48 protein-coding genes are annotated in these 47,643 nt (G+C 71.9%); 19 read left to right on the top strand and 29 right to left on the bottom strand.

All coding sequences use genetic code 11. The annotated features are described in order from the left end of the window. Positions 1–329: 329 nt before the first annotated feature. From tyrS to ACIA77_RS49785, 12 genes are all read right to left on the bottom strand, one after another. Complete coding sequence (gene tyrS, locus ACIA77_RS49730; RefSeq protein WP_395893237.1) at positions 330–1,598, bottom strand: tyrosine--tRNA ligase; 1,269 nt, start codon at positions 1,596–1,598, stop codon at positions 330–332. A 32-nt stretch (positions 1,599–1,630) separates the two neighbouring features. Then, positions 1,631–2,260 carry a DNA-3-methyladenine glycosylase gene (locus tag ACIA77_RS49735; RefSeq protein ID WP_395893238.1) on the bottom strand — a complete coding sequence of 210 codons (630 nt, stop codon included), beginning with the start codon at positions 2,258–2,260 and terminating at the stop codon, positions 1,631–1,633. A gap of 84 nt (positions 2,261–2,344) precedes the next feature. After that, on the bottom strand, positions 2,345–3,760 hold the full coding sequence (gene argH / locus ACIA77_RS49740; protein ID WP_395893239.1) for an argininosuccinate lyase: 1,416 nt from the start codon (positions 3,758–3,760) through the stop codon (positions 2,345–2,347). Positions 3,761–3,785: 25 nt separating this feature from the next. After that, positions 3,786–4,748 (bottom strand): argininosuccinate synthase domain-containing protein, encoded by a 963-nt coding sequence (locus ACIA77_RS49745; RefSeq protein ID WP_395893240.1) that lies wholly within the window; start codon positions 4,746–4,748, stop codon positions 3,786–3,788. Further along, a complete protein-coding gene (locus ACIA77_RS49750) occupies positions 4,745–5,242 on the bottom strand; it encodes an arginine repressor (RefSeq protein WP_395893241.1) in 498 nt (165 codons plus the stop codon). The genes ACIA77_RS49745 and ACIA77_RS49750 overlap by 4 nt, the downstream gene beginning before the upstream one ends. Then, a complete protein-coding gene (gene argF / locus ACIA77_RS49755; RefSeq protein ID WP_395893242.1) occupies positions 5,239–6,165 on the bottom strand; it encodes an ornithine carbamoyltransferase in 927 nt (308 codons plus the stop codon). The genes ACIA77_RS49750 and argF overlap by 4 nt, the downstream gene beginning before the upstream one ends. Then, positions 6,165–7,370 (bottom strand): acetylornithine transaminase, encoded by a 1,206-nt coding sequence (locus ACIA77_RS49760; protein WP_395893243.1) that lies wholly within the window; start codon positions 7,368–7,370, stop codon positions 6,165–6,167. Before ACIA77_RS49760 ends, argF begins: the two co-directional genes overlap by 1 nt. Continuing rightward, on the bottom strand, positions 7,367–8,290 hold the full coding sequence (argB, locus tag ACIA77_RS49765; protein ID WP_395893244.1) for an acetylglutamate kinase: 924 nt from the start codon (positions 8,288–8,290) through the stop codon (positions 7,367–7,369). The genes ACIA77_RS49760 and argB overlap by 4 nt, the downstream gene beginning before the upstream one ends. Beyond that, entirely contained in the window at positions 8,287–9,447 is a 1,161-nt protein-coding gene (argJ, locus tag ACIA77_RS49770) for a bifunctional glutamate N-acetyltransferase/amino-acid acetyltransferase ArgJ (protein WP_395893245.1), read from the bottom strand. The genes argB and argJ overlap by 4 nt, the downstream gene beginning before the upstream one ends. Then, positions 9,444–10,472 carry an N-acetyl-gamma-glutamyl-phosphate reductase gene (argC, locus tag ACIA77_RS49775; protein WP_395893246.1) on the bottom strand — a complete coding sequence of 343 codons (1,029 nt, stop codon included), beginning with the start codon at positions 10,470–10,472 and terminating at the stop codon, positions 9,444–9,446. The genes argJ and argC overlap by 4 nt, the downstream gene beginning before the upstream one ends. 111 nt (positions 10,473–10,583) lie before the next feature. Continuing rightward, positions 10,584–11,066, bottom strand: coding sequence for a helix-turn-helix domain containing protein (locus ACIA77_RS49780; protein WP_395893247.1), 483 nt, complete (start codon positions 11,064–11,066; stop codon positions 10,584–10,586). A 229-nt stretch (positions 11,067–11,295) separates the two neighbouring features. Further along, positions 11,296–12,870 (bottom strand): alpha/beta hydrolase, encoded by a 1,575-nt coding sequence (locus tag ACIA77_RS49785; protein WP_395893248.1) that lies wholly within the window; start codon positions 12,868–12,870, stop codon positions 11,296–11,298. A 130-nt stretch (positions 12,871–13,000) separates the two neighbouring features. Here ACIA77_RS49785 and ACIA77_RS49790 point away from each other — a divergent pair, with 130 nt between their 5' ends. From ACIA77_RS49790 to ACIA77_RS49800, 3 genes are all read left to right on the top strand, one after another. Next, positions 13,001–13,690, top strand: coding sequence for a DNA alkylation repair protein (locus ACIA77_RS49790; protein ID WP_395893249.1), 690 nt, complete (start codon positions 13,001–13,003; stop codon positions 13,688–13,690). Positions 13,691–13,784: 94 nt separating this feature from the next. Beyond that, the gene (locus ACIA77_RS49795) at positions 13,785–14,681 is read left to right on the top strand and encodes an alpha/beta fold hydrolase (RefSeq protein WP_395893250.1); all 897 of its coding nucleotides are present in this window, start codon (positions 13,785–13,787) and stop codon (positions 14,679–14,681) included. Positions 14,682–14,752: 71 nt separating this feature from the next. After that, complete coding sequence (locus ACIA77_RS49800) at positions 14,753–15,046, top strand: hypothetical protein (RefSeq protein WP_395893251.1); 294 nt, start codon at positions 14,753–14,755, stop codon at positions 15,044–15,046. A 141-nt stretch (positions 15,047–15,187) separates the two neighbouring features. Here ACIA77_RS49800 and ACIA77_RS49805 read toward each other — a convergent pair whose 3' ends face one another. Then, on the bottom strand, positions 15,188–16,639 hold the full coding sequence (locus ACIA77_RS49805) for an MFS transporter (RefSeq protein WP_395893252.1): 1,452 nt from the start codon (positions 16,637–16,639) through the stop codon (positions 15,188–15,190). 189 nt (positions 16,640–16,828) lie between these two features. Here ACIA77_RS49805 and ACIA77_RS49810 point away from each other — a divergent pair, with 189 nt between their 5' ends. Beyond that, positions 16,829–17,437, top strand: coding sequence for a TetR/AcrR family transcriptional regulator (locus ACIA77_RS49810; protein WP_395893253.1), 609 nt, complete (start codon positions 16,829–16,831; stop codon positions 17,435–17,437). Positions 17,438–17,546: 109 nt separating this feature from the next. Here the strand turns inward: ACIA77_RS49810 and pheT are convergent, their stop codons facing one another. From pheT to infC, 6 genes are all read right to left on the bottom strand, one after another. Beyond that, positions 17,547–20,111, bottom strand: coding sequence for a phenylalanine--tRNA ligase subunit beta (gene pheT, locus ACIA77_RS49815; protein ID WP_395893254.1), 2,565 nt, complete (start codon positions 20,109–20,111; stop codon positions 17,547–17,549). Then, complete coding sequence (pheS, locus tag ACIA77_RS49820) at positions 20,111–21,166, bottom strand: phenylalanine--tRNA ligase subunit alpha (RefSeq protein WP_395893255.1); 1,056 nt, start codon at positions 21,164–21,166, stop codon at positions 20,111–20,113. The genes pheT and pheS overlap by 1 nt, the downstream gene beginning before the upstream one ends. Before the next feature lie 173 nt (positions 21,167–21,339). After that, a complete protein-coding gene (locus ACIA77_RS49825) occupies positions 21,340–22,152 on the bottom strand; it encodes a TrmH family RNA methyltransferase (protein ID WP_395893282.1) in 813 nt (270 codons plus the stop codon). Then, entirely contained in the window at positions 22,149–22,526 is a 378-nt protein-coding gene (gene rplT, locus ACIA77_RS49830) for a 50S ribosomal protein L20 (protein ID WP_009079612.1), read from the bottom strand. The genes ACIA77_RS49825 and rplT overlap by 4 nt, the downstream gene beginning before the upstream one ends. 74 nt (positions 22,527–22,600) lie before the next feature. Beyond that, positions 22,601–22,795: a 50S ribosomal protein L35 gene (rpmI, locus tag ACIA77_RS49835; protein WP_204095232.1), complete on the bottom strand. Its 195-nt coding sequence runs from the start codon at positions 22,793–22,795 to the stop codon at positions 22,601–22,603. A gap of 79 nt (positions 22,796–22,874) precedes the next feature. Then, the gene (gene infC / locus ACIA77_RS49840) at positions 22,875–23,504 is read right to left on the bottom strand and encodes a translation initiation factor IF-3 (protein WP_395893256.1); all 630 of its coding nucleotides are present in this window, start codon (positions 23,502–23,504) and stop codon (positions 22,875–22,877) included. A 202-nt stretch (positions 23,505–23,706) separates the two neighbouring features. On the opposite strand from infC, the gene ACIA77_RS49845 reads away from it, so the two are divergent. The 3 genes from ACIA77_RS49845 (at position 23,707) to ACIA77_RS49855 (ending at position 25,844) form a co-directional block, all read left to right on the top strand. Next, positions 23,707–24,066: a DUF1844 domain-containing protein gene (locus tag ACIA77_RS49845; RefSeq protein WP_395893257.1), complete on the top strand. Its 360-nt coding sequence runs from the start codon at positions 23,707–23,709 to the stop codon at positions 24,064–24,066. 120 nt (positions 24,067–24,186) lie between these two features. Further along, entirely contained in the window at positions 24,187–24,843 is a 657-nt protein-coding gene (locus tag ACIA77_RS49850) for a GntR family transcriptional regulator (protein WP_395893258.1), read from the top strand. Next, positions 24,840–25,844 carry a 1-aminocyclopropane-1-carboxylate deaminase gene (locus tag ACIA77_RS49855; RefSeq protein WP_395893259.1) on the top strand — a complete coding sequence of 335 codons (1,005 nt, stop codon included), beginning with the start codon at positions 24,840–24,842 and terminating at the stop codon, positions 25,842–25,844. Before ACIA77_RS49850 ends, ACIA77_RS49855 begins: the two co-directional genes overlap by 4 nt. Before the next feature lie 44 nt (positions 25,845–25,888). Here ACIA77_RS49855 and ACIA77_RS49860 read toward each other — a convergent pair whose 3' ends face one another. From ACIA77_RS49860 to ACIA77_RS49870, 3 genes are read right to left on the bottom strand one after another with little or no spacing between them, the layout of a single operon-like run. Next, entirely contained in the window at positions 25,889–26,272 is a 384-nt protein-coding gene (locus ACIA77_RS49860; protein ID WP_395893260.1) for a RidA family protein, read from the bottom strand. Beyond that, positions 26,272–27,030 (bottom strand): IclR family transcriptional regulator, encoded by a 759-nt coding sequence (locus ACIA77_RS49865; RefSeq protein WP_395893261.1) that lies wholly within the window; start codon positions 27,028–27,030, stop codon positions 26,272–26,274. Before ACIA77_RS49865 ends, ACIA77_RS49860 begins: the two co-directional genes overlap by 1 nt. Next, entirely contained in the window at positions 27,027–28,001 is a 975-nt protein-coding gene (locus ACIA77_RS49870; protein WP_395893262.1) for a sugar kinase, read from the bottom strand. Before ACIA77_RS49870 ends, ACIA77_RS49865 begins: the two co-directional genes overlap by 4 nt. A 127-nt stretch (positions 28,002–28,128) precedes the next feature. Between ACIA77_RS49870 and ACIA77_RS49875 the strand changes: the two genes are divergently transcribed. The 8 genes from ACIA77_RS49875 to ACIA77_RS49910 all read left to right on the top strand — a co-directional run bounded on the left by ACIA77_RS49875 (position 28,129) and on the right by ACIA77_RS49910 (position 38,196). Next, positions 28,129–29,433: an amino acid deaminase gene (locus tag ACIA77_RS49875; RefSeq protein ID WP_395893263.1), complete on the top strand. Its 1,305-nt coding sequence runs from the start codon at positions 28,129–28,131 to the stop codon at positions 29,431–29,433. Beyond that, positions 29,433–31,028: an amidohydrolase family protein gene (locus ACIA77_RS49880; RefSeq protein WP_395893264.1), complete on the top strand. Its 1,596-nt coding sequence runs from the start codon at positions 29,433–29,435 to the stop codon at positions 31,026–31,028. Before ACIA77_RS49875 ends, ACIA77_RS49880 begins: the two co-directional genes overlap by 1 nt. Beyond that, positions 31,025–32,416, top strand: coding sequence for a GntP family permease (locus ACIA77_RS49885; RefSeq protein ID WP_395893265.1), 1,392 nt, complete (start codon positions 31,025–31,027; stop codon positions 32,414–32,416). Before ACIA77_RS49880 ends, ACIA77_RS49885 begins: the two co-directional genes overlap by 4 nt. 85 nt (positions 32,417–32,501) lie before the next feature. Further along, the gene (locus ACIA77_RS49890) at positions 32,502–33,635 is read left to right on the top strand and encodes a lactonase family protein (protein WP_395893266.1); all 1,134 of its coding nucleotides are present in this window, start codon (positions 32,502–32,504) and stop codon (positions 33,633–33,635) included. A gap of 70 nt (positions 33,636–33,705) precedes the next feature. Next, entirely contained in the window at positions 33,706–34,989 is a 1,284-nt protein-coding gene (locus tag ACIA77_RS49895; RefSeq protein ID WP_395893267.1) for an extracellular solute-binding protein, read from the top strand. Beyond that, positions 34,989–35,945 (top strand): carbohydrate ABC transporter permease, encoded by a 957-nt coding sequence (locus ACIA77_RS49900; RefSeq protein WP_395893268.1) that lies wholly within the window; start codon positions 34,989–34,991, stop codon positions 35,943–35,945. The genes ACIA77_RS49895 and ACIA77_RS49900 overlap by 1 nt, the downstream gene beginning before the upstream one ends. Further along, positions 35,936–36,805, top strand: coding sequence for a carbohydrate ABC transporter permease (locus tag ACIA77_RS49905; protein WP_395893269.1), 870 nt, complete (start codon positions 35,936–35,938; stop codon positions 36,803–36,805). The genes ACIA77_RS49900 and ACIA77_RS49905 overlap by 10 nt, the downstream gene beginning before the upstream one ends. Before the next feature lie 2 nt (positions 36,806–36,807). After that, positions 36,808–38,196 carry a beta-N-acetylhexosaminidase gene (locus ACIA77_RS49910; RefSeq protein ID WP_395893270.1) on the top strand — a complete coding sequence of 463 codons (1,389 nt, stop codon included), beginning with the start codon at positions 36,808–36,810 and terminating at the stop codon, positions 38,194–38,196. A gap of 24 nt (positions 38,197–38,220) precedes the next feature. Here the strand turns inward: ACIA77_RS49910 and ACIA77_RS49915 are convergent, their stop codons facing one another. The 3 genes from ACIA77_RS49915 to ACIA77_RS49925 all read right to left on the bottom strand — a co-directional run bounded on the left by ACIA77_RS49915 (position 38,221) and on the right by ACIA77_RS49925 (position 40,994). Next, entirely contained in the window at positions 38,221–38,649 is a 429-nt protein-coding gene (locus ACIA77_RS49915) for a hypothetical protein (protein WP_395893271.1), read from the bottom strand. Between the two features lie 75 nt (positions 38,650–38,724). Further along, positions 38,725–39,393: a response regulator gene (locus tag ACIA77_RS49920; RefSeq protein WP_395893272.1), complete on the bottom strand. Its 669-nt coding sequence runs from the start codon at positions 39,391–39,393 to the stop codon at positions 38,725–38,727. After that, a complete protein-coding gene (locus ACIA77_RS49925) occupies positions 39,390–40,994 on the bottom strand; it encodes an ATP-binding protein (protein WP_395893273.1) in 1,605 nt (534 codons plus the stop codon). Before ACIA77_RS49925 ends, ACIA77_RS49920 begins: the two co-directional genes overlap by 4 nt. A gap of 179 nt (positions 40,995–41,173) precedes the next feature. Here ACIA77_RS49925 and ACIA77_RS49930 point away from each other — a divergent pair, with 179 nt between their 5' ends. Beyond that, positions 41,174–42,544: a cation:dicarboxylate symporter family transporter gene (locus tag ACIA77_RS49930; protein ID WP_395893274.1), complete on the top strand. Its 1,371-nt coding sequence runs from the start codon at positions 41,174–41,176 to the stop codon at positions 42,542–42,544. Between the two features lie 133 nt (positions 42,545–42,677). After that, complete coding sequence (locus ACIA77_RS49935) at positions 42,678–42,905, top strand: hypothetical protein (RefSeq protein WP_395893275.1); 228 nt, start codon at positions 42,678–42,680, stop codon at positions 42,903–42,905. Between the two features lie 17 nt (positions 42,906–42,922). Here ACIA77_RS49935 and ACIA77_RS49940 read toward each other — a convergent pair whose 3' ends face one another. Beyond that, positions 42,923–43,315: a winged helix-turn-helix transcriptional regulator gene (locus ACIA77_RS49940; protein ID WP_395893276.1), complete on the bottom strand. Its 393-nt coding sequence runs from the start codon at positions 43,313–43,315 to the stop codon at positions 42,923–42,925. A 113-nt stretch (positions 43,316–43,428) separates the two neighbouring features. Here ACIA77_RS49940 and ACIA77_RS49945 point away from each other — a divergent pair, with 113 nt between their 5' ends. Then, complete coding sequence (locus ACIA77_RS49945; RefSeq protein WP_395893277.1) at positions 43,429–44,847, top strand: MFS transporter; 1,419 nt, start codon at positions 43,429–43,431, stop codon at positions 44,845–44,847. Here ACIA77_RS49945 and ACIA77_RS49950 read toward each other — a convergent pair. From ACIA77_RS49950 to ACIA77_RS49960, 3 genes are read right to left on the bottom strand one after another with little or no spacing between them, the layout of a single operon-like run. Next, positions 44,835–45,278 (bottom strand): SRPBCC family protein, encoded by a 444-nt coding sequence (locus tag ACIA77_RS49950; protein WP_395893278.1) that lies wholly within the window; start codon positions 45,276–45,278, stop codon positions 44,835–44,837. The two genes, ACIA77_RS49945 and ACIA77_RS49950, sit on opposite strands and share 13 nt — an antisense overlap. A gap of 2 nt (positions 45,279–45,280) precedes the next feature. Then, a complete protein-coding gene (locus tag ACIA77_RS49955) occupies positions 45,281–45,991 on the bottom strand; it encodes a zf-HC2 domain-containing protein (RefSeq protein ID WP_395893279.1) in 711 nt (236 codons plus the stop codon). After that, complete coding sequence (locus tag ACIA77_RS49960) at positions 45,988–46,536, bottom strand: sigma-70 family RNA polymerase sigma factor (protein ID WP_395893280.1); 549 nt, start codon at positions 46,534–46,536, stop codon at positions 45,988–45,990. Before ACIA77_RS49960 ends, ACIA77_RS49955 begins: the two co-directional genes overlap by 4 nt. Before the next feature lie 339 nt (positions 46,537–46,875). Between ACIA77_RS49960 and ACIA77_RS49965 the strand changes: the two genes are divergently transcribed. Next, entirely contained in the window at positions 46,876–47,541 is a 666-nt protein-coding gene (locus ACIA77_RS49965) for a fibronectin type III domain-containing protein (RefSeq protein ID WP_395893281.1), read from the top strand. The last annotated feature ends 102 nt before the right edge of the window (positions 47,542–47,643 follow it).

Consider the following 47,643-nt stretch of genomic DNA (forward strand, 5'->3'; position numbering starts at 1 on the left):
TTGCTCTCAAAGGAAACCCCGACGAGGGGGTTTCACTACATAAGCTCTACTGGCTTAGTTCACTAGCACACTGTTGAGTTCTCAAGCAACACACCTCAGTCAAACCCGGGCCCCTCGGGGCCGAACTCGACCGAAGCGGTCATTCCTAGCAGTTTGTGGTGGGACACCCACTCAATCGCCTGAGGCGAGAGCTTGGTTCGTGTCCCGGTGGCCACCCGGTTTCCCTGGCGACTTGAAGAACTTTACACGCCCCGAAACGACCCGAAACAGGGGGGTCCCTTAACCGCGTTCCCGCAGGTCAGAGCCCGGCTTCGGGCCGCCCGGCGCGATCAGCCGCCGAGGCTGACGCCGGCGACGTTGCGCTTGCCCTTGCGGACCACGAGCCAGCGGCCGTGGAGCGCGTCGGACGCGGCCGGCTTCCACTCCTCGTCGGCGATCTTCACGTTGTTCACGTACGCGCCGCCCTCCTTCACGGTGCGGCGCGCGGCGCCCTTGCTGTCCACCAGTCCCCCGGCGACCAGCAGGTCGACGATCGTCGACCCGTCGGTGACCTCGCCGGTCGGCACCTCGGCCATCGCCGCGTCGAGCGTCTTCGCGTCGAGCTCACCCAGCTCGCCCCGGCCGAACAGCGCCTGGCTGGCCGCGATGACCTGCTGCGTCTGGTCCTCGCCGTGCACGAGGTTCGTGATCTCCTCCGCGAGCCGCTTCTGCGCTGCTCGCAGGTGCGGCCGCTGCTCGGTGTCCTCGGCGAGCGCGTCGATCTCCTCCCGGGTGAGGAAGGTGAACATGCGCAGGTAGCGGATGACGTCGGCGTCCCCGACGTTCACGAAGTACTGGTACCAGGCGTACGGCGAGGTCATCTCCGGGTCGAGCCACAGGTTCCCGCCGCCGGTGGACTTGCCGAACTTGCGGCCCTCGGCGTCGGTGACCAGCGGCGCGGTCAGCGCGTGTGCGGCACCGCCGTCGACCCGCCGGATCAGGTCGACCCCGCCCACGAGGTTGCCCCACTGGTCCGAGCCGCCGACCTGCAGCTTGCAGCCGTACTGCCGGTGGAGCTGCAGGTAGTCCTGCGACTGCAGCAGCAGGTAGCTGAACTCGGTGTAGGACATGCCGTCGGACTCGAGCCGGCGCTTCACCGTCTCCCGGTTCAGCATCACGTTCACCGAGAAGTGCTTGCCGACGTCACGCAGGAACTCCAGCACGTTCTGCTGGCCGGTCCAGTTGAGGTTGTTCTCCACGATCGCGCCGGTCGGCGAATCGTCGAACTCCACGAACCGCTCGAGCTGCCCGCGGATGCGCCCGGCCCACTCCGCGACGACGTCGAGGGTGTTGAGCGTGCGCTCCCCCGTGTCGCGCGGATCCCCGATCATCCCCGTCGCGCCACCGGCCAGCACGATCGGCCGGTGGCCGGCGCGCTGGAAGCGCTTGAGCATCAGCAGCGGGACGAGGTTGCCGGCGTGCAGGCTGGCCGCGGTCGGGTCGAAGCCGCAATAGAGGGTGAGGGGTCCCTGGTCGAGTTCTCGCCGCAGCGCGTCGATGTCGGTGGACTGCGCGATCAGGCCGCGCCAGGACAGCTCGTCAAGGATGTGCTCACTCACACCTGTAGATCCTCCCGCACCAGGTCAACCGACTATCCCGCGGGTCGCACCTGCCGCCGTTTGCCGCCGCGGCGGTAGGTGGACACGGCGGGCGAGCCGTCGACCCAGAACCGCCACGGGGTGTCCATCGCCATCGCGACGCCGACGCGCGGACCGCTGCGGATCTGCTCCGGCGGCACCCGTTCCGCCGTGCGCAAACGGACGGGGGACGACGGATCGGTGAGGTCGACGCCGTTCTCCGTCCGGTCGATGCCCAGCACGGACGTGAGGATCGCGGGTCCCTTGGCGAGCTCGCCATTCCCGCGGGCGTGGGGACGCCGCGCCCGCACGAGGTTCGCGCCCTGCACCACTTCGCCCGCGCGCAGCAGCACCGCACCCGGCTGACCGTCTTCCGTGCCGACGATGTTGGCGCAGAAGTGCATGCCGTACACGAAGTACACGTACAGGTGCCCGGCCGGTCCCCACATCACGGCGTTGCGCGGGGTCTTGCCGCGGTAGCAGTGCGAAGCCGGGTCGTCGAGACCGCGGTAGGCCTCCACCTCGACGAGCCGCACCCCGACGGTGCCGTCGGGCGCATCGGCCTCCAGCACCGCACCGAGCAGCAGGTGCGCCAGGTCGACCGGATCCAGTGCCAGTTCCTCGCGCCGGAACAACCGGTCCACGCGTGCTCCCCTCGTTCCGCCCCAGCCTAACCGGGCGGCCCGGACGGGCCGGGGAGGCCAACCTCCCCGGCCGCGCTCACGGCGCTACTTGAGCCACTGGCGCACGGTGGCCGCGCGCTCGACCAGCCGGTCGAGCTGCTCGGCGACGCGTTCGGGTGCCGTGCCGCCGCGGGCGTTGCGCGAACGCACCGAACCCTCGACGGTGAGCACCTCGCGCACGGCCGGCGTGAGCGCCGGGTTGATCGCCTGGAACTCCTCGTCGGTCAGCTCGTCGAGCCCCACCCCGCGGCCCTCGGCCACGCGCACGCTCTCCCCCGCGGCTTCGTGCGCCACGCGGAACGGCACACCCTGGCGCACCAGCCACTCGGCGATGTCCGTGGCGAGCGTGAACCCGGCCGGGGCCAGCTCGGCGAGGCGATCGGTGTGGAACGTGAGTGTCGAGAGCATGCCCGAGATCGCCGGGAACAGCAGTTCCAGCTGCTCGACCGAGTCGAACACCGGCTCCTTGTCCTCCTGCAGGTCGCGGTTGTACGCGAGCGGCTGCGCCTTCAGCGTCGCCAGCAGGCCGGTGAGGTTGCCGATCAGCCGGCCCGCCTTGCCGCGCGTGAGCTCGGCGACGTCCGGGTTCTTCTTCTGCGGCATGATCGAGCTGCCGGTGGCCCACGCGTCGTCGAGGGTCACGTAGCCGAATTCGGCGGTGTTCCAGATGATCACCTCTTCGGCGATCCGCGACAGGTTCACCGAGAGCATCGCGACGGTGAACGCGAATTCGGCGACGAAGTCACGCGAAGCCGTGCCGTCGATGGAGTTCTCGACACTGCGGTCGAAGCCCAGCTCCGTGGCCACGGCCTCCGGGTCGAGGCCGAGCGACGAGCCCGCCAGCGCACCCGAGCCGTACGGCGATTCGGCGGTGCGGGCGTCCCAGTCGCGCAGGCGGGAGACGTCGCGCAGCAGCGCCTGGCCGTGGGCCAGCAGGTGGTGCGCGAGCAGCACGGGCTGGGCGTGCTGCAGGTGCGTGCGGCCGGGCAGGATCGCCCCGGGGTGGCGCTGTGCCTGCGAGACGAGCGCGTCGACGACGTCGAGCGTGCCCGCGACGACGCGGCGCGCGGCGTCGCGGAGCCACATGCGGAACAGCGTCGCCACCTGGTCGTTGCGTGACCGGCCCGCGCGCAGCTTGCCGCCGAGTTCCGTGCCGGCGCGTTCGAGCAAGCCGCGCTCCAACGCGGTGTGCACGTCCTCGTCGGCCACGGTCGGGGTGAACGCGCCGGACGCGACGTCGGCCGCCAGCACGTCGAGTGCTTCCAGCATGCCGGCGAGCTCCTCGTCCGTGAGCAGCCCCGCCTTGCGCAGCACCCGCGCGTGGGCGCGCGAGCCGGCGATGTCGTAGGGCGCCAGGCGCCAGTCGAAGTGGGTCGAGGCGCTCAGCGCCGCCATCGCCTCGGCCGGTCCGCTGGCGAACCGGCCACCCCACAGCTGCACCGGCTGGTCTTTCCCGCTCACGTTCTGCCTTTCTCGCTCCGGCGTCTCAGGACGCGCGGTGGTTCGGGTGGTCCGGGTGTTCCCGCCCGGTCAGGGGACGGTACCGCCGGCCGACGGGACGCAGGTGCCGGGCGCGCCCGGCCTCGCCGCGCCGGCCCGTCACGACGGCCGCACCGCCGTGGAAGACCATGCGGACGTCGCCGCACACGTGCTCCTGCGCGTGGCGCACGAACGCGTCCAGCGGTTCGCGCAGCGGCGAAGTCCAGAGACCGTCGTGCACGAGCTCCGTCCAGCGCCGGTCCACGGACTGCTTGAACCGCGCCAGGTCGGCTTCGAGCGTCAGGTTCTCCAGCTCCCGGTGCGCGGTGATCAGCGCCCACGCGCCCGGGGCTTCGTAGACCGCACGCCCGTCGGTGGCCAGGTCGAAGCGGCCGACGCCGTGGGCGCCCGCGCGGTGCCCGAGCCGCAGGACGGCCTCGGCGACGCTCACCGTCTCGCCGTCGACGGCCACCGGCACGCCCCGGTCGAAGGTGACCACGACCTCGTCCGGCGCGTCGATGTTGGCCGCGACGTCCTCGGTGTAGGAGTAGACCGGCCGGTGCCACGGGTCCGGGTCCGTGGTGTCGACGGCGCGGCCCCAGAGCGTGCGGTCGGGTGAGAGCAGGCCCCGGGTTTCGCGGGGCCGGTGGATTTCGGCGCCGTCCGCGATCAGCGCCAGGTGCTTCTCGACCAGCGGCCGCGCCAGCGAACCGACGAGCGGGTACCGGTCGAACAGCACCGCGTTGGCCTGCAGCGCGGGCAGGCAGTGCTCGTCCGCGAACTCGGCCCGCGCGTCGACCACGATCGCTTCCGCCGCACCGCAGCCGAGAGCGCGTTCGCGCAGTGCGGCCAGGTCCACGTCGCCCGCGCCGAGGTCGACGGCGACCGCGACCACGTCGGTCTCGCGCGCGAGCCGGGTGATCGCCGCCGAACCGGCGGGCCCGCCCGCGTAGGCGACGACGACCGTCACGGCTCCTCCTCGCCCGAGCCCCGGGCGAGCGCGGTGAACCGATCGGCCAACTCCTTGCCGCTCAACGGTTCCCTGGCGATCACCGCGACCGTGTCGTCGCCGGCGATGGAGCCGACGACCTCCTCGAGCGCGGCGCGATCGATGGCACTGGCGAGGAACTGGGCCGCGCCGGGCGGGGTCCGCAGCACCGTGAGGTTGCCCGACGCGTCGGCCGACACGAGCAGCTCCGCGAGCAGCCGGGACAGGCGCGACGTGCCGCCCTGCACCCCGCGCACGGGGCTGCCGTCCTCGGGGATCACGTACACCGGTGCCCCCGAGTCGGCGCCGCGCAGCTTCACGGCGCCGAGCTCGTCGAGGTCGCGCGACAGCGTCGCCTGCGTGACCTCGATGCCCTCCGCGGCGAGGAGCTTGGCGAGCTCGGTCTGGCTGCGGATGGCCATCGTGGACACCAGTTCGGTGATGCGGGCCTGCCGCCCGACCCGGCTGCCGGTCATCGCCCGCTCTGCTCGAAGAGCCAGACGAGCAGCGCCTTCTGCGCGTGCAGGCGGTTCTCGGCCTCGTCCCACACCGCGCTGGCGGGGCCGTCGAGCACCTCGTCGGTGATCTCCCAGCCGCGGTGCGCGGGCAGGCAGTGCAGCACGACGGCCTCGTCGGCGGCGCGCTTGAGCAGCTCGGCGTTCACCTGCAAGGCGCGGAACGGGCCGACGCGGTCGAGCCCGTCGTTCTCCTGGCCCATCGACGTCCACGTGTCGGTGACCAGCACGTCCGCGCCGGCCACGGCGTCGTACGGGTCGGTCACGACCACCGCGCTGCCGCCGGTCTCGGTGCCGCGGTGCTTCGCGTCGAGCATCACCTGCTGGTCGGGCTGGAAGCCCTCCGGCGAGACGACGCGCACGTGCATGCCCGCGGTGACGCCGCCGAGCAGCAGCGAATGGGCCATGTTGTTGGCGCCGTCGCCGAGGTACACGAGCGTGAGCCCGGCGAGCTTGCCCTTGCGCTCGCGGATGGTCATGAGATCGGTGAGGACCTGGCACGGGTGGAACTCGTCGGTGAGCGCGTTGACGACCGGCACGCCGGCGACCGACGCCATGGCGTCGATGCGCTTCTGCGCGAAGGTCCGCCACACGACGGCGTCGACGTAGCGCGACAGCACGCGCGAGGTGTCCTCGATGGTCTCCTCGCGGCCCAGCTGCATCGAGCGGCCGTCGACGATCACCGGGTGCCCGCCGAGCTGGCTGATGCCGACCTCGAACGAGAACCGCGTGCGGGTGGAGTTCTTCTCGAAGATCGCCGCGACCGTCTTGCCCGCCAGCGTCTTGGTGCCGAGTGGGTCGGCCTTGAGCCGGTCGGCGAGGTCCAGGAGCGCGGCCTGCTCGGCGGGGCTGACGTCGTCGTCGCGGAGGAAGTGGCGAGGCATCAGTTCGGATCCTTCGTGGTGGTGGAGTCGAGCGCGGCCGGGAGGGCGGAGACGAAACCGTGGGCCTGGTCGGCCTCGAGCACCAGCGGCGGGGCGAGCCGGATGGTGTCGGGCGCGACCGGGTTGACGAGGTACCCGGCGTCCTGCGCGCTCTTCGCGACGGCGGCCGAGACGGGTTCGCGCAGCGTGATGCCGAGCAGCAGGCCCGCGCCGCGGACCCCGGTGACGAGCGGGTGGCCCAGCGCCTCGACGCCGGCGGCGATGTCCTTGCCGAGCGACGAGACGTGGTCGAGCAGGTTGTCGCGCGCGATGGTGCGCAGCACGGCGAGCCCCGCCGCGCAGCACACCGGGTTGCCGCCGAACGTCGTGCCGTGCTGGCCCGGCTTCATCAGCTCGCCCGCCTCGCCGACGCCGATCACGGCACCGATGGGCAGCCCGCCGCCGAGGCCCTTCGCGAGCGTGATGACGTCGGGAACGACGCCGGTCTGCTGGAAGGCGAACCAGGTGCCGAGCCGGCCGATGCCGGTCTGCACCTCGTCGAGCACGAACAGGGTGCCCGTCGCCTTGGTGATCTCACGCGCCGCCTGCAGGTAGCCGTCGGGCGCGGGGATCACGCCCGCCTCGCCGAGCACCGGTTCGAGGAACACCGCGGCGGTGTCGGTGTCGACGGCCGCGCGCAGGGCCTCGACGTCGCCGTACGGCACGTGCGTGATGCCGGGGACCAGCGGTGCGAACGGCTCGCGCTTGCCGGGCTGGCCGGTGAGCGACAGGGAGCCCATGGTGCGGCCGTGGAACGCCTTCTCGGTGGCGACGATCTTGGTGCGCCCGGTGAGGCGGCTGATCTTCAGCGCGGCCTCGTTGGCCTCGGCGCCGGAGTTGACGAACAGGACCTTGCCCTGTCCGGTCAGGCCGGCGACGTCGAGCAGCAGCTCGGCGAGCTCGAGCGCGACCGGGTTCACGTACAGGTTGGACGTGTGGCCGAGCGTCGCGATCTGCTCGGACACGGCGCGCACGACCTCGGGGTGGGCGTGGCCGAGCGCGTTGACGGCGATGCCACCGACGAGGTCGAGGTACTCGGTGCCATCGGCGTCCCACACCTTCGCGCCCTCACCACGCACCAGGGTGAGCCCGGGGGTGCCGTAGTTGTCCATCAGGGCCGACTGCCAGTGCTGCCGGCCCGCCTCGTTCGAGGTGGGGGTGGTCACGGGAGCTCCGTTTCTTCAGGAAACACCATGGTTCCGATGCCGCGCGAAGTGAACACCTCGAGGAGCACGGAGTGGGCGAGACGGCCGTCGATCACGTGGGCGCGGCGCACGCCGCCGCGGACCGCGCGCACGCAGGCCTCCATTTTCGGGATCATGCCGCTGGCCAGGCCGGGCAGCAGCTTCTCGAGGCGATCGACCTGGATGCGGTCGATGAGCGACGAGCGGTCCGGCCAGTGGGCGTAAAGGCCTTCGACGTCGGTGAGCACCACGAGCTTCTCGGCGTCCAGGGCCGCCGCGAGCGCGCCCGCGGCCGTGTCGGCGTTGACGTTGTGCACCACGCCGTCGACGTCGGGGGCGACCGTCGACACCACGGGGATGCGGCCCGCGTTCACGATGTCCAGCACCGCGTCGGGGTTCACCGCGGCGACTTCGCCGACGAGGCCGATGTCGACCTGCTCACCGTCCACAGTGGCCTGTTTGCGCTCGGCGGTGAACAGCCGCGCGTCCTCGCCGGAGATGCCGACGGCGTACGGGCCGTGCGCGTTGATCAGGCCGACGAGCTCCCGGCTGACCTGCCCGACCAGCACCATGCGGACGATGTCCATCGTCTCCGGCGTGGTCACGCGCAGGCCGCCCTTGAACTCGCCCTCGACGCCGAGGCGGGTGAGCATCGCGGTGATCTGCGGACCCCCGCCGTGCACCACCACGGGGTGCAGGCCCGCCAGGCGCAGGAACACCATGTCCTGCGCGAACGCCGCCTTGAGGGTGTCGTCGATCATCGCGTTGCCGCCGTACTTCACCACCACGGTGGCGCCGTGGAAGCGCTGCAGCCACGGCAGCGCCTCGATCAGAACTCCGGCCTTCTCGGCCGCCGTCGCGAGCCGCTCGTCCGCGGAAATCAGGTCCTCCGTGCCGGTCATGAGGAGTAGGCGCTGTTCTCTTCGACGTAAGCGTGGGACAGGTCGGTGGTGTAGACGGTGGCGGTGCCGTCGCCGAGGCCGAGGTCCACGACGAGGTCGATCGCGCGGCCGGACAGGTCGGCCGCAGTGCGGTCCTCGCCGGTGGTGCCGGCGGTGAACAGGGTGACGCCGTTGACCGTGATCGACAGCTTGTCCGGCTCGACGCGCGCGGCCGAGCGGCCGGTGGCCATGGCGATGCGGCCCCAGTTGGGGTCGGAACCGAAGAACGCCGTCTTCACGAGGTTGTCCTCGGCGATCGTGCGCGCGACGGTGACGGCGTCGGCCTCGGACGCCGCACCCTTCACCGTGACGTCGACGTCCTTGGTCGCGCCTTCGGAGTCGGCGCGCAGCTGCAGCACGAGGTCGTGGGCGACGGCGGTCAGCAGCTCGGTGAGCTCGGCCTCGGATGGCTCGACACCGCTGGCACCGGACGCGAGGACGAGCACCGTGTCGTTGGTGGACGTGCCGCCGTCGACGTCGAGCCGGTCGTAGGTGACGCGCGTGGCGGCGCGCAGGGCGCGGTCGAGGGTTTCCTTGTCCACCACAGCGTCCGTGGTCAGGACCGACAGCATCGTGGCGAGGTTCGGCGCGAGCATGCCCGCGCCCTTGGCGAACCCGCCGGCGCTCCAGCCGTTGTCGTGCTTCGCAAACGCTTGCTTCGGCTTCGTGTCGGTGGTCATCACGCCGGTGGCGGCGTTGAGGCTTCCCTCCGGGCTCGCGTCGAGCGCCTTGGCGGCACTGTCCACACCGGACAGCACGGCGGCCATCGGCAGCCGCTCCCCGATCAGGCCGGTGGAGCACACGGCGACCTCGATCGCGCCGACGGACAGCACGTCGGCGACCTTCTCGGCGGTCGCGTGCGTGTCCTGGAACCCGCCGGGCCCGGTCGCCGCGTTGGCGCCGCCCGAGTTGAGGACGACAGCCTTGAGCTTCTGCTGCTTCAGCACCTCCTGCGACCACAGCACGGGCGCGGCCTTCACGGCGTTGCGCGTGAAGACGCCCGCGGCGACGTCGAGCGGGCCGTCGTTCACGACGAGCGTGAGGTCGAGCGCGCCGGAGGCCTTGATGCCGGCGGCGACACCCGCGGCTCGGAACCCCTTCGGTCCGGTGACGGTCACGGTGCCACTCCCACGCTGGAAAGTCCGGTGGCCTCGGGGAAACCGAGCGCCAGGTTCATCGACTGGACGGCACCGCCCGCGGTGCCCTTGGTGAGGTTGTCGATCGCGGTGACGACGACGAGGCGGCCCGCGTCGGCGTCGACCCCGAGCTGCAGCTGCACGTTGTTCGAACCCACGACGGCGGCGGTCGCCGGCCACTGTCCGGCGGGCAGGACCTGCACGAACGGCTCCGCGTCGTAGGCCTTCTCGTAGACCTCGCGCACGGCCGCTTCGTCGGCGTCGCCCACCACGCGCGCGCTGGCGGTGGTGAGGATCCCGCGCGGCATCGGCGCGAGGACCGGCGTGAACGACACCTTCACCGGCGTGCCGGCCACCCCGGACAGGTTCTGCGCGAACTCCGGCGTGTGCCGGTGCGCGCCCGCCACACCGTACGGGCTGGCGTTGCCCATGACCTCCGACGCGAGCAGGTTCGGCTTGAGACTCTTGCCCGCCCCGGAGGTGCCGGTGACGGACACGAAGGTGACGTCGGGCTCGACCAGGCCCGCGGCCAGCGCGGGCGCGAGGGCCAGCGAACCGCCCGTCGGGAAGCAACCAGGGACGGCGACGCGCTTGGTCCCGACGAGCTTCTCGCGCGCGCCGGGCAGCTCGGGCAGTCCGTACGGCCACTGGCCGGCGTGCTCGCCGCCGTACCAGCGCTGCCAGTCGGCGGAGTCGGCGAGCCGGTGGTCCGCGGCGAGGTCCACCACGAGCACGTCCGGGCCCAGCTGCGCCGCGATCTCGGCCGAGTGGCCGTGGGGCAGCGCGAGGAACACGACGTCGTGGCCCGCCAGCGTTTCCGCCGTGGTCTCGACGACCACGCGGTCGGCCAGCGGTGCGAGGTGTGGCTGGAGCGCGCCCAGCTTCGCCCCCGCGCTGCTCGCCGCCGTCAGCGCGCCGATCTCGACTTCGGGATGGGTCAGCAACAGGCGCAGCAGTTCGCCGCCCCCGTACCCGCTTGCTCCGGCCACCGCGATCTTCACCGTCATACGAATGATTATGCACGACTGTGCAAGCTCAAACAAACGGGTTGTGGCGGCGACCTCCCTCAGCCGGCGCGAGGTGCGCCGGGTCCGCGGCCACGGACCCGGCTCGCTCACCTACTCCCCCCTCTCGGCCGACTCTCGTTGGCTCGGTGGCGCCGGCAGGTGGTGTCCCGGCCGTTCCGGATCGCAGCCGACGCGGGGCAGGCGGGCGCGAATCCCGCCCGCGGTGCGCGCGAAGCGGCGGGCCAGCTCGGCCACCGGCTCGCCCGCCAGCCACGCGGATTCGAGTTCCGCGTCCAACTCGGCGGACCACGGTTTCCCTTGCTGCGCGGGCCGTTCGCCGGATCTTCGGCGCGGCCCGCCCGTGCCCGCGAACGCGTGGAGGCTGCCGGCCAGCAGGTCGGCGACCGCGGGCACCGCGGTGGTGTCGAGCTCGAGCCTGCCGTGCGCGACGGGCTCGCCTTCGGGACCTTCGCCGCCGACGGTGACCGTGACGCGGCCCTGCTCCACCGGTTCGCCCGCCTGGGCGATGACGGCGATCTGGTACTGGACGTTGCCCACCCGGACCTCGGTCCGGTGCTCTTCGATGATCGTCATGGCGGGGAAGGTAGCGCCTGCCCCCGACAGAATTCGCTCACGGACCGCTTCCGGGTGACTCCGCTCCGAAATTGTCGGACCCGCGTCGTAGCGTGTCCGGGTCATCACGAACAGCGACCGAGGGGGATCGGTGGACGAGCGCAGATCGGTAGAAGAACACAGATCGGTGGCAGAACACAGACGAGTGCCCCGGCCTGGCGGACCAGACCGGGGCACCGGGAGGAACGACTCAGAAGCGCGGCAGCCGCGCGAGCGCGGGTGTGTCGCTCTTCTGCTGAGCCTGGTCCGACGCGCCGGCGGGCACCGGCGGTGGCACCGGTTCGCACCGGGCGTCGGAGTGGTTGCCCGGCGTGCGCTTCGGCAGCGCGCCCGTCGCGAGGTAGTCGGCGACCTTGTCGTCCACGCAGGCGACCCCGGACAGCGAGCCGGCGTGCGTCGTGCCACCGGGGGCGCTGATCAGGCTCGAGTTCGGGAAGAGCTTGCGGACCTCGAGGCTGCCCTCGTACGGCGTCGCGGCGTCGAGCTCCTCACTGATGAGCAGGATGCCGCCGACGTCGCCGCCGTCGACCTCCACCGGCTTGCCCGGCTTCGCGGGCCAGTTCAGGCACGGCGCGTTGAACCACGTGTTGCCCCACGTCTCGAACGGCGCGCGGAAGTAGGTCTTCCAGGTGTCGAGGCGCCAGCGGTGCCAGTTCGCCGGCCACTGCACGTCGGTGCACTGGACGGCGCTGTAGACGGCGTAGCCGTTGTCGTCACCGGGCGGGTTGGACTCGTCGTAGAGCTTCTTGAGCGTCTGCCAGTCGCCGCGGTGGACCCAGCCGTCGAAGGCCTTCGCCATGTCCTCCCAGCCGAACACGTAGTACCCGGCCTGCAGGAAGACGTCGGTCCACTCGTCGCCGCCGATGACCCCGCCCGCGGGGGTGCGCTCGAGCTTCTTCTGCTGGTCGTACCAGAGCTTCTCGACCTCGGCGCCGGTGTTGCCGAGGTGGTAGACGCTGTCGTACTTCGCCAGCCAGTCGAAGTAGATCTTGATGTTGCGGTCGAACGCCACGTCCTGGTCGAGGTTGGCCTGGTACCAGACCTTCCGCGGGTCGACGTTGCCGTCGAGCACCATCCGGCGCACGTGCCCCGGGTACAGCGTGCTGTAGACCTGGCCGAGGTAGGTGCCGTAGGAGAAGCCGTAGTAGTTGATCTGCTTCTCCCCCAGCGCCACGCGGAGGCTGTCCATGTCCTGCGCGACGTCGGTGGTCTTGACGTGGTCGAGGATCGCGCCGTTCTTCGCGCACGCCTTCGCGTAGCCCTCGGTCTTCGCGAGCCAGGTGCGCTCGAGCTGCGGGGTAGCGGGCACGTACGGCGGGCGGTCGGAGGAGAAGTAGTTCCCGTCGCACGTCACGGCCGGTTTGCTCGAGCCGACGCCGCGCGGGTCGAACCCGATCCAGTCGTAGGCCTCGCCGGCGTGGTTCGGCACGTACTTGCCGAGCGTCGACAGCCCGAGCCCGGAACCACCGGGGCCGCCCGGGTTCACGAGCATCACGCCCTGGTACTGCGCGGACTTGTGCTTGATCCGCGAAACGGCGACCTGCACCTTCGCGCCGGAAGGCTGGTCGTGGTCCATCGGGACCACGAGGAAACCGCACTCGGCGCCGGCGTTCTTGAGGCTCGCGGACTGGCACGGTCCCCAGCTGATCGGCGGCGGGGTGTAGCCGGCCGGCCCCGTCGCCGACACCGCGCCGGCGACGGGCGCGGCGGCCAACGTGCCGGCCGCGACACCCGCGGCGGCCAGCACGGCAAGGATTTTCTTCACGGTGGTCCTTCTCGTTCGCGGGTTACCGGAATTCGTCGAAGCTACCGACAACCCGGAACAATCTCCTCGAACGACACGAGTTGCGCCAGCCGCCTTCCGCCGGCGGCGGGCGCCCGGGAGGTGACCGCGGATGGGTGCGGACCACGCGTTGATCTCGGCTGTCCGAACCGGACTCGCCGAGCGCGCCGACCCGGCGAAAGCGCCCGCGATGCAGGCGTACATGAAGTCCGGCATGCCGTTTCGCGGGGTGGCGAAACCCGCACGGAGCGCGCTCATGAAGGAGGTCTTGGCCACCCACGTTCTGCCCGATCGGGTGAGTTTTTCAACCACCGTCCTGGCTCTGTGGCGCGAAGCTGCCTACCGCGAAGAGCGCTACGCGGCGATCGACCTTTCGGGCCACCGCGTGTACCGCCGGTGGCAGGACCCGGACCTCCTCCCGCTCTACGACGAGCTCATCGTGACCGGCGCGTGGTGGGACTACGTGGACGAGGTCGCGATCCGCCGGGTCGGGCCGATCCTGCGGGCGCACCGCGGGGAGGTCACGCCCGTGCTGCTGCGGTGGGCGTCCGACGCCGACCGCTGGCGCCGCCGCACCGCGGTGATCTGCCAGGTGACGGCCAAAGCGGAGGTCGACCGCGACCTGTTGACCACGGCCGTCGAGGCCAACGAGTCCGACCAGGACTTCTTCCTGCGCAAAGGCATCGGCTGGGCCCTGCGCGACCACGCGCGGACCGATCCGGACTGGGTGCGCTCCTTCGTCGACGACCACCCTGGCCTGTCGCCACTGTCCACACGGGAGGCACTGAAGAACCTGGCCTGACCCGGCGCGAAGTGGCTGGGGCGCGGTGAAAAGCCGGGTCTGGAACGGGGCGGAGGCACGGTCCTACAGTCGGTTCGGCGGGAGGGAGACGATGATGGCCGACTTCGCGCGGGGCCGCGTCACCGCGAACGGGATCACGTTCGAGTACCTCGAGGCCGGCGACGGGCCGCTGGCGCTGTGCATGCACGGGTTCCCGGATACGCCGTTCACCTACCGGTACCTGCTGCCGGCGCTGGCCGATGCCGGGTTCCACGCGGTCGCGCCGTTCGCGCGCGGGTTCGCACCCACCGAACTGCCGCCGCTGCGGCACTTCGTGCACACGAGCGTGATGGTCGCCGACCAGATCGCGCTCGGGCAGGCGCTCGGCGGTGGGCCGGACGCGCTGCTGGTCGCCCACGACTGGGGTGCCGTCGGCGCGTGGGGCGCGCTCGGGCGCGCCCCCGAGCTGTTCGGGCGCGCGGTGATCCTCAACATCCCGCCGTTCGAGATCTTCGGGGAGAACCTCGGCACGTACGCCCAGATCAAGAGGAGCTTCTACTTCTGGTACTTCCAGATGCAACGGGTGATCGAGGACCGGATCCGGCAGGACGACTTCGCCTTCATCCGCGACATCTGGGGCGACTGGTCCCCCGGCTACGAGGCGGACGAAGACCTCGGCTACCTGCGCGCCGCGCTGGCCGATCCCGACCACCTGCACGCGGCGCTGGGCTACTACTGGGGCCAGTTCGACCCGACCCGCTTCGGCACGCCCGAGTGGCTGGCCGAACAAGCGGCCGCGTGGGGTGGCTCCGCGCCGCAGCCGACGCTGTACCTGCACGGCACCACCGACGGCTGCCACGGCATGACGGCGCAGCAAGTGCAGCGGGTGCGCGAATTCGGCGGCCCGGGCTCGGACTCCGCACTGATCGAGGGCGTCGGCCACTTCATGCTGGTCGAACAGCCCAAGGACCTGAACGAACGCATCACCGGCTGGCTGAGCCGCACGAAATAGCCGTCGTCGCGCGCGTTCCGACTCGGCCTCGGGTGGCTCGGCCCGAGTGCTGTACGGACCTCCCGCGCAGGATGGCGGACCTGCGAGCGGTCGTGTGCCGGTGCGGCGTGATCGTGCTCATCGACGTCGGACCCGGCGGCCGCGGTGACGGTACCGGCTCGCTGCCGGGCCAGTCGTGGGACAACGATGACGTGGTCCGGCGAAGAGATCAGCCGGTGCGCCTGAGCACCGACACGCCCAGCACCAATCGGGACGGCCGCGCCCAGGCGCCGAGTGTGTACCGCGTTGTGGACAACGAGAGCCGGCGACCGATCGGCGCCACGCTGACCTTGCGCGGCTGCGAACTGCGCCGCGCCGTGGGCTGAACGCTCAGGCCGCTCGGCGTCGACGTCGAAAAGAGCAACCGCCGCCGGCTCGGTCAGCCTGACCTCGATCGTCGGGATCGACATCGCGCGGAGGACGGCGATGTCACCGTGCGGCCCGGGACGGTCGCCGGTGGACGTTCGTCAAAGCCGGGCAGGAGTCTCGGCGCGCCGCGCGCGGAGCATGCCCCAGCCGACGAGGGCGGCGGCCACGGCCGTGAGCGACAGCCCGGCGATCGTGCCGGCCGAGCGGAATTCCGCGGTCTGCTGCGCGCTCCAGCCCGGGCCGGCGATGTCGCCGGTGAACAGCGCCGCGAGGATCGTGCCGGTGAGAGCGAGACCGGCGCCGGAAGTGACCTCGGTCGCGGTGTCGGTGAGGGCCGCGCCGATCGTGGTGCGGTCGTCGGGCAGGCCGCGCAGCACGTTGACGCCGGCGACGACACCGACCACGCGCATCCCGGCGGGCACGAGCACGAGGGCGAGCGCGACCCACCCGTAGCCGAACCGGCCCAGCAGCCCGTAGCAGGCGAGCCCGGCCACGACCGCGGCCGCGCTGAGCCACGCGGCGCGGTCGAGCCCGACCCGCCGCACGAACGGGGATATGACCGCGCCACCCGCGACGAGGACGACGACCTGCGGCAGCATGCCGAGCGCGGCGAGCGCGGGCGGCCACCCCCAGTCGAGCTGCAGCTGCAGCGTCACCAGGTAACCGAGCCCGCTGGTCGCCAGCCCGGCCGCCGCCTTGAACGCCAAGCCGCTCGAGACGAGGGGATGGGCGACGAGCGTGAGGTCGAGCAGCGGGTGCCGCGCCGAACGCTCGCGCAGGACGAAGAACACCGCCGCCCCGACGGCCGCCGCTGTGGCCGCCCACGCGAGCCCCGAGCCGGCGCCTTCGTTCACGAACAGCGTCGGAGCGACGAGGGCGAAGACGATCGCCGCCGTACCCAGCAACGCGCCGGCGACGTCGACCGGGTCGCGGTGCAGGTCGGCCGCGACGTCCGCGGTGATGCCCCACCGCACGCCGGCGATCGCGAGCGCGGCGATCGGCACGTTCACCAGCAGCAGCGCCTGCCACGGCACGATCGCGAGCACGAACCCGCCCGCCGTCGGGCCGATCGCGAGCCCCACCAGGCCCATGGTCGAGATGAGGGTGGTCGCGCGGACCCGCAGGCCGTCGTCGGCGAACAGGCGGAACGCCAGCGCCATCGAGCCCGGCGTCGTCATCGCGGCCGCGAGCCCCATCAGCGCCCGCACGGCGATCAGCTCCTCCGCGGAACGGACGAACACCGTCGCCAGACTGGCCGCCCCGAGCAGGACCAGTCCGGCGAGCATGACCCGGCGCCGGCCGAACCGGTCCGCGAGCGCGCCGAACGCCAGCATCAACCCGCCGAACACGACTGCGTACGCGCCCGTGACCCACTGCACCGCGGTCGTCGAGGCGTGCAGTTGGCGGCCGATCGTGGGCAGCGCGATGTTCAGGATCGAGTTGTCCAGCATCTCGAAGAGGAACACCGCGGACAGGCCGGTCAAGGCCACCCACGCCTCCCGCAGCGGTCGCGGGGACCGCGCGGGCCCGACCGCAGCGTCGACACGCACTGAGAACTTCCTTCGGGTCGTGATCCCGGCGGGGATCGTGGTGAAGCCGGCCGAACTCGCCGGACCGGAGGCCGGCCGCGCCGGTGGGCAACCGGCCGGGGCGCACCCGGGGACAATGCCGGTGACCCGCCTGCACGGACAGCACTAAGTTAATCGACTAAGTTTAGTTACACAAGAGAGTGAGGCCGGATGCCCAGGACCGACAAGCGCGGCGGGCCGCAGACGCGGGCGAGGATCGCGGAGGTTGCGGCCCGGATGTTCCTCGAGCGCGGCTTCGACGCGGTCACCGTCGCCGAGGTCGCGCGGGAAGCCGGGGTGTCGAGCGTGACGGTCTTCAACCACTTCCCGCGCAAGGAGGACCTCTACCTGGACCGCGCGGCCGAGGCTGTCGAGCTCCTGCGCTCGGCGGTGCGTGATCACGCGCCGGACACCGATGTACTGGCGGCACTGCGTGAGCTGACGCTCCGGCTGGCCGACGACCGCCGGCCGCTTTCGGGGCTCGCCGACGGGTCGGTCCCCTTCTTCAAGACGGTCGCGGGGTCACCCGCGCTGATCGCGCGCGCCCGGGAGATCGCCGCGGAGCTCCAGCAGACCCTCACCGAAGTGCTCGAGCCGGCGTTCGAAGGTGACGGGCCGCTGCTCGCGGCATTTTTCATCGCCGGCTACGGCACCGTGCTGACGGAAACCGCGCGTCGCCTGCTCGACGGCGATCCGCTCGGTGCCGTCGCGGCCGACCACCGCGCACGGCTGGAGGGACTGTTCGACGCCCTCCGCACCGGAGTCGTCCCCCGGCCGTGAGCCGGCGCTCTTCGGTCGACGAGGTCTGGCTCTCCTGGTCCCCGTTACGACTGTGGGCCGGAAACTCCGCGCTACGGCGGGGTTTCCGGCCCACAGTGGGTTCAGGGGATCAGGCGCGGATGGTCGCGCCGAACCGTTCCCCGGCGGCGGAGACGGCGGCATCGCGCGCCTTGGTCGCCTCGTCGACGGTCAGCGTGCGATCCGGGGCCCGGAAACGGAGTTTGTAGGCCAGGGAACGCTTGCCGTCGCCGACTTGGGTGCCGGTGTAGACGTCGAAGAGCGTGATGTCCTCGAGCAGGTCACCGGCGCCCGTGCGCAGCACCTCGGCGAGATCGGCCGACGGGACGTCCGCGCCGGCGACCAGCGCGACGTCGAGCAGCACCGGCGGGTAGGCCGAGACGGTCGGAGCCGGACGCGAGTCCGGGAGCGGGATCGCGTCGAGGTCGAGCTCCATCGCGACGGTGCGCGGCGGCAGCCCGAGGGCCTCGACGACCTTCGGGTGCAGCTCACCCGCGTGGCCCACCGGCCAGTCGCCGACGCGCAGCTGCGCGCAGCGGCCCGGGTGCCACGGCGGCAGGTCCGACGACTGCACCGTCAGCTCCACCCCGGCGGCTTCGGCCACGAGCCGTGCGGCCTCGACGGCGTCGGCCCAGCCGGCCGGCTCGCCCTTGCCCCACCAGCCCGTGCGGCGGCGCAGGCCGGTGAGCACCACGGCGACGTGCAGCGGCTGCGCGGGCACCGCGGCTTCCAGTACCGCGAGCTCCTCGTCGCTGGGCCGGTGCTCGACGCCCAGGTCCGGGACCTTCAGCTGGTGCGGCTTCGGCAGCACGACCTGGCCGATGTGGAACAGCGACACGTCCTTCATGCCGCGGGACACGTTGCGCTGCAGCGTGTCGAGCAGGCCCGGCAGGAGCGTCGTCGACATCCGATCGTGGTCGGCTTCGAGCGGGTTGCGCACGCGCACCGTCGAGCGGCGCACGTCGTCCTCGGGCAACCCGAAGGCGTCCCACACGGAGTCGCCGACGAACGGGAAGGGCAGCACCTCCACGTAGCCGGCCTCGGCCAGGGCGCGCGCGATGCCGCGGCGGCGCTTCTGCGACTCGGTGAGCCCGCGGCCCGCGGGCGCGGCGGGCAGGACCGACGGGATGCTGTCGTAGCCCTCCAGGCGCAGCACCTCTTCGACGAGGTCGGCCGGCTGCACGAGGTCCGCGCGCCAGCTCGGCGGCGTCGCCGTGACGACGGAGACGCCCTCGTCGGTGGTGCTCACCTGGACCTTGCAGCCGATCTGCGCGAGCCGGCGGACGGTGACGCCGCGCTCGTACCGCACACCGGCGACCTGATCGGGCAAGTTGATCGGCATGGTCACCGGCGCGTGCGGCTCGACGCCACCCTCGTCGGTGCGGCCCGGCTGGATCGCGCCCTCGCCGTACTGGCGCAGCAGGCGCGCGGCCAGCTCGACCGCGGCCGCGCACAGCGCCGGGTCCGTGAACCGCTCGAAGCGCTTCGCGGCCTCGGAGAAGAGCTTGTGGCGCCGCGCCGTGCGGCTGATCGACGCCGGGTTCCAGTGGGCGGCCTCGAGCAGCACGTCGGTGCTCTCCGGCGTGATCTCCGTGCTGGCACCACCCATGGTGCCCGCCAGCGAGATCACGCCCGAGTCGTCGGCGATCACGATGTCGTCGGCGTCGAGCGTGCGCACGGCGTCGTCCAAAGTGGTCAGCTTCTCGCCCGGCTTCGCGCGGCGCACCACCAGGTCGCCCTGGATCGCGCTGGTCGCGAACGCGTGCAGCGGGTGGCCGAGTTCGAGCATCACGTAGTTGGTGACGTCGACGGCCAGCGAAATCGAGCGGATGCCCGCCAGCATCAGGCGGCGGCGCATCCACCACGGCGTCGGCGCGGTGGCGTCGAGCCCCGTCACGCGGCGCAGCACGAACCGCGGGCAGCCCTCGGGATCCTCGACCCGCACGGGCCACGCGTCGCCCTCGGCCTCGGGGAGCTCGAGCAGGGCCGGGTCGCCGAACGGGACGTCGAGCGCGTTGGACAGCTCGCGCGCCAGGCCGCGGATCGACAGCGCGTAGCCGCGGTCCGGGGTCGGCGTGACCTCGATGACGGTGTCGTTGAGGCCGAGCAGTTCCTTGGCGTCGTCGCCCGGGCTCGCGGTGCCCGGGGGCAGCACGAGGATGCCGGTGTGGTCGTCGCCGAGCCCGAGCTCCTTGGCGGAGCAGATCATGCCGTCGCTGATCTTGCCGTACGTCTTGCGCGCGGCGATCGCGAAATCGCCCGGCAGCACGACTCCCGGCAGCGCGACCACGACGAGGTCGCCCTCGGCGAAGTTGCGCGCGCCGCAGACGATGCCGCGGGTCTTGATGCCGTGGGGACCCTCGTTCTCGATCGGGCCCTCGTCGTCCTCGTCTTCGTCCTCGTCGGACTCTTCCGAGGCGTCGTCGTCGAGCTCCTCGCCGACCTCGACGCGGCAGAACCGGACGGGCTTCTTGAACTCCGTCAGCTCCTCGATCTCCGCGACGCGGCCGACCACGAGCGGGCCGGTCACGGGGCCGAGCTCGCTCAGCTCGTCGACCTCGATCCCGATCCGCACGAAAGCGTCGGCCAGGTCCTGGGGCGTGACCTCGTCACCCACGTCGAGGTGCTCGGTCAGCCAGCTCACCGGGACTCGCACTACGCCTCCGTTCCGAAGGGAAGGGTGAACCGGACGTCGCCCTCGACCATGTCGCGCATGTCCGGGATGCCGTTGCGGAACTGCAGCGTCCGCTCGATGCCCATGCCGAACGCGAAGCCCGAGTACACCTCGGGGTCGACGCCGCAGGCGCGCAGCACGTTGGGGTTGACCATGCCGCAGCCGCCCCACTCGACCCAGCCGGGGCCGCCCTTCTTCTCCTCGAACCACACGTCCACCTCGGCGGAGGGTTCGGTGAAGGGGAAGAAGTGCGGGCGCAGCCGCGTCTTGGAGCGCTCGCCGAACATGGCGCGCGCGAACGCGTCGAGCGTGCCCTTGAGGTGGGCCATGGTGATGCCCTTGTCGACGGCGAGGCCCTCGACCTGGGTGAACACCGGCGTGTGCGTGGAGTCGAGCTCGTCGGTGCGGTAGGTGCGGCCGGGGCACACGACGTACACCGGCAGGTCTCGGTGCAGGAGGCTGCGGGCCTGCACGGGCGAGGTGTGCGTACGCAGCACCAGGCCGGAGTCCTCTTCGCCCACGTAGAACGTGTCCTGCAGCTGGCGCGCCGGGTGGTCCTTGCCGAAGTTCAGCGCGTCGAAGTTGAACCACTCGGCCTCGAGCTCCGGGCCTTCGGCGACCTCGTAGCCCATGGCCACGAACACGTCGGCGATGCGCTCGGAGACGGTGGCGATGGGGTGCCGGGCACCGCGCGGAATCTGGTCCCACGGCAGCGTGACGTCGACGGCTTCCTCGAGCAGCACGTGCTCGTCGCGCTCCGCCTGCAGCACCGCGCGGCGTTCGTCGAACGCGGCCTGCGCGGCCTGGCGGGCCTCGTTGACCCGCTTGCCGGCCTCGGCCTTCTCCTGCTTGGGCAGCGAGCCGATCTCCCGGCGGGCGAGCAGCAGCGGCGACTGGTCACCGAGGTGGGCCGGTTTGACGGCGGCGAGGGCCTCCAGGTCGGCGGCACCGGCGAAGGCCTCTTCGGCCGCCTTGATCGCCGCGCGCAGGGTTTCCGGTGCGAGCACGTCGACCGGCTTTTCTGTGGCTCCGGACATGACTCCTCGGCGTCCGCTGGGACTGGTTGGTCGGCAGCGCACGGGCAGGCAGCCGCACGTGCACATCGGGCAGCCAAGTCTAGGGGATCGGCCCCGGGCCCCGGCCGCTCACCCTCCGCTTCCGGAGCGGCCGCGCCGGATCACCTGCGCACTCGCGGCGAGGCCGGCGGACGTCAGCGGTGGGCGGCCATCGCGGCGGTGTAGACGCACACCGCGGCCGCCGTGGCGAGGTTGAGGCTTTCGGCCTTGCCGTACAAGGGGATGCGCACCGCCGCGTCGACGGAGTCCAACACGGACTCCGGCAGGCCGTGGGCTTCGTTGCCGAAGATCCACGCGATCGGGTCACCGAACGTGACCGTCTCGAGAGAGGTCGTGGCGTAGCCGTGGGCGGCGAGGGTGCGCAGGCCCGCTTCCCGGACCGCCGCCAGCGCCGCGGGGACGTCGCGCGTGCGGGCCAGCGGCACGTGGAACGTGCTGCCGGCGGCGGCGCGGACGCTCTTGCCGTTGTGGGGGTCGACGGTGTCGCCCGCGAGGACGACGGCGTCGGCACCGGCGGCGTCGGCCACGCGGATCACGGTGCCGGCGTTGCCGGGCTCGGCCACGTCCACGAGCACGACCACGAGGCGCGCGCCGGCCAGCACCGTCTCCAGTGGACGGTCGACGAGGGCGCAGACGGCCACGATCCCTTGCGGCGTCACGGTTTCCGAGAGGCCGTCGGCGGCGCGGTCGGTGATGGCCGACACCGGGACCCCGGCGGCCGAGGCCGCCGACACGAGCGCGCCGTGGGCCGCCGCCGCGCGTTCGGTGACGAACAGCTCGTACACGTGCCCGTGGGCGAGCGCCGCCTCGACGGCGTTGCCGCCTTCGGCCAGGAACCGGCCGGTCTTGTCGCGTTCCGCGCGCCGCGTCAACTTGCGCGCAGCAACGACCCGGGGCGTCCGTTCGGTGAACGGATCCGCCCCGGGTCGCGGAAAACTGCCGGTCAGGCCGACTTCGCTTCGCCGGTGGTGACGTTCGCCTTGGCGAGCTCGGCGAGCGCGGTGAAGGCGGCGGCGTCGTTGACCGCGAGGTCCGCGAGGATCTTGCGGTCGACCTCGACACCGGCGGCCTTGAGGCCCTGGATGAACCGGTTGTAGGTCACGCCGTTGGCACGAGCGGCCGCGTTGATGCGGGTGATCCACAGCTGGCGGAAGTCACCCTTGCGCGCGCGGCGGTCGCGGTAGGCGTAGTTGAGCGAGTGGAGCGTCTGCTCCTTGGCCTTGCGGTACAGCCGCGAGCGCTGGCCGCGGTAACCGCTGGCCAGTTCGAGAGTCGCGCGACGCTTCTTCTGGGCGTTGACCGCCCGCTTGACGCGTGCCACTGGTCCATCCTGTCGGTTCAGGGGGCGAGGTGACCCCGGGGGTGGTTAGTACGAGTGCGGAGAGCGGCTCTGGCTCACATGCCGAGCAGCCGCTTGACGCGGCCGGCTTCGGTCTTGGCGAGCTCGGTGGTGCCCTCGAGGCGCCGGGTGACGCGGCTGGACTTCTTCTCCATCAGGTGGCGGCGACCGGCCTTCTGGCGGCGCAGCTTGCCCGTGCCCGTCACGCGGATGCGCTTGGACGTACCGCTGTGCGTCTTCATCTTCGGCATGGTGATTCTGTCCTCTTCCGTGCGGCGGCACACCGGTGCCCCGGTGTGCCGCTGACTGTGCTGGGCGCTGCTGGAGGCGTTAGGCCTCGGGAACCGGCTCGGCCTTCGCGACCTTCGGCTTCACGTTCTTGTGCGGGGCCAGCACCATGATCATGTTGCGACCGTCCTGCTTGGGCGACGATTCGACGAAGCCCAGCTCGGTCACGTCGTCGGCGAGCTTCTGCAACAGCCGGAAACCGAGTTCCGGCCGGGACTGCTCACGCCCACGGAACATGATCGTGACCTTGACCTTGTTACCGGCCGCCAGGAACCGCGACACGTGACCCTTCTTGGTCTCGTAGTCGTGCTGGTCGATCTTCGGACGCAGCTTCTGTTCCTTGATGACCGTCATCTGCTGGTTGCGGCGGGACTCGCGGGCCTTCTGCGCGCTCTCGTACTTGAACTTGCCGAAGTCCATGAGCTTCGCCACGGGCGGACGTGCCTGTGGGGCGACCTCGACGAGATCGAGGTCGTGTTCCTGGGCCAGCCGCAGCGCATCTTCGATCCGGACGATGCCGACCTGCTCGCCGTTGGGTCCGACGAGCCGGACCTCCGGCACCCGGATGCGTTCGTTGATGCGTGTCTCGGAGCTGATGGGCCCTCCTTGGTCCGAGTGACTACTTCTCTTCTCGACCTGGTGCCCACATGACTCAGGCCCCGTCACCGGCATCCAGCCGATTACGGGGCCCGCTCTGTCTCCGATCGCGCGCGGTCGTGCTGACCGAACGCTTCGCCGGGGTGACGGATAGACTCATCCACCACGTCGGCGAGACCGGACCCGGACACCTGAGGCGGTGACGCGGGTGGGAGCGGGGCTCCACTTGCCGCCCCCGATCGCTCGAGGGCTGGTCGCACGTGGAAGGGTACCAGACGTGTCAGAACAACCTTCGCAACAGCCCCCGTATTCCCCTGACGTGCGCGACCTCGAGGACATCCCGAGCGTCGAAGTGATCAGCCGCGCCGCCGTGATGCTGATGTCGGCCGCCGCTGAGCGCCTCGGCCTGGCCGACGCCGACCCCGAGACCTCGCCGCGGCGCGACCTCGACGAGGCCCGGCGCCTGATCACGGCGCTGGCGGGGCTCGTCACCTCGTCCGTGGAGTACCTGGGCCTGCACGCCGGCCCGTTGCGCGACGGCTTGCAGTCGCTGCAGAAGGCGTTCCGCGAAGCCTCCGCGGTGCCCGACGCGCCCGGCCAGGGCCCGGGCGAGAAGTACACCGGCCCGGTCTACTGAGGTCCGGGATCCGCCGGGGTCCCGCCGAGCACCACCACCGGCCCGTTCGCACCGTCGCGGACGGGCCGTCGCCGTTTCCGGGATTGCCCTCGCCGACGTCCGGCATCTAACATGTTAGATGTGAGTCCGCTTCCCAAGGTCACCCGGCCGCTGCTGCGCGACGAGGCCTACGACCGCATCCGCCAGGCCATCATCGACGGCACCCTCGCGCCCGGGACCCCGCTGCGCGACGCCGACCTCGCCGACGAGCTCGGGCTGTCCCGCGCCCCCGTGCGGCAGGCGCTGCTGCGGCTGGCCGGCGACGGGCTCGTCGAGTCGAAGCCGCAGAGCTACACCCGCGTCGCCGCGATCGCGGGCGACGAAGTGCGCGACGCGGTGCAGCTCGTGCGAGCGCTGCACGAGTTCGCCGTCCGCCAGGCACTCCCCCGGCTCGGCGCCGAGCAGGTCGCCGCGATGCGCTCGGCCAACGAGCGGTTCGCCGCCGCGGTCGGCTCGGGTGACGTGGCCGCGGCGATCGCGGCCGACGACGAACTGCACGACGTACCCGTGCGCGCGTGCGGCAACCGCGCCGTCGCCGCGACCCTCGACCGCTACACGCCACTGCTGCGCCGGCTCGAGTACGCGCGGTTCAGCTCCCTGCCCGCCCACCGGTCGGTCAAGCGGCACACCGAATTGATCGACGCGGTCGAAGCCGGCGACGCCGAGACCGCCGCCGCCGTCACCTCGACGATCTGGTCCGACCTCGAAGCCACCCTCGACACCCTGGAGACCCCGTGAGCCTCACCGGCTTCCCCCGCTTCCCGCTCCTGATCGGCCCCTCGCCGATCCACCGGCTCGACCGCCTCACCGAGCACCTCGGCGGCGCGACCGTGTGGGCCAAACGCGAGGACCTCAACTCCGGGCTCGCCTACGGCGGCAACAAGACGCGCAAGCTCGAGTACCTCGTGGCCGACGCGCTCGCGCAGGGCGCGGACACGCTCGTGTCGATCGGCGGCGTGCAGTCCAACCACACGCGCCAGGTCGGCGCGGCCGCGGCGCGCGCGGGCCTGAAGGCCGTGCTGGTGCAGGAGAGCTGGGTCGACTGGCACGACCCGCTGCACGACAAGGTCGGCAACATCCAGCTGTCGCGGATCATGGGCGCCGACGTGCGGCTCGTCGAGGCCGGGTTCGGCATCGGGTTCAAGGAGAGCTGGGAGAAGGTGCTCGCGGAGGTCACCGCCGCGGGCGGAAAGCCCTACGCCATCCCGGCCGGCGCGTCTGACCACCGGCTCGGCGGGCTCGGCTTCGCGGGCTGGGTCGCCGAACTGGAACAGCAGGAGCGTGAGCTGGGCGTTTTCTTCGACACCGTCGTCGTCTGCTCGGTCACCGGCAGCACGCAGGCCGGCATGATCGCGGGCACCGCGCTGGGCGAGCGGCCGCGGCGGATCCTCGGCGTGGACGCCTCGGCCAAGCCCGCCGAGACGCGCGACCAGATCACCCGCATCGCCCAGGGCACGGCCGAACTCATCGGCGCGCGGACCATCGAGGTCTCCGACGTGGAGCTCGACGAGCGCTACCACGCCGGTACGTACGGCATCCCCGACGAGACCACGCTGGACGCGATCCGCACCGCCGCCCGGCTCGAGGGGATGATCACCGACCCGGTGTACGAGGGGAAGTCGATGGCCGGGCTGCTCGACCTGGTGCGCCGCGGGGAGATCCCGCGCGAGTCGAACGTGCTCTACGCGCACCTCGGCGGCCAGCCGGCGATCAACGCGTACACGAGCGTGCTGGGCTGACCGCGATCCGGGCCCCGGCGGGGGTGCCGGGGCCCGGAAGCGCGTCAGTCGAGCACGCAGAGCACGTCGATCTCCACGAGGAGACCGGCGGGCAGTCCCACGTAGACGGTCGTGCGGGCCGAATGCGGAGCCTCGCCGATCAGCTCGTTGTAGACCTCGTTGAACGGCCCGAAGTGGCTCGTGTCGGTGAGGTACACGCGCACCATGACCGCGTCGGCCCAGCTCGAGCCGGCCTCGGCGAGCAGCGCTTCGATGTTCTTGAACACCTGCCGGGTCTGCGCCGCGATGTCGTCGCCGACGATCGCGCCGGTGGCCGGGTCGAACGCGACCGTGCCCGCGACCTGCAGGATGTTCCCCTTGCGGACGGCTTGCGAGAACTTCGCCGGCGGCTTCGGCGCGTTCTGCGTGGTGATCGCCGTCTTGCCCATCATTGCCCCTTTCCGTTCCCCGTCCATCCACTGTGGACGGAAGCTTCCTCCGTGGCGGCCAGCAGCTGCGGCACGAGCGCGAGCAGGCCGTCGAAGTCCAGCAGCACCTTCGGCACCGACATCGACGCCGCGGCCAGCACCGCGCCGCCCGCGCCGCGCACCGGCGCCGCGACGCAGTGGATGAAGTCCTCGTGCTCGGCGTTGTCCACGGCGTACCCGCGTTCGATGACCTTCGCCAGCTCTTCGAGGTAGGCCTCGGGCGAGGTGATCGTGTTCGGCGTGAGCACGGGGTACTCGATCGACCGCGCGAGCTCCTCGCGCCGCGCGGGCGGCATCGCCGCCACGAGCACCTTGCCGACGGCCGTGCAGTGCAGCGGCGCGCGTTTGCCGATGCGCGAGTACATCCGCACCGAGTGGTGGCCCTCGAACTTGTCGATGTAGACGACCTCACCGTCCTCGTAGGACGCGAGGTGCACGGTGTGGCCGGTGCGGTCGTTGAGCGCCGCGAGCGCGTCGTGGGAGCTGCGCCGCACGTCGTGACCTTCGAGCGCCTGGTTCGCGAGGTCGAACAGCGCGCTGCCGAGTCGGTAGTGGCGGGGTCCCTCGCGCCACACGAAGTGGTGCGCCTCCAGCGTCCGCAGCAGGCGCAGCACGGTGGTCTTGTGCACGCCGATCTCCTCGGCGAGCTCGTCGAGCGTCTTCGCGCCGCGGGCGAGCCCGCCCAGCACGGTCAATGCCCGGTCCAGGCTCTGGCTCACGTCACCACCACGCCTTCTCCCGTCAGGCGGGCCGCGCCCCACGTTTCGGCGTCCGCCCGCAGCAGCGTAGTCACCACCGGCTCGGGCAGGGGCGCGCCGACGTCGTCGTGGGTAAGCAGGGTTGCGGCGGCTTGGAGGTGGCCGCGGCGCAGGCGGGTCGCCGGGTCCGCGCCGCGCAGGGTCGCGGCCAGGAAGCCGGCCGCGAACGCGTCGCCGGCGCCGACCGGTTCGACCACGTCCACGCGCAGCGCGGGTTCGAACACCGGCGGCGCGTCGCGCTCGACGAGGGTCGCGCCGCGTTCGCCGTGCTTGACGACGAGCGTGCGCGGCCCGGGCAGCAGTTCGCGCAGCCGCGCGGGGTCGCCGGTCCCCCAGACGCGTTCGGCTTCGTCGTCGCCGGTGAGCACGAGGTCGGCGAGGCCCGCCAGCTCCGCGAGCACGGCCACGTCCTGTCCCAGCACCGGGCGGTGGTTGACGTCGAAGGACACGAGCGCCTCGCCGCGCGGGGCGGTGAGCAGCGCGCGCACCAGCGCGAGGCAGCTGTCCGAGAGCGCGGGCGTGATCCCGGACAGGTGCAGCACGCGCACGCCGTCGAGCCGCAGCCGGTCCACCAGGTCCGGGCCCAGCGCGGAGGCGGCCGAGCCCGCCCGGTAGTAGCGCACGGGGCTGCCCTGCGCACCGCTTTCCTTGACGTACAAGCCCGTCGGGCGCTGGGGGTCGACCTCGACGCCGCTGACGTCGACGCCCGCCGCGGCGATCTCGGCCACCAGCGCGCGACCGAAGGGGTCGTCGCCGACCGCGCTCACCCACGCGCTCGGCACGCCGAGCGCCGGCAGGTGGCACGCGACGTTCGACTCCGCACCGCCGATCGTGCGCAACCAGGTGCGCACCCGCTCGGGCGGGCCGGGTTCGGCCGGCACGAACAGGGCCATCGACTCGCCGATGCAGAGCACCTCGGGCGGGCTGGTCACTGAATTTCTCCCTGTTCCGTCACCCCGTTGACCTGTGGCGAACCGGATGCTACACCTATGGCGCGCATTTTGCGCAACGTCCGTTGCAACATACGCAACCGAGGTCCTTGCTGGTGAGGTCTCCTTGATGAACAGTCCCGAGCACGCCACCCTGGCCGCCGCCGTCCGCGCGGGCCGCGACGAGAAGATCGACTGGCGGTTCCGCTCGATCGCACCCGCACTCGACGGCCACACGCTCGACGAGGCCGCCGCCCGCCGCGCGAACCTGTTCGCCGACGGCTTCTTCGGCCCGTTCGTGGTGCTCGACGCCGCCGCGCTGGAGCACAACCTCGCGACGATGGCCGCGTGGTGCTCCGGCCACGGCATCGCGCTCGCGCCGCACGGCAAGACGACGATGGCGCCCGAGCTGTTCCTGCGCCAGCTCGAGCACGGCGCGTGGGGCGTCACCGCCGCGAACGCGGGCCACCTGCGGATCTACCGCGCCTTCGGGGTGTCGCGGATCCTGCTGGCCAACCAGCTCGTGGACCCCGCCGGTCTGCGGTGGCTCGCCGGCGAGCTGGCCGCGGACCCGGCCTTCGAGTTCGTCTGCTGGGTCGATTCGGTGCGCGGGGTCGAGCTGATGACCGAGGCACTGGCCGGATCGGCGCGGCCGGTCGACGTGCTGGTGGAACTCGGCGGCGCGGGCGGGCGCACGGGGGTGCGCGACCCCGAGACGGCGCTCGCCGTGGCCGAGGCGGCCGCGAAGAGCCCGGCGCTGCGGCTGCGCGGCACGGGCGGCTACGAGGGCGCCCTGTCGCACGACACCGACGACGCCGCCCTGGCGAAGATCAGCTCCTATGTGGACACTCTCCGCGATTCGGCGATCGCGTTCGCGGACAAGGGATTCCTCGCCGAAGGCCGGGTGTACGTGACGGCCGGCGGCAGCGCGTACTTCGACCGCGTCGCCGAAGAGCTCACGAAACCGTGGCCCGAGGGCCTGGACGTGCTGCCGATCCTGCGCAGCGGGGCGTACGTGACGCACGACGACGGCTTCTACCGCGAGATCTCGCCGCTCGGCGCGCACCCGCGCTTGGCCGGCGTCGAACCGTTCCACGCCGCGTTGCACGCGTGGGCGCAGGTCACGTCGAAGCCCACGGCCGAGCTCGCACTGCTGACCGCGGGCAAGCGCGACCTGCCCTACGACGAGGGCATGCCCGAGCCCCAGCTGCTGCGCAAGGACGGCGTGGTCACGGACCTCGCCGGCCACACCGTCACGAAGCTCAACGACCAGCACGCGTTCCTCGCGCTGCCGGCGGCTTCGCCCGTCGAGGTGGGCGACTGGGTGCGGCTCGGCTTGTCGCACCCGTGCACGACGTTCGACAAGTGGCCCCTGCTGCCGGTGGTGGACACCGACGGCGAGACCGTGGTCGACTTCGTGCGGACGTGGTTCTGATGGATCTCGTCATCCGCGGCGCCCGCGTCGCGGACGGCACCGGCGGCCCGATCACCCGCCACGACGTCGGTCTCGACGACGGCCGCATCACCGAGGTCGCGCAACCCGGCTCGCTCACGGGCGGGCGAGTGCTCGACGCCGACGGACTGGTGCTGGCGCCCGGGTTCATCGACATGCACTCGCACTCCGATCTGCAGCTGCTCGCGAACCCGGACCACCTCGCCAAGGTCTCCCAGGGCGTGACCACCGAAGTGCTCGGGCAGGACGGGCTGTCCTACGCGCCGGTCGACGACACCGTGCTGGAAACGCTGCGCGGGCAGCTCGCCGGCTGGAACGACGATCCGGCCGGGTTCGACTGGAACTGGCGCTCGGTCGGCGAGTACCTCGACCGGCTCGACCGCGGCATCGCCGTGAACGCGGCCTACCTCGTACCGCAGGGCACGGTCCGCATGCTCGCCGTCGGCTGGGCGGACCGGCCGGCGAAACCCGCGGAGCTCGCCCGGATGAAGGAGCTCGTCGCGACGGGGCTGGCCGAGGGCGCGTTCGGCCTGTCGTCGGGGCTGACCTACACCCCGGGGATGTACGCCGACACGGCCGAGCTCGTCGAACTGTGCCGCGTGGTCGGCGAACACGGCGGCTACTACAGCCCCCACCACCGCAGCTACGGCGCCGGCGCGCTGGAGGCGTTCGCCGAGATGGTCGACGTGTCGCGCCGCTCGGGCTGCCCGCTGCACCTCGCGCACGCGACGATGAACTTCTCGGTCAACAAGGGCCGCGCGCCGGAGTTGCTGAAGCTGCTCGACGACGCGCTCGACGCGGGCGGCGACATCACGCTCGACACCTACCCGTACCTGCCCGGCGCGACCTACCTGTCGGCGCTGCTGCCCAGCTGGGCCACCGAGGGCGGGCCGGAGGCGACCTTGGCGCGGCTGTCCGATGCGGACACCCGCGAGCGCGTCCGCGCCGAGCTCGAGGAGTCCGGTTCGGACGGTGCGCACGGCGTCCCGATCGACTGGTCGGCGATCGAGATCAACGGCGTGCGCCACCCCGGCAACGCCGCGCTCGTGGGCCGCAGCGTCGCCGAATCCGCGCGGGCGGCGGGAAAAGCACCGGCCGAGCTGTACTTCGACACGCTCTTGGACGAACGCCTCGGCACCTCGTGCCTGATGCACGTGGGGCACGAGGAGAACGTGCGGGCCATCATGCGCCACCGCACGCACACCGGCGGATCCGACGGACTGCTCGTCGGTGACCGGCCGCACCCGCGCGCGTGGGGCACGTTCCCCCGCTACCTCGCGCGCTACGTCCGCGAGCTGGGCGTGCTCGGGCTGGCCGACTGCGTCGCGCACCTCACCGGGCGTCCCGCGCGGCGGCTGCGGCTGCCCGACCGGGGGTTCGTCCGCCCCGGCTACGCCGCCGACCTGGTGTTGTTCGACCCGGACACGGTCGCCGACACCGCGACGTTCGACCACCCGCGGCAAGCCGCCACGGGCATCTCCCACGTCTTCGTGAACGGCGTCGCCGCGCTCGAGGACGGTCTCCCCACCGGCGCCCTCGCCGGTCATTCCCTTCGTTCCCCCGGGAGGGGCCGATGATCCACTGGCTGCAGACCACGACCGGCGGTCTGCTCACGCTCGCCGCGGTGTCGATCGCGGTGCTGCTCGTGCTCATCATCAAGGTCAAGCTCGAGCCGTTCATCGCCCTGATCGTGGTGGGCGTGCTGACCGCGCTGGCCGCCGGGCTGCCGGTGGGCACGCTGGTCGGCACCGCGCAGAAGACGTCGGATTCCTTGCTGGAAAAGGGGTTCGGCAGCATCCTCGGGCACATCACGGCGATCATCGGCCTCGGCACGCTGCTCGGGTCGATCCTCGAACGCTCCGGCGGCGCTCGCGTGCTCACGTCCGCACTGCTGCGCACCTTCGGCGAGAAACGCGCACCGCTCGCGATGGGCCTGTCCGGCCTGATCTTCGGCATCCCCGTGTTCTTCGACATCGGCATCTTCGTGCTGGCGCCGCTGGTCTACGCCGCGGCCAAGCACGGCGGCCGCTCGATCGTGCTGTACGCGATGCCGCTGCTGGCGGGCCTGTCGATCACGCACGCGTTCATCCCGCCCCACCCCGGGCCCGTCGCCGCCGCCGGCCTGCTGCACGTGGACCTCGGCTGGCTCATCCTGATGGGCGCGATCTGCGGCATCCCGGCGTGGTTCATCGGCGGCATCCTGTACTCGACGTGGATCGGCAAGCGCGTGGACGTACCGCTGGCCGAGGAGTTCGCGAAGCTCGCCGGCGACGACGAGGAAGAAGAGCAGAACCCGCCGTCGCTGGCCCTGGTGGCGGGCATCATCTCGATCCCGCTCGTGCTGATCCTCGTGGGCACGTTCGGCAGCATCGTGCTGCCGAAGAACTCCGGAGCCGCGAGCGTCGCCGCGTTCCTCGGCACGCCCGCCATCGCGCTGACGATCGCGACCCTGCTCGCGTCGTGGCTGCTGGGCCGCCGCCGCGGCATGACGGGCGCGGACCTCGCGCAGCTGTCAGCCAACGCGCTGCGGCCGGTCGCGATGATCCTGCTGGTGGTGGGCGCGGGGTCGTTCTTCGGCGCCGTGCTCGCCGCGACGGGCATCGGCAAAGCCGTGGCGGGTTCGCTCGGCGACGCCGGCCTGCCGGTGATCCTCGCGGCGTACGTGATCAGTTGCGGCCTGCGCATCGCGCAGGGCTCGGCGACGGTCGCGATCGTGACGACGAGCGGCATCGTCGCGCCTTCCGTGGTGGAGCTGCACTATTCGCAGGCGCAGCTCGCGCTCGTGGTCGTCGCGATCTCCGCGGGGTCCATCATCGCCTCGCACGTGAACGACGGCGGTTTCTGGATCGTCTCGCGCTACTTCGGGCTTTCCGTGCCCCAGACGCTGAAAACGTGGACCGCGTTGGAAACAGTCCTTTCCGTGAGCGGGTTCGCCGTGGCAGCATTGATCATGGCAGTGGTCTGAACCATATCTTCGTCACCGCACCCGGCCACCGCCGAGAACGCCGCCGTCCAGAGAACCGGTCCCCTCACCGTTGGGAGAAACCTCGATGGCAGGACTTTCCCGTCGCACGTTCCTCGGCGCCGCGGGCGCCGCCGGCCTCGGCACCGTGGTCGGAGCGCAGCTCGCCGCGGCCGCGCCCGGCTGTCCGCGCGACGCCGGCGCCACGGCCTACGTCGGCAGCTACACCAGCACGCCGCCCGCCGGCCACGGGCTCGACGTCGTGAGCCGCACCGGTACCGCGCTGACCCCGGTGCGCACGGTTTCCAGCGTGCCCGACGCGTCGTGGTTCGACCGCAGCCTCGACGGCCACACGCTCTACGTCACGAACGAAGGCGACCCGGACGGAGCGATCTCGGCGCTCGACGTGCGCGACGCCGAGAACCCGAACCTGCTCGGCTCCGTGTCGTCGAAGGGCAGCGCGCCCACGCACCTGTCCGTGCACAGCAGCCAGAAGTACGTGCTGGCGGCCAACTACGGCTCCGGCAGCGTCGTCGTCCTGCCGATCCTCGACGGTGGCGAACTCGGCCCCGCCACGGACCTGCAGCAGCACGTCGGAGCCGAACGCGACGCGCACGCGCACCAGGTCGTGAACGACCCGACGGGCCGGTGGGTGCTGTCGGTGGACCTCGGCGCCGCCTCCGTGTACGTGTACACCCTGGACACCGGAACCGGGAAACTCGCGTTGCACCAGCAGGTCACGCTCCCGTCGGGAGCCGGGCCGCGCCACCTGGCCTTTCACCCGGACGGCCGCTACGCCTACCTCGCCCAGGAGCTGCGGCCGGAGATCACCGTGCTGTCGTGGGACGCCGCGGCGGGCAAGCTGACGCCGCTCGCAGTCGTCCCCGCCGTGCCCGCGGGAGCCACGGGTGACCTGTTCCCCGGAGAGATCGTGGTGTCGAAGGACGCGAAGTTCGTGTACGCCACCGTGCGCGGCCCGAACACCCTCGCCACGTTCACCGTCACCGGCGGCGGCACCGGCCTGAAGCTCGTGTCCAGTGTGGACACCGGCGGCAACTGGCCCCGCCACCTCGCCCTGCCGGCCGACGAGCGCTGGTTCTACGTCGCCAACCAGCGTTCCGGCACCGTCACCTGGCTGCCGCGCGACCCGGCGACCGGCCTGCCCGGCGCCGTCGCCGGCTCACTCGCCGTGCCTTCGGTCAACTCCGTCTTCTTCGCCTGACCGGCGTCGCTCGCGGGCGGCGGACCGACCGGTCCGGCGCCGGCGAGCCCTACCCACTGGGAGCTCAACGATGAGAGTGCGTCGTACGTTCACCGCTGTTGCCGCACTGGCCCTGCTGGCCGGCTGCGCCCCCACCCAGTCCGCGCCCGCGGGTCCGGGTGGCGACGAGCAGACCGGCACCCTGCGGGTCTGGCTGTTCGACGAAGCCAACCGCGCGCCCAAGGAGGCGGCGGTGGGCGAAGCCGTCAAGGAGTTCACGGCCGCCCACGCCGGCGTGACCGTCGACGTGCAGTGGGTGCCGGTCGAAGGGCGCGCCGACAAGTTCTCCGGCGCCTTCAACGATCCCTCGAACGCCCCGGACGTCGCCGAGTTCGGCAACACCGACGTCGCGAGCTACGCGCAGACCGGCGCGCTGAGCGACCTGACGTCCGACATCTCGGCGTGGAGCGAGGGCAAGGACCTGCTGCCGGCGGTGCTCGACACCGCCAAGTCGGGTGGCAAGACCTACGGCCTGCCCTGGTACACGGGCATCCGCGCCCTCTACTACCGCACCGACGTGTTCACCGAGCTGGGCCTCGAGCCGCCGGCGACGCTCGCCGAGCTGACCGACGACGCGCGCAAGATCCGCGCGGCCAAGCCCGACCTCTACGGCATCGCCACCGGTGGCAAGTACACCTACGCGCTCCTGCCGTTCATCTGGGCCAACGGCGGCGACGTCGCCAAGTCCGCCGGCGGCACGTTCACGGCCACGGTGGATTCCCCGCAGGCCAAGGCGGGCATCACCGCGTACGCGAACCTGCTCTCCGACGACATCTGCCCGCCCGCCGCGTGCGCGAACCTCACCGGCACGCAGAGCGTCACGGCGTTCGCGGGCGGCAAGGCCGGCATGACGATCGGTGGGGACTTCAACCGCAAGGCCGTGGAACAGGGCGCGGTGAAGGGTGAGTATGCGGTGATCCCGCTGCCGGGCACCACGCCGGGTTCGGTCGCGCCCGCGTTCGCCGGCGGCAACCTGCTGGGGGTGTTCGGCGCGAGCAAGCGCCACGGGCTCGCCGTGCAGTTCGCCGAACTGCTGGCCGGGGCTAAGTACCAGGAGAAGATGTACGCCGCGATGGGCAACCTGCCCACACTGGGCAGCGTGCAGAAGAAGCTCGCCGCGAACGACCCGACGCTGAAGCCCTTCGTCGACACGCTCGCCGCAGGCACGAAGTTCGTGCCGAGCACGCCGGGCTGGTCGAAGATCGACAGTCAGAACGTGCTGCCCACCGCCGTGCAGCAGATCGCGACCGGGGGCAAGGACGTCGACGGCGCGCTCGCCGACGCCACCGCGGCGATGAACAAGAACTTCGGCTGATGGTCGCGTCTCAGCTGCCCGTCTCCGTCCCGGCACCGGTCGCGCCCCGCCGCGCGCGCCGGCGCCGCGACGGGCGCGCGGCAGTGGCGTACCTGCTGCCCGCGGGCGTCCTGCTCGCGGCGCTGCTGGTGTACCCGATCTACCAGCTGGTGCTGATCTCGTTCTACGACTACGGGCAGCCGCAGGCAGCGGGCGCGGCGCCGCTGGTGTTCCTCGGGTTCGACAACTACGCCGCGCTGCTCTCGGACGTCCAGTTCTGGACGGTGCTGGCCAAGACCGTCGGCTTCGCGGCCGCGTGCGTCCTCGGCAGCCTGGTGGTCGGCACGGCGCTGGCGGTGCTGGCGTCGAAGGTCCGGGCGGTGCCGCGGACGCTGCTGTTCCTCGCCGCGCTCGGTGCGTGGTCGACGCCCGCGATCGCCGGCTCGTACGTGTGGCTGTTCCTCTTCGACACCGACTTCGGCCTGGTCAACGAAGTGCTCTCGGGCGTCGGCTTCACCGGCATGGCGCACCACTCGTGGACGTTCGGCACCTTCGGCGCGTTCGGGCTCGTGGCGGCCGAGGTGATCTGGTGCTCGTTCCCGTTCGTGCTCGTCACGATGTACGCGGGGATCAAGGCCATCCCCGAGGAGGTGCTCGAAGCCGCGGCGCTGGACGGCGCGTCGCCGTGGCGGAGCGCGTGGTCGGTCGTGCTGCCGATGGTGCGGCCGCTGCTGATGATCGCGACCATCCAGTCGATCATCTGGGACTTCAAGGTGTTCACGCAGATCTACGTGATGACCAACGGCGGCGGCGTGGCGGGGCGCAACCTCGTGCTCAACGTCTACGCCTACCAGCAGGCCTTCGCCGGGCAGGAGTACGGGCTCGGCTCGGCGATCGGAGTCGTGATGACACTGCTGCTCCTGTCCGTCACCGGGCTCTACGTCCGCTCGCAGCGCCGGAGCACGGCATGGCTGTGATCAGGGCCAGGACCGGCGTGCGCCGGCCGGGCCGGTTCGTGGCCGAAGTCGTGACGGTCGTGGTCGCGGGGCTCGTGGCCTTCCCGCTGTACTGGATGGTGCTCTCGGCGTTCAAGCCGGCGGGTGAGATCCAGACTGCGAACCCGAAGCCGTGGACGTTCGCGCCCTCGCTCGACAGCTTCGAGCGCGTGCTCACCGTGTCGGGCTTCGGGCGGTTCTTCCTGAACAGCCTCGTGGTCGCGCTCGCCGTGGTGGTGTTGTCGCTGCTGCTGTCGTTCCTGTCGGCGGTGGCGCTCACGCGGTTCCGCTTCCGCGGCCGCGCGGTGCTGCTGGTGATGATCCTCGTGGCGCAGATGGTGCCGGTGGAAGCGTTGACCATTCCGCTGTTCTTCCTGATGCGCCAGATCGGCACGGCCGTGCCGGCGTTCGGGCTCAACGAGCTGGGCTCACTCGTGCTGGTGCACCTGGCGTTCAGCCTGCCGTTCGCGATCTGGCTGCTGCGCGGGTTCGTCGCGGCCGTACCGGTGGAGCTGGAGGAGGCGGCGAAGCTGGACGGGGCTTCGCGGCTGCGCTTCACGTGGCAGATCCTGTTCCCGCTCGTGGCGCCTGGGCTGGTCGCCGTGAGCGTGCTGGCGTTCATCCACGCGTGGAACGACTTCCTGTTCGCCAAGACGTTCATCATCTCCAAGACCGAGAACCAGACGCTGCCGCAGGCGATCCTGGTGTTCTTCAAACCGGAGGACACCGACTGGGGCGCGGTGATGGCGTCCTCGACCCTCATGACGATCCCGGTGCTGGTGTTCTTCGTGCTGGTGCAACGCCGGCTCGTGGCCGGGGTGTCCGGCGCGGTGAAAGGCTGAGCATGCCCGGATTCGACACCCTGCTCCCCCGCCCGGTCTCGGTGACCGAGGTGCCCGGCACGTGCCCGTGGCCGGCGCCCGTCACCGTGCGGCCCGCGCCGGAGCTGCCCGCGGAGGGCTACCGCCTCACGATCACGCCGACCGGGGTCACGCTGCGCGTCGCCGACGCGGCCGGCGAGGTCTACGGCCGGCAGACGCTGCGGCAGCTCGCCGGCCCGGACGCGTTCCGCGCCGCGCCGATCCGCGCCGGGCAGCGGCTGCCGTGCGGGGTCGTGGAGGACCACCCGCGGCTGGCGTGGCGCGGCTGCCTGCTCGACGTCGCGCGGCACTTCCGCACGAAGGCCGAAGTTCTGCGGTTCGTCGACCTGCTCGCGGCGCACAAGCTCAACGTGCTGAACCTGCACCTCACCGACGACCAGGGCTGGCGCCTCGAGGTGCCGCGGTTCCCGAAGCTGACCTCGATCGGCGGCTGGCGGCGCTCGTCGATGACCGGGCGCCACGACGGCCCCGAACGCGACGGCCGCCCGCACGGTGGGTTCTACTCCACCGACGACCTGCGCGAGATCGTCGCGTACGCCGCTTCGAGGGCCGTCACGGTCGTACCCGAGATCGACGTCCCTGGCCACGCCCGCGCGGCTATCGCCGCCTACCCCGAGCTCGGCCCGGACCCGGGCGCGGAATGGGAAGTCTGGACGTCGTGGGGCATCAGCACGTCGCTGCTCGATCCGTCGGAGTCCACTGTGGACTTCTTCCGCGCGGTGTTCGACCACGTCCTGGACATCTTCCCCGCACCGGTGATCGGGCTGGGCGGCGACGAGGTCCCCGGCGCGACCGAAGCCCACGGCCGGTTCGTGCGGGAGATGGCGGCGCACCTCGCGGCGCGCGGCCGGCAGGCGCTGGGCTGGGACGAGGTACTGGACGTCGAGGGCCTGCCGCCGATGGTGATCGGCGCGTGGCAGAGCCAAGCGCGGGGCGAACTCGCCGCGGCGCGCGGGCACGACGTGGTGCTGTGCCCCGAGGACCGCGTGTACCTCGACCACCGCCAGTCCGACCACCCGGACGAGCCCATCCCCGTCGGCTACCGGCACACGCTCGAAGACGTCTACGCCTACGAACCGGCCCTGGCCGGTCCCCGGCTGCGCGGCGCGCAGGCCCAGGTGTGGTCCGAGCACCTCGACACCGCGCGGCGCGTGGACTACGCCGCTTTCCCGCGGCTCAGCGCCTTTGCCGAGGTCGTGTGGAGCAGCGGCCCGCGCGACTTCGCGGAGTTCCTGCCCCGCCTGCGCGAGCACCACCTGCCACGGCTCGACGCACTGGGCGTCGAATACCGGCCCCTCGACGGGCCGCACCCGTGGCAGACCCGGCCGGGGGTACCGGGCCGGCCGCGCTGATGCCCGACGACGAGTACCGCGAATTCAGCGGCGGGACCGGTCGGGCCGGATGTGGTGCGGCCCGGGTGTCCCGTCCGGGCGCACGCCGGTGCTCCACCACCAGCCCGCGGCCGTGACGACCGCGGCCAGGAATCCGCCCACCAGCAACACCACGCCCGCCACCAGGAGCGGCGTCGCGACGACGACCACGGCGCCGGCGACGAGCGTCAGCAGCGCGGCCGCGCACCCGAGCGCCCACTGCCCCAGCGAGCGGCGGAAGCGTTCGGGCGACGCGACGCGCAGCCGGAGTTCGGTGGCGCACCACGGGCACGTGACGGTGTCGCGCGCATCGCCTTCGAGAGGAGGCCGCACGGTGAACGCGGTCGTGTGGGTGGCGAACTCCGGGGAGCGCGACGAGAAGCGGGATTCGGTGAGGTGCCACAGCCGAAGCCGTGGGCGTGGGTCGGCAGGCACCCGGGGTCTCCTCAGCGTCGGTTCGCGGTGACCGTACCGCGCGACGCGCGGCCAGAACCCGAGCGGTATAGGTCGTTATACGGGGCCGTAGCGGTACCAGACCTCGGGCCGGCCGACCTGGCCGTAGTGGGGTTCGCGGTGGACCACGCCGTTGTCCGCCAGGTACTCCAGGTACCGGCGGGCGGTGACGCGCGACGCGCCGATCGCGCTCGCGGCCGTGGCGGCCGAGAGACCTTCGTCGGCGGCGGCCAGCGCCGTGGTGATCGCTTCGAGCGTCTCGCCGCTCATCCCCTTCGGCAGCGCGGTGTGCTCGCTGGTGCGCAGCGTCGCGAGCGCGCGGTCGATCTCGGCCTGGCCGGTGACCTCACCGGACGCCCGGTGGAACTCCGCGTAGCTCTCCAGCTTCTCCCGCAGCGAGGCGAACGTGAACGGCTTCAGCAGGTACTGCACCACCCCCACCGACACCGCCGCCTTCACCAGCGCGAGGTCGCGCGCCGACGTCACGGCGATGACGTCGATCGGCAGCCCGGCCGCGCGCAGCGAGCGGCACACGGCGAGCCCGTGGGTGTCGGGCAGGTAGAAGTCGAGCAGCACGAGGTCGACGGGTTCGCGCTCGCAGAAGCGCAGGGCGTCGCCGCCGGAGTGGACCACGCCGGCGACGGTGAAGCCGGCCAGCCGCTCGACGTAGAGCCGGTGCGCCTCGGCGGCCACCGGCTCGTCCTCCACCACCAGCACGCGGATCACCGCAGCGCCTCCTGTCTCGGCAACCGGACCGTGAACACCGCGCCGGCGTCTCGTCCGACCTCGACGCTGCCGCTGTAGCGCCGCACCGCCTGCACCACCAGCGCGAGCCCGAGCCCGTGGCCCTCGGCCGCCTTCGTCGACCAGCCGCGGCGGAACATGTCCTCCACAGCTTCCTCCGGTACCCCGGGCCCGTTGTCGGCGACCCGCAGCAGCAGCCCGGCTTCGTCGGTGAACGCCGTGACGACCACACCCGGCCGCCCGCTCGCGCCGCGCACGGCCGCGTCGATGCCGTTGTCGATGAGGTTGCCCAGGATCGTGACGAGGTCGCGCCCGGCGAGGGCCACGCCGAGGTCTTCGATCACCGTGTCCGGCGTGATCGTGAACTCGACCCCGCGTTCGTTCGCCTCCGCGGCCTTGCCCAGCAGCAGCGCGGCGAGCACCGGTTCGGAGACCGCGCTCATCACGCGGTCGGTGAGCTCTTGCGCCAGCGCGAGCTCGGCCGTCGCGAACTCGACGGCGTCCTCCGGGCGGCCGAGTTCGACGAGCGAAACCACGGTGTGGAGCCGGTTCGCGGCCTCGTGCGCCTGCGACCGCAGCGCTTCGGCGAGGCTGCGGGCCGTGGTGAGCTCACCCGTGAGCGCCTGGAGTTCCGTGTGGTCGCGCAGGATCACGACCGTGCCCTGCGCGCGCCCGCCCGAGCGCACGACAGTCGTGCTGACCACCAGCACGCGCGCGTCGGTCAGGTGCAGCTCCTCGGTGCGCGTCTCGGCCGAGACGAAGGCGGCCACGAGCTCTTCGGGCAAGCCGAGTTCGGCGAGCGGACGGCCGACCGGGTCGCCGGTGAGGCCCAGCAGCGCGCGGGCACCGTCGTTGCACAGCCCGACGCGGCCGTCGCGCCCGACCAGCAGCACACCCTCGCGCACGGAGTGCAGCACGGCCTCGTGGTATTCGAACAGGTTGCTGAGCTCCCCCGGCGCGATCCCGCGCGTCTGGCGCTTGAGCCGCGCGCTGACGAGCCACCCGCCGCACGCGCCGACGAGCAGCACGGCCCCCGCGACGCCGGCAAGGGGCCACACGCGGTCCCGCAGCTCGGCCGAGATCGCGGCGATCGTGATGCCGACCGCCACGAGCGCCACCACGCGGTGGTTCGCGTCGAAGACCGGCACGACCGCGCGGACCGAGGGCCCGAGCGAACCCGTGTAGGTCTCGGTGACCAGCCCGCCGCGCTGGGCGGCGCCGATGTGGCCGAGGAACGGCTGCCCGATCAGCGCCGGGTTCGGGTGCGTGTAGCGGATCCCCCGCGGGGTCATGATCGTCACGAAGTCGACGTCGGCGTCGGCCTGCACCTGCAGCGCGTACGGCTCCAGCATCGCCGACGGGTCCGGTGTGGACACCGCGTGCACCACGCCCGGCGCGTCGGCGATCGCGTGCGCGACCGCCAGCGACTGCTCACGCGCCCGGTCCGTCACCGTGCGGCGGGCGTCGAGGTAGGCGATGGTCAGCCCGCCCGCCACGAGCACGAGCAGCACCGCCAGCTGGAGGACCAGCAGCTGGCGGGCGAGGCTCCAGCGGCTCGAGCGGGTCCGCGGCGGGGCAGGCACGTGCCCATACCAGCACACCCGCCCGCCGGGCAACACACCGGTGGCGCCACCGCCCCCGCGTACCACCGTCCGAACCGGACCGGACAACGCACGCGAACTCAATGAACACAACGGTGACGCTGGTCATATCCGCCCCGCATAGTGACCGGCGTTCCGCCCACCCCGAGCTGGAGGCAACGGTGCCGACACCGACCCCCGAAGCGGCCGCGCCCAAGCGCGACCGGACGCGTTACCTGTACCTCACCGTGATCGTCGCCGTGGTGCTCGGCGTGCTGGTCGGCCTGATCTGGCCGTCGTTCGGCAAGCAGCTCGCACCGCTGGGCACCGGGTTCGTCAACCTGATCAAGATGATGATCTCGCCGATCATCTTCTGCACCATCGTGCTGGGCATCGGCTCGGTCGCGAAGGCGGCGAAGGTCGGCAAGGTCGGCGTGACGGCGCTGGTCTACTTCATCGTGATGTCGACGTTCGCGCTCGCCATCGGCCTCGTCGTCGGCAACATCCTGCACCCGGGCACGGGGCTGCACCTCAACCCCGCCGACGTGTCGAAGGTCCACGACCAGGCCAAGGGCGCCGAGGGCGGCGTCGACTTCGTGCTCGGCATCATCCCGACCTCGTTCGTCTCGGCGTTCACCGAAGGCCAGGTCCTGCAGACGCTGCTGATCGCGCTGCTCACCGGGTTCGCGCTGCAGAAGCTGGGCAAGCGCGGCGAGCCGATCCTGCGCGGTATCGAACACGTGCAGCGCCTGGTGTTCCGGATCCTGTCGATGATCATGTGGGCCGCCCCCGTCGGCGCGTTCGGCGCGATCGCGGCCGTGGTCGGCGCCACCGGCTGGGGCGCGCTGCGCAGCCTGCTGGTGATCATGCTCGGCTTCTACGTCACGTGCCTGATCTTCGTGTTCGGCATCCTCGGCACGGTGCTGTGGCTCGGCGCGCGGGTCAGCATCTTCAGCCTGCTCAGGTACTTGGGCCGCGAGTTCCTGCTGATCCTCTCGACGTCCTCGTCGGAATCGGCGCTGCCGCGGCTGATCGCGAAGATGGAGCACCTGGGCGTCAGCAAGCCCGTCGTCGGCATCACCGTGCCCACCGGCTACTCGTTCAACCTCGACGGCACCGCGATCTACCTGACCATGGCGACGCTGTTCATCGCCACGGCCCAGGACGAGCCGCTCGCGCTGGGCGAGCAGATCACGTTGCTGCTGTTCATGATCATCGCGTCGAAGGGTGCGGCGGGCGTGAGCGGCGCCGGCATCGCGACCCTGGCCAGCGGCCTGCAGTCGCACCGGCCGGAACTGGTCGACGGCGTCGGGTTCATCCTCGGCATCGACCGGTTCATGTCCGAGGCCCGTGCGCTCACGAACTTCGCCGGCAACGCCGTGGCGACCGTCCTCATCGGATCGTGGATGAAGGAGTTCGACCGCGACAAGTCCCGCCAGGTGTTCGCCGGGTCGGCACCGTTCGACGAAGCCACACTGCTCGACGAGGCCAAGACCCCCGAACCGCCGGCCGAGGAGCGCTCCGCGCCGGTGCCCGTCACCACCGGGAGCTAGAAGCCCGTTCGCACCCGAGGGCTCCTTCCGGCCCGCTCCCCCCGCGAGGGTGCGAACTCCCCGTGTGCCGTGGTCGTGAGCGTCCCCCGTGTTCACGACCACGGCACACGGCTGTCCACTGCCTTTCTCAACGATGATCACTTCGGTTGAGGGCGAGCTGAACCGGACGGCCGGTACACCCGCGACGCCCTGGATGGGCTTGCCGCCGCCGGCGGCCCCCAGGCCACCGCTGCAGCTACCTGCCCACACCGCCGCAGAGCTCAAGCAGCGACGGCACACCCTCCGGCACGTCATGCTCAGCCCCAGCCGGACCGGCTACCTCGTCCGCACCGGCCTCGTCCTCAACGGAGTCCGGACGTGATCACCGTTGGGAAAACCTCACTTGGTGTCGTAGACCTCGCGCGCGACGGCGATCTCCTCGCGGTGGCGCTCCGCCCAGCCGACGAGCCCGGACAACGTATCGTACAGCTCGCGCGCCATCGGCGTCGCCTGGTACTCCACGCGTGGCGGCACCGTCGGGTAGATGGTGCGCTCCAGCAGCCCGTCGCGTTCGAGGTTGCGCAGGGTCAGCGTGAGCATCCGGCGGCTGATCCCGGCCACCGAGCGCTCCAGCTCCGTGAACCGCACCGGGCCGCGCGAGGCTTCCAGGAGGATGCCGATCGCCCATTTGCCGCTGATCCGGTTGAGCACCTCGAGCACGGTGCACATGTCGAGTTTCGCCGGGTCGATCGTGCTGACCTCGTCGGTCACAGCGGTGTTCCCCTGGGACATGAAAGTGCCTCCTTCCGCACCTGGGCATGGTCACACAAGATGGTCCCGGTAACAAGAGATGCCCTGGGGACGACCTGGGATTCTCTTCGGAGAGCCGTTCTGGAGGGACCGAAATGCCGGAAGTTCGCCGCCGCGCCATCGCACTCGTGGTGCTGTGCGCGGCCTCGCTCATGGTGGTGCTCGACGGGACCATCGTCGCGGTGGCCCTGCCCTCGATCCAGGCCGAACTGGGCTTCAGCTCCGCCGGCCTGGCCTGGGTGGTCAACGCTTACCTCGTCGCGTTCGGCGGGCTGCTCCTGCTGTCCGGCCGGCTCGGCGACCTCCTCGGCCGGCGGCGGGTGTTCCTCGCCGGGCTCGTGGTCTTCACCGCGTCCTCGCTGGCCGCCGGGCTCTCGGCCGACGCGGGAGTGCTCGTGGTCGCGCGGTTCGTGCAGGGCATCGGCGGCGCGCTCGCGTCGGCCGTGGTGCTGGGCATGATCGTGACGATGTACCCCGAGCCGCGCGCGCAGGCTCGCGCGATCGGCGTGTTCAGCTTCACGCAGGCGTCGGGCGCCTCGATCGGGCTCATCGCCGGTGGGGCGCTCACCCAGGCGCTCGACTGGCACTGGACCTTCTACGTCAACCTGCCGATCGGGGTCGCCGCGCTCGTACTGGCGCCGCTGGTGGTGGACGCGGATCGCGGCCGCGGCTTGCGAAGCGGGCTGGACGCGCTGGGCGCGGTGCTCGTGACGGGCGGCGTGATGCTGCTCGTGTACGGGATCGTGCAGGACGGTGAACTCCTGCCGCTCGCGGGCGGGGTGCTGCTGCTGGCCGCGTTCGTGGTGCGGCAGGCGCGGGCACGCACGCCGTTGCTGCCGCTGCGGCTCTTCCGGGTCCGCGCGGTCAGCGGCGCGAACCTCGCGATGGTGTTCATGGTCGCCGGGATGATGGGCTTCCAGTTCGTGACAGCGCTTTACCTGCAACAGGTGCTGGGACTGGGCGCGCTCGGCACCGGGGTCGCGTTCCTGCCCGCGCCGGTGATGATCGCGGTGTTTTCGCTGGGGCTCTCGGCGAAGCTGAGCGCCCGGTTCTCCCCGCGGGTGGTGCTCGTCGCCGGGCTCGCGGTGGTCGTGGCCGGCTTCGCCTTGCTCACGGGCGTGCCCGCCCAGGGCAGCTACTTCGTCCACGTGTTCCCGGCGCTGGTCCTCATGGGTTCCGGTGCGGGAGCGGCGATCCCGGCGGTGATGGGACTCGCGATGTCGGGTGCGGACGCCGCCGACTCCGGCGTCGCGTCGGGCCTGATCACCACCACGCAACAGGTTGGTGCGGCAATCGGCACGGCGGTACTGGCCACCGCCGCCGCGGCGCGGACGGCGGGCCTGGTCGCCGAGCGGACGGCGGCGCGCGAAGCGCTGGCTTCGGGCTACCGGCTCGCATACGGGCTGAGCGCGGGCTTCGTGCTCCTCGCCGCCGCGGTCGCGGCGCTCGTGCTGGCGCGACGGCCGCGTCCGGCCGCGGCACCGGAGCTGTGCGTGGCGGGTCAGGCGAGGTAGGCGGCCAGACCGTGGTGGCCCCGCCGCATCATCCACGCGTGGTTCGCGCGGAAGAACGGCCGGGCCACCACGTCGAGCCGGCGCAGCAACGGTTTGCGCGCCCGCACGTGCTGCGTGATCTCCAGCCGGGTGCCCGGGCCGACGACGTGCAGCGCGCCGGCGAGGAACCCTTCGAGGTCACCGCTGAGCCCGACCCGCAGGTGACCCGATTCCGGGTCCTCCTCTTCGCGGTGCATCGCGATCACGATGCGGTAGGGCAGGTTCGACTGGCAGACGACCTCGGCGGTGTCGTCGTCGACGCGGCGGACCGAGCGCACGTCGGACCACCACCGCGGGTACGCCTCGAGGTCCACGACGGCGTCGAAGACGCGCGGCGCCGGCGCCGACGGGAGCCACCACGTGCTCCGGAACCGGTACTCGGCGCCCGCCACCGCTAAACCTTCGCCGACACCAGGTCGCGGCCGTCGAGCGTGACGATGCCGACCGAGGCGACGTCCGCCGGCGCGACGACGGCCGAACCGTCGAGACCGAAGCCCTGTGTGCTCCACTTCTCCGACACGAGCCAGCTGCCGGCATCCCACTGCGCGCCGTCCTTGGCGGTGACGACGAGCTTGCACCGCTCGCCCGCGGCGATGCCCTTCACCGACACGTGCACCCGGACCCAGCCCGGCGCGGGGATCACCGACGCGGTGAGGCTCGCGCCCGTCGCCGCGTTGGTGGCCGACACGTCGCGCGTGCCGGGCACGGCGACCTGCTGGGTGCCGGTGTCGGGCGCGGTCTGGCGGCCGATGACGACCCCGCCGCCGAGCGCGACCACGGCGACGACGGCCGCGGCCACGAGCGCGAGGCCGCGGCGCTGCCCGGTGCGCCGTGGTGCTTCGACCGGCGGGGCCTGCTCCTCCTCGGCCCGGATCCGCCGCAGCGTGCGCTGCAGCAGCAGGTCACCGCCCTCGGGCGGGCCGTCGAGGAACGCCTCGGGCGGCACCTCGTCGAGCGCCTCCCGCAGGGCGCTGAAGTCCTTGAGCTCGAACCGGCACTGCGCGCACGTGGCCAGGTGGCGTTCGAACTCCGCCGCTTCCGCCGGCTCCAGTGCGCCGAGGACGTAGGCGCCGAGCTGCGCGTGCTCCTGCTCGACCGCGCTCATCTCACTGCCTCCGTTCCGCCGCTCACCATCGCCGCGCGCAGGGCGCGCAGGGCGTAGTACGACCGGGATTTCACGGTGCCGGGCGCGACCCCCAGCAACTCCGCCGCTTCCGCCACCGATCTCCCTCGATAGTAGATCTCCACGAGCACGTCGCGATGTTCTTGCGACAGCCCTTCGAGGGCACCCAGCACCGTCATCGAGTCGACGACGCCCTGGGCGTGGTCGCGTTCCACGGGCGCCGCCAGGGTTTCCGGCCCTTCGGCGACCTCGGCGGGCCTCGACGAGCGGGCGCGCGCCCGGTCCGTGACCAGGTTGCGCACGACGGTGAGCAGCCAGCCGCGGACCGAGCCCTTCCGGTCCTCGGCCAGGTCACCGGCGTGCTTCCAGGCCCGCACGAGCGTCTCCTGCACCACGTCCTCCGCGGCTGCGCGGTCGCCCGTCAGCCGGGTCGCGTACGCCATGAGGCTCCGCCCGTGCTCCGCGTAGAGCTGCTCCACGAGCTGCTCGGCGGCGGCCTTCTTCGGCTGCCCGCGTCCGATCGCCACCCTCGACCTCCCGACGGTGTTCTGGGTAGGCGTGGACAGTACTGCACGACACAGCTCGAAGGCCGGTCGTCGCCGTACGCCCAGTACCGCCGTCGCATCCACCGGGAGATCGCCCCCTTTCCTGGAGAGTCCGTCGTGCTGAGAGGTCCCGACACCCCTGACACGGATGCCGTGCGGCGCCGGTTCACCGGGAGTTCAGAAAGTTCCGCACCGGAATTCGTCGCCGGCGCGCGCCTGGATGGGTGGTGTCGGTGGCCGGGACGTCGCTTGTCGATCACACCGCGCGGTTCCTAAGCTGACGCGGCACCGCCGCCGCCTGGATCGTCCCGGAGGCTCGCCGTGCCCGTGAAAACCCGTCTCGCGCTCGTCGGGCTCGCCGCTCTGTGCGCCGCCGGCTGTGCCGCCGCCCCGGCCGCTCCGGCCCCCGCGTCACCGGACTTGACCGCGACGCTCACCACCCCGACCGACATCGACCTGCGCTGGCCCGCGACCGGTCCCGGCGCGGGCGGGCACCTGCTGGAGTACGCGAACGCCGCCGGAGGCCCGTGGACGGCGCTGCAGTACCTGCCGTCCGCGCAGACCACCTACCGGCACCCGGACCTGATCCCGGAGACGCCGTTCTACTACCGCGTGCGGGAGTTCTTCGGCCCCGTGTCCGCGGTGGTGACGGCGGGCGCGCCGGCTGCGCCCGCTCCCCCGGGCGCGGCGGTTTCCGTGCACACCCCGGGCGACGCCGCCGCCCCGGCCGCGGTGCGAGCCGTCGCCGCCGAGGACGCGGCCGTGCAGTTCACCTGGGCCGACCGCTCGACGGACGAAACCGGTTTCCTCGTGGAGCTGCGCAAACCCGGTGCCACGGACTTCGCGCCGGTCGAGGTCACCGACCCGAACGTGACGACCTGCGCGCTTTCCCCGTTGCCGGGCGAGCAGGGCAGCTCGTTCCGCGTCCGCGCGCTCTACTACGGCCCGGCCTCCCCCGTCGTGCACCGCACGACCGGCAAGGACTGACGCGGCGGGGGGGGGGGGGGGGCGGGGGGGGGGGGGGGGGGGGGGGCCGGGGGGGGGGGGGGGGGGGGGGGGGGGGGGGGGGGGGGGGGGGGGGGGGGGGGG

The sequence above is a fragment of the Amycolatopsis sp. NPDC051903 genome (assembly GCF_044452505.1).
Classification (GTDB): Bacteria; Actinomycetota; Actinomycetes; order Mycobacteriales; family Pseudonocardiaceae; genus Amycolatopsis.

Bases quoted from the DNA above. Each gene is read 5' to 3' on its own strand.
- ACIA77_RS49750 (WP_395893241.1), bottom strand. From the start codon at position 5,242: ATGACCGGCAGCCGGGTCGGGCGGCAGGCCCGCATCACCGAACTGGTG.
- argF (WP_395893242.1), bottom strand. From the start codon at position 6,165: ATGCCTCGCCACTTCCTCCGCGACGACGACGTCAGCCCCGCCGAGCAG.
- argB (WP_395893244.1), bottom strand. From the start codon at position 8,290: ATGACCGGCACGGAGGACCTGATTTCCGCGGACGAGCGGCTCGCGACG.
- argC (WP_395893246.1), bottom strand. From the start codon at position 10,472: ATGACGGTGAAGATCGCGGTGGCCGGAGCAAGCGGGTACGGGGGCGGC.
- ACIA77_RS49780 (WP_395893247.1), bottom strand. From the start codon at position 11,066: ATGACGATCATCGAAGAGCACCGGACCGAGGTCCGGGTGGGCAACGTC.
- ACIA77_RS49790 (WP_395893249.1), top strand. From the start codon at position 13,001: ATGGGTGCGGACCACGCGTTGATCTCGGCTGTCCGAACCGGACTCGCC.
- ACIA77_RS49795 (WP_395893250.1), top strand. From the start codon at position 13,785: ATGGCCGACTTCGCGCGGGGCCGCGTCACCGCGAACGGGATCACGTTC.
- ACIA77_RS49800 (WP_395893251.1), top strand. From the start codon at position 14,753: ATGGCGGACCTGCGAGCGGTCGTGTGCCGGTGCGGCGTGATCGTGCTC.
- ACIA77_RS49810 (WP_395893253.1), top strand. From the start codon at position 16,829: ATGCCCAGGACCGACAAGCGCGGCGGGCCGCAGACGCGGGCGAGGATC.
- pheS (WP_395893255.1), bottom strand. From the start codon at position 21,166: ATGTCCGGAGCCACAGAAAAGCCGGTCGACGTGCTCGCACCGGAAACC.
- rpmI (WP_204095232.1), bottom strand. From the start codon at position 22,795: ATGCCGAAGATGAAGACGCACAGCGGTACGTCCAAGCGCATCCGCGTG.
- infC (WP_395893256.1), bottom strand. From the start codon at position 23,504: ATGCCGGTGACGGGGCCTGAGTCATGTGGGCACCAGGTCGAGAAGAGA.
- ACIA77_RS49860 (WP_395893260.1), bottom strand. From the start codon at position 26,272: ATGGGCAAGACGGCGATCACCACGCAGAACGCGCCGAAGCCGCCGGCG.
- ACIA77_RS49875 (WP_395893263.1), top strand. From the start codon at position 28,129: ATGAACAGTCCCGAGCACGCCACCCTGGCCGCCGCCGTCCGCGCGGGC.
- ACIA77_RS49880 (WP_395893264.1), top strand. From the start codon at position 29,433: ATGGATCTCGTCATCCGCGGCGCCCGCGTCGCGGACGGCACCGGCGGC.
- ACIA77_RS49885 (WP_395893265.1), top strand. From the start codon at position 31,025: ATGATCCACTGGCTGCAGACCACGACCGGCGGTCTGCTCACGCTCGCC.
- ACIA77_RS49890 (WP_395893266.1), top strand. From the start codon at position 32,502: ATGGCAGGACTTTCCCGTCGCACGTTCCTCGGCGCCGCGGGCGCCGCC.
- ACIA77_RS49895 (WP_395893267.1), top strand. From the start codon at position 33,706: ATGAGAGTGCGTCGTACGTTCACCGCTGTTGCCGCACTGGCCCTGCTG.
- ACIA77_RS49900 (WP_395893268.1), top strand. From the start codon at position 34,989: ATGGTCGCGTCTCAGCTGCCCGTCTCCGTCCCGGCACCGGTCGCGCCC.
- ACIA77_RS49905 (WP_395893269.1), top strand. From the start codon at position 35,936: ATGGCTGTGATCAGGGCCAGGACCGGCGTGCGCCGGCCGGGCCGGTTC.
- ACIA77_RS49910 (WP_395893270.1), top strand. From the start codon at position 36,808: ATGCCCGGATTCGACACCCTGCTCCCCCGCCCGGTCTCGGTGACCGAG.
- ACIA77_RS49935 (WP_395893275.1), top strand. From the start codon at position 42,678: ATGATCACTTCGGTTGAGGGCGAGCTGAACCGGACGGCCGGTACACCC.
- ACIA77_RS49940 (WP_395893276.1), bottom strand. From the start codon at position 43,315: ATGTCCCAGGGGAACACCGCTGTGACCGACGAGGTCAGCACGATCGAC.
- ACIA77_RS49945 (WP_395893277.1), top strand. From the start codon at position 43,429: ATGCCGGAAGTTCGCCGCCGCGCCATCGCACTCGTGGTGCTGTGCGCG.
- ACIA77_RS49955 (WP_395893279.1), bottom strand. From the start codon at position 45,991: ATGAGCGCGGTCGAGCAGGAGCACGCGCAGCTCGGCGCCTACGTCCTC.